General features: G+C 35.3%; 52 protein-coding genes and 1 other RNA gene (1 of these 53 running past the window's edge). 24 read left to right on the top strand and 29 right to left on the bottom strand.

What is annotated here, in order from left to right:
• Both ACTB0X_RS04860 and ACTB0X_RS04865 read right to left on the bottom strand, forming a co-directional pair.
• Positions 1–616, bottom strand: a 616-nt coding sequence (locus tag ACTB0X_RS04860) for an SIMPL domain-containing protein (protein ID WP_463023869.1), incomplete at its 3' end; no start/stop codon positions are given.
• A gap of 1 nt (position 617) precedes the next feature.
• Positions 618–1,238 carry an L-threonylcarbamoyladenylate synthase gene (locus ACTB0X_RS04865; protein ID WP_463023870.1) on the bottom strand — a complete coding sequence of 207 codons (621 nt, stop codon included), beginning with the start codon at positions 1,236–1,238 and terminating at the stop codon, positions 618–620.
• Positions 1,239–1,684: 446 nt separating this feature from the next.
• On the opposite strand from ACTB0X_RS04865, the gene ACTB0X_RS04870 reads away from it, so the two are divergent.
• Positions 1,685–2,260, top strand: a complete 576-nt coding sequence (locus tag ACTB0X_RS04870) for a hypothetical protein (protein WP_463023871.1) — start codon at positions 1,685–1,687, stop codon at positions 2,258–2,260.
• Between the two features lie 67 nt (positions 2,261–2,327).
• On the opposite strand, the gene fsa is transcribed toward ACTB0X_RS04870, so the two are convergent.
• On the bottom strand, positions 2,328–2,981 hold the full coding sequence (gene fsa, locus ACTB0X_RS04875; RefSeq protein ID WP_463023872.1) for a fructose-6-phosphate aldolase: 654 nt from the start codon (positions 2,979–2,981) through the stop codon (positions 2,328–2,330).
• Between the two features lie 79 nt (positions 2,982–3,060).
• Positions 3,061–3,158, bottom strand: an RNA gene (ffs, locus tag ACTB0X_RS04880) — signal recognition particle sRNA small type.
• Between the two features lie 110 nt (positions 3,159–3,268).
• Between ffs and ACTB0X_RS04885 the strand changes: the two genes are divergently transcribed.
• The 4 genes from ACTB0X_RS04885 to ACTB0X_RS04900 are packed head-to-tail and all read left to right on the top strand — an operon-like array spanning position 3,269 to position 6,517.
• A complete protein-coding gene (locus ACTB0X_RS04885) occupies positions 3,269–3,814 on the top strand; it encodes a DUF4199 domain-containing protein (protein WP_463023873.1) in 546 nt (181 codons plus the stop codon).
• Positions 3,815–3,846: 32 nt separating this feature from the next.
• Positions 3,847–4,800: a glycosyltransferase family 2 protein gene (locus ACTB0X_RS04890; protein WP_463023874.1), complete on the top strand. Its 954-nt coding sequence runs from the start codon at positions 3,847–3,849 to the stop codon at positions 4,798–4,800.
• A 12-nt stretch (positions 4,801–4,812) separates the two neighbouring features.
• Positions 4,813–5,970 (top strand): glycosyltransferase, encoded by a 1,158-nt coding sequence (locus ACTB0X_RS04895; RefSeq protein ID WP_463023875.1) that lies wholly within the window; start codon positions 4,813–4,815, stop codon positions 5,968–5,970.
• On the top strand, positions 5,963–6,517 hold the full coding sequence (locus ACTB0X_RS04900; RefSeq protein WP_463023876.1) for a D-glycero-alpha-D-manno-heptose-1,7-bisphosphate 7-phosphatase: 555 nt from the start codon (positions 5,963–5,965) through the stop codon (positions 6,515–6,517). The genes ACTB0X_RS04895 and ACTB0X_RS04900 overlap by 8 nt, the downstream gene beginning before the upstream one ends.
• A gap of 102 nt (positions 6,518–6,619) precedes the next feature.
• On the opposite strand, the gene ACTB0X_RS04905 is transcribed toward ACTB0X_RS04900, so the two are convergent.
• The gene (locus tag ACTB0X_RS04905; RefSeq protein ID WP_463023877.1) at positions 6,620–6,934 is read right to left on the bottom strand and encodes a hypothetical protein; all 315 of its coding nucleotides are present in this window, start codon (positions 6,932–6,934) and stop codon (positions 6,620–6,622) included.
• Positions 6,935–6,997: 63 nt separating this feature from the next.
• Entirely contained in the window at positions 6,998–7,162 is a 165-nt protein-coding gene (locus tag ACTB0X_RS04910) for a hypothetical protein (protein WP_463023878.1), read from the bottom strand.
• A gap of 153 nt (positions 7,163–7,315) precedes the next feature.
• On the opposite strand from ACTB0X_RS04910, the gene ACTB0X_RS04915 reads away from it, so the two are divergent.
• Both ACTB0X_RS04915 and ACTB0X_RS04920 read left to right on the top strand, forming a co-directional pair.
• A complete protein-coding gene (locus ACTB0X_RS04915) occupies positions 7,316–9,694 on the top strand; it encodes a DUF2339 domain-containing protein (protein WP_463023879.1) in 2,379 nt (792 codons plus the stop codon).
• Positions 9,678–10,898, top strand: a complete 1,221-nt coding sequence (locus tag ACTB0X_RS04920; protein WP_463023880.1) for a hypothetical protein — start codon at positions 9,678–9,680, stop codon at positions 10,896–10,898. The genes ACTB0X_RS04915 and ACTB0X_RS04920 overlap by 17 nt, the downstream gene beginning before the upstream one ends.
• 62 nt (positions 10,899–10,960) lie before the next feature.
• Here the strand turns inward: ACTB0X_RS04920 and ACTB0X_RS04925 are convergent, their stop codons facing one another.
• The 15 genes from ACTB0X_RS04925 to ACTB0X_RS04995 form a co-directional block, all read right to left on the bottom strand.
• Positions 10,961–11,980, bottom strand: coding sequence for a TQO small subunit DoxD (locus ACTB0X_RS04925; protein ID WP_463023881.1), 1,020 nt, complete (start codon positions 11,978–11,980; stop codon positions 10,961–10,963).
• 560 nt (positions 11,981–12,540) lie between these two features.
• Positions 12,541–13,902: a PQQ-dependent sugar dehydrogenase gene (locus tag ACTB0X_RS04930; RefSeq protein ID WP_463023882.1), complete on the bottom strand. Its 1,362-nt coding sequence runs from the start codon at positions 13,900–13,902 to the stop codon at positions 12,541–12,543.
• 44 nt (positions 13,903–13,946) lie between these two features.
• On the bottom strand, positions 13,947–14,237 hold the full coding sequence (locus ACTB0X_RS04935) for a hypothetical protein (RefSeq protein WP_463023883.1): 291 nt from the start codon (positions 14,235–14,237) through the stop codon (positions 13,947–13,949).
• Between the two features lie 84 nt (positions 14,238–14,321).
• Positions 14,322–14,855: a DUF2911 domain-containing protein gene (locus ACTB0X_RS04940; RefSeq protein ID WP_463023884.1), complete on the bottom strand. Its 534-nt coding sequence runs from the start codon at positions 14,853–14,855 to the stop codon at positions 14,322–14,324.
• Positions 14,856–14,871: 16 nt separating this feature from the next.
• Positions 14,872–15,414 (bottom strand): hypothetical protein, encoded by a 543-nt coding sequence (locus ACTB0X_RS04945; RefSeq protein WP_463023885.1) that lies wholly within the window; start codon positions 15,412–15,414, stop codon positions 14,872–14,874.
• Positions 15,407–15,637 (bottom strand): VF530 family protein, encoded by a 231-nt coding sequence (locus tag ACTB0X_RS04950; RefSeq protein WP_463023886.1) that lies wholly within the window; start codon positions 15,635–15,637, stop codon positions 15,407–15,409. Before ACTB0X_RS04950 ends, ACTB0X_RS04945 begins: the two co-directional genes overlap by 8 nt.
• Positions 15,638–15,690: 53 nt before the next feature.
• Positions 15,691–16,446: a membrane metalloprotease gene (locus ACTB0X_RS04955; protein WP_463023887.1), complete on the bottom strand. Its 756-nt coding sequence runs from the start codon at positions 16,444–16,446 to the stop codon at positions 15,691–15,693.
• Between the two features lie 68 nt (positions 16,447–16,514).
• Positions 16,515–16,859 carry a 50S ribosomal protein L20 gene (gene rplT / locus ACTB0X_RS04960; protein ID WP_160634259.1) on the bottom strand — a complete coding sequence of 115 codons (345 nt, stop codon included), beginning with the start codon at positions 16,857–16,859 and terminating at the stop codon, positions 16,515–16,517.
• A 100-nt stretch (positions 16,860–16,959) separates the two neighbouring features.
• Positions 16,960–17,157: a 50S ribosomal protein L35 gene (rpmI, locus tag ACTB0X_RS04965; protein ID WP_160634260.1), complete on the bottom strand. Its 198-nt coding sequence runs from the start codon at positions 17,155–17,157 to the stop codon at positions 16,960–16,962.
• 32 nt (positions 17,158–17,189) lie between these two features.
• Positions 17,190–17,741, bottom strand: a complete 552-nt coding sequence (gene infC / locus ACTB0X_RS04970; protein WP_463023936.1) for a translation initiation factor IF-3 — start codon at positions 17,739–17,741, stop codon at positions 17,190–17,192.
• Between the two features lie 18 nt (positions 17,742–17,759).
• Complete coding sequence (gene thrS, locus ACTB0X_RS04975; RefSeq protein ID WP_463023888.1) at positions 17,760–19,685, bottom strand: threonine--tRNA ligase; 1,926 nt, start codon at positions 19,683–19,685, stop codon at positions 17,760–17,762.
• 124 nt (positions 19,686–19,809) lie between these two features.
• Positions 19,810–20,643 carry a hypothetical protein gene (locus tag ACTB0X_RS04980; protein ID WP_463023889.1) on the bottom strand — a complete coding sequence of 278 codons (834 nt, stop codon included), beginning with the start codon at positions 20,641–20,643 and terminating at the stop codon, positions 19,810–19,812.
• 12 nt (positions 20,644–20,655) lie between these two features.
• Positions 20,656–21,141, bottom strand: a complete 486-nt coding sequence (locus ACTB0X_RS04985) for a hypothetical protein (RefSeq protein ID WP_463023890.1) — start codon at positions 21,139–21,141, stop codon at positions 20,656–20,658.
• An 81-nt stretch (positions 21,142–21,222) separates the two neighbouring features.
• Positions 21,223–22,122, bottom strand: a complete 900-nt coding sequence (locus tag ACTB0X_RS04990; RefSeq protein WP_463023891.1) for an aminotransferase class IV — start codon at positions 22,120–22,122, stop codon at positions 21,223–21,225.
• A gap of 1 nt (position 22,123) precedes the next feature.
• Entirely contained in the window at positions 22,124–22,837 is a 714-nt protein-coding gene (locus ACTB0X_RS04995) for a sulfotransferase-like domain-containing protein (RefSeq protein WP_463023892.1), read from the bottom strand.
• Positions 22,838–22,936: 99 nt separating this feature from the next.
• On the opposite strand from ACTB0X_RS04995, the gene ACTB0X_RS05000 reads away from it, so the two are divergent.
• A complete protein-coding gene (locus ACTB0X_RS05000; RefSeq protein WP_463023893.1) occupies positions 22,937–24,361 on the top strand; it encodes a T9SS type A sorting domain-containing protein in 1,425 nt (474 codons plus the stop codon).
• 454 nt (positions 24,362–24,815) lie between these two features.
• On the opposite strand, the gene lpdA is transcribed toward ACTB0X_RS05000, so the two are convergent.
• Together lpdA and ACTB0X_RS05010 are read right to left on the bottom strand one after the other, a co-directional pair.
• The gene (gene lpdA, locus ACTB0X_RS05005; RefSeq protein ID WP_463023894.1) at positions 24,816–26,204 is read right to left on the bottom strand and encodes a dihydrolipoyl dehydrogenase; all 1,389 of its coding nucleotides are present in this window, start codon (positions 26,202–26,204) and stop codon (positions 24,816–24,818) included.
• Between the two features lie 107 nt (positions 26,205–26,311).
• Positions 26,312–27,775 (bottom strand): aminoacyl-histidine dipeptidase, encoded by a 1,464-nt coding sequence (locus ACTB0X_RS05010; RefSeq protein WP_463023895.1) that lies wholly within the window; start codon positions 27,773–27,775, stop codon positions 26,312–26,314.
• Positions 27,776–27,951: 176 nt separating this feature from the next.
• On the opposite strand from ACTB0X_RS05010, the gene ACTB0X_RS05015 reads away from it, so the two are divergent.
• The 5 genes from ACTB0X_RS05015 to ACTB0X_RS05035 all read left to right on the top strand — a co-directional run bounded on the left by ACTB0X_RS05015 (position 27,952) and on the right by ACTB0X_RS05035 (position 33,806).
• The gene (locus ACTB0X_RS05015) at positions 27,952–28,401 is read left to right on the top strand and encodes an HYC_CC_PP family protein (protein ID WP_463023896.1); all 450 of its coding nucleotides are present in this window, start codon (positions 27,952–27,954) and stop codon (positions 28,399–28,401) included.
• 50 nt (positions 28,402–28,451) lie between these two features.
• Positions 28,452–28,799 carry a heavy-metal-associated domain-containing protein gene (locus ACTB0X_RS05020; protein WP_463023897.1) on the top strand — a complete coding sequence of 116 codons (348 nt, stop codon included), beginning with the start codon at positions 28,452–28,454 and terminating at the stop codon, positions 28,797–28,799.
• A 24-nt stretch (positions 28,800–28,823) separates the two neighbouring features.
• On the top strand, positions 28,824–31,076 hold the full coding sequence (locus ACTB0X_RS05025) for a TonB-dependent receptor (protein ID WP_463023898.1): 2,253 nt from the start codon (positions 28,824–28,826) through the stop codon (positions 31,074–31,076).
• A 115-nt stretch (positions 31,077–31,191) separates the two neighbouring features.
• The gene (locus ACTB0X_RS05030) at positions 31,192–32,829 is read left to right on the top strand and encodes an AsmA family protein (protein WP_463023899.1); all 1,638 of its coding nucleotides are present in this window, start codon (positions 31,192–31,194) and stop codon (positions 32,827–32,829) included.
• Positions 32,830–33,158: 329 nt separating this feature from the next.
• Positions 33,159–33,806: a LuxR C-terminal-related transcriptional regulator gene (locus ACTB0X_RS05035; protein WP_463023900.1), complete on the top strand. Its 648-nt coding sequence runs from the start codon at positions 33,159–33,161 to the stop codon at positions 33,804–33,806.
• Between the two features lie 100 nt (positions 33,807–33,906).
• On the opposite strand, the gene ACTB0X_RS05040 is transcribed toward ACTB0X_RS05035, so the two are convergent.
• The 4 genes from ACTB0X_RS05040 to ACTB0X_RS05055 are packed head-to-tail and all read right to left on the bottom strand — an operon-like array spanning position 33,907 to position 37,538.
• Positions 33,907–34,275: a hypothetical protein gene (locus ACTB0X_RS05040; RefSeq protein ID WP_463023901.1), complete on the bottom strand. Its 369-nt coding sequence runs from the start codon at positions 34,273–34,275 to the stop codon at positions 33,907–33,909.
• A complete protein-coding gene (locus tag ACTB0X_RS05045) occupies positions 34,265–34,684 on the bottom strand; it encodes a response regulator (RefSeq protein WP_463023902.1) in 420 nt (139 codons plus the stop codon). Before ACTB0X_RS05045 ends, ACTB0X_RS05040 begins: the two co-directional genes overlap by 11 nt.
• Before the next feature lie 2 nt (positions 34,685–34,686).
• On the bottom strand, positions 34,687–35,094 hold the full coding sequence (locus tag ACTB0X_RS05050; protein ID WP_463023903.1) for a response regulator: 408 nt from the start codon (positions 35,092–35,094) through the stop codon (positions 34,687–34,689).
• Positions 35,091–37,538 carry a PAS domain-containing protein gene (locus ACTB0X_RS05055; RefSeq protein WP_463023904.1) on the bottom strand — a complete coding sequence of 816 codons (2,448 nt, stop codon included), beginning with the start codon at positions 37,536–37,538 and terminating at the stop codon, positions 35,091–35,093. The genes ACTB0X_RS05050 and ACTB0X_RS05055 overlap by 4 nt, the downstream gene beginning before the upstream one ends.
• A 309-nt stretch (positions 37,539–37,847) precedes the next feature.
• Here ACTB0X_RS05055 and ACTB0X_RS05060 point away from each other — a divergent pair, with 309 nt between their 5' ends.
• The 4 genes from ACTB0X_RS05060 to ACTB0X_RS05075 all read left to right on the top strand — a co-directional run bounded on the left by ACTB0X_RS05060 (position 37,848) and on the right by ACTB0X_RS05075 (position 41,817).
• Positions 37,848–38,360, top strand: a complete 513-nt coding sequence (locus ACTB0X_RS05060; RefSeq protein WP_463023905.1) for a hypothetical protein — start codon at positions 37,848–37,850, stop codon at positions 38,358–38,360.
• A gap of 255 nt (positions 38,361–38,615) precedes the next feature.
• Positions 38,616–40,337: a M61 family metallopeptidase gene (locus ACTB0X_RS05065; RefSeq protein ID WP_463023906.1), complete on the top strand. Its 1,722-nt coding sequence runs from the start codon at positions 38,616–38,618 to the stop codon at positions 40,335–40,337.
• 331 nt (positions 40,338–40,668) lie between these two features.
• On the top strand, positions 40,669–41,226 hold the full coding sequence (gene def, locus ACTB0X_RS05070; RefSeq protein WP_463023907.1) for a peptide deformylase: 558 nt from the start codon (positions 40,669–40,671) through the stop codon (positions 41,224–41,226).
• Positions 41,227–41,232: 6 nt separating this feature from the next.
• On the top strand, positions 41,233–41,817 hold the full coding sequence (locus ACTB0X_RS05075; protein ID WP_463023908.1) for a tetratricopeptide repeat protein: 585 nt from the start codon (positions 41,233–41,235) through the stop codon (positions 41,815–41,817).
• On the opposite strand, the gene cdaA is transcribed toward ACTB0X_RS05075, so the two are convergent.
• Together cdaA and folP are read right to left on the bottom strand one after the other, a co-directional pair.
• Positions 41,814–42,620, bottom strand: coding sequence for a diadenylate cyclase CdaA (cdaA, locus tag ACTB0X_RS05080; protein WP_463023909.1), 807 nt, complete (start codon positions 42,618–42,620; stop codon positions 41,814–41,816). The genes ACTB0X_RS05075 and cdaA overlap by 4 nt on opposite strands.
• Before the next feature lie 9 nt (positions 42,621–42,629).
• Entirely contained in the window at positions 42,630–43,505 is an 876-nt protein-coding gene (gene folP, locus ACTB0X_RS05085) for a dihydropteroate synthase (RefSeq protein WP_463023910.1), read from the bottom strand.
• A gap of 13 nt (positions 43,506–43,518) precedes the next feature.
• Between folP and ACTB0X_RS05090 the strand changes: the two genes are divergently transcribed.
• The 7 genes from ACTB0X_RS05090 to ACTB0X_RS05120 form a co-directional block, all read left to right on the top strand.
• Complete coding sequence (locus ACTB0X_RS05090; protein ID WP_463023911.1) at positions 43,519–44,055, top strand: DUF1599 domain-containing protein; 537 nt, start codon at positions 43,519–43,521, stop codon at positions 44,053–44,055.
• Positions 44,056–44,080: 25 nt separating this feature from the next.
• Entirely contained in the window at positions 44,081–45,352 is a 1,272-nt protein-coding gene (locus ACTB0X_RS05095; RefSeq protein WP_463023912.1) for a MauE/DoxX family redox-associated membrane protein, read from the top strand.
• 2 nt (positions 45,353–45,354) lie between these two features.
• A complete protein-coding gene (locus ACTB0X_RS05100; RefSeq protein WP_463023913.1) occupies positions 45,355–46,431 on the top strand; it encodes an ABC transporter permease in 1,077 nt (358 codons plus the stop codon).
• 9 nt (positions 46,432–46,440) lie between these two features.
• The gene (tpiA, locus tag ACTB0X_RS05105; protein WP_463023914.1) at positions 46,441–47,193 is read left to right on the top strand and encodes a triose-phosphate isomerase; all 753 of its coding nucleotides are present in this window, start codon (positions 46,441–46,443) and stop codon (positions 47,191–47,193) included.
• A complete protein-coding gene (gene prmA, locus ACTB0X_RS05110; protein WP_463023915.1) occupies positions 47,194–48,024 on the top strand; it encodes a 50S ribosomal protein L11 methyltransferase in 831 nt (276 codons plus the stop codon).
• Positions 48,025–48,028: 4 nt separating this feature from the next.
• Positions 48,029–52,474, top strand: coding sequence for a hypothetical protein (locus ACTB0X_RS05115; RefSeq protein ID WP_463023916.1), 4,446 nt, complete (start codon positions 48,029–48,031; stop codon positions 52,472–52,474).
• A 198-nt stretch (positions 52,475–52,672) separates the two neighbouring features.
• Positions 52,673–57,671, top strand: the 5' portion of a protein-coding gene (locus tag ACTB0X_RS05120) for a tetratricopeptide repeat protein (protein WP_463023917.1). 734 nt of this gene lie beyond the right edge of the window; the window shows 4,999 of its 5,733 coding nt (coding positions 1–4,999); the start codon lies at positions 52,673–52,675; its stop codon lies beyond the right edge, outside the window.

The raw sequence follows: 57,671 nt of genomic DNA on the forward strand, positions 1-57,671 counted from the left end.
AAATTCCCATATTGGCGTTGCTCAATTCTCCCAAATCTGTTCCAGAGTTAGAAGCAATCATTTCAGCTCTTATTCGAGCATCTTCAGTGGCTTTTTTGATCAATTCAATTTTTAAGTCGGCCAATTTGGTATAGTAATAACGAGGCGATTGAGAGTAAAACTGAACTCCTTTGTTCAGTAACTCTGTCACTTCTCGTGAAATTTTCTCCACTCTTTCCACGTCAGTTGATTCAATTTTTATGGACTGAGAAAGCACATAGCCCAAAAATTCTTGACCGATATAACGTCCATCATTGGAGTATTTGGCTTGTGTATTTTCACCGGTGTTCACTGCATTAAAAACAATGTTTTCAGCACCTATACCTTTGCTCACTAAATACTCTTGAACAGCAATTTTGTCTTCTGCCAAAGCGGCATAAGCAGCTTTTAGGTTGACATTCTCTTTTTGGAAATTTCCTTCCCAAACGATTAAGTCAGAAGTAAAGTCTGTTTCTCCCAAACCTGTAATGGAAAGCACTTTGCTTTTTGCATTTCGATTGATAAATGAATCTCCTAATAAATAGGCTGCAGCAATGATAGCGATACCAAAAATAACCGCTGTTAATGTATTTTTCATCTTAAATGTAGTTCTCTAGAATTCCTAACCCTTGTCTTAAAATCGTGATGTTGCCATCGCTTAAATCTACTACTGTGGACGCTTCATTGTTTCCATATCCACCATCAATCACAATGTCCACTTTATCCTCGTATTTTTCGTGAATCAATTCTGGATCGGTAGTATATTCAATGACTTCATCGTCATCGTGAATAGAAGTAGAGATTAATGGATTGCCATATTCACTAATAATGGTGCGAGTGATTCCATTGTCTGGCACACGAATACCGATGGTTTTCTTTTTATTGTGAAACAATTTAGGAACCGCTTTATTAGCCGGCAAAATAAATGTAAAAGGGCCAGGCAATGCTTTGTTTAGTAGTTTGAAAATAGAAGTGTCGAACTGCTGGGTGTAGTCAGAAATGTGGCTCAAGTTGTGAAACACAAAAGAGAAGTCTGCCTTTTCTACTTTAACTCCTTTGATTTGTGCCACTTTTTCAACGGCATTTTTATTGAGTACATCGCAACCTAAGGCATAAACTGTATCGGTTGGATAAATGATTAAACCACCGTCTTTCAGGCACTCCATGATCAATTTTAACTGTCTTGGATCGATGTTTTCATCGTATAATTTAATTATCATAATTCTACAATTTTAGCAGGTAAAAATTACGCTTTTCAAACGGATTCCCCAAAGGCCATTTTTAGGAATTAACTTTTTTTTGGAGATGGGATAACCTTCATATAATCCTTGACTTTTTTTTCATTTTGGGTCAAGCTAAAACAAAAGGGAAGAAATATCAAGAGCTATATATTAAAATCCACTGACCAGTCATAAATAACCGCTAAAGGTTTTTATTTTAATTGTTAGTTAACATAAAAAGCTAAAACATTTTAATATATTTGGCGCAAATTTAATTAGTTATAAATGAAAAAAAATATTCTAATCAAAGTCGCCAACTTTTTTGGTAATAAAATATAGATTAGACATATTTAAATTGATAAGTTTTTCGGAGAAAAGTTGGCAATATTGCAAGTTTTAGAAACTCCTAAAAATTCTAAAGCGGTTTTTTACAAATGAAATTTAAAATGAAAAAAGTATTAAGAAAAGTATTGTTTTTTGTATCTATAGGTATTTTAGCTATTGGTTGTGAGAAAGAAGATTCAAGTATTGCACAATCTAGTAATCAGGATTATTCAACTGGTCAAAATAGTAAGAGTGGGACTACACAATACGATAAGTCAGGAGAAAAAACTGAGGCTGAAGTTGCGGTAGAAGCTTTGTTTTTTGAATTTAAGGATAATGTTACTGAATCTTCAATTTACACTGATTTTATTGATAGCCACAATGATTCAATAGTTGCGAATGCAGGTTACGAAATTTCTCAATCTGACATTGATGAATTAATTGTTAATTTAGGCGAAGAATTGGAACAAAAATTGCAGGTTGTTGGAAATTTAAACTTGACAGAAACAGAAATTAACTCCATCTTATTAGCTATTAATATTGCAAATGGAAGCAATAGTAATGGGAACTTTGGAAATGATAAAGGTTGTTGGATTTGTAATGGTCAAGCTTGTGCAGTTTCAATGGTACTTTCAAACTCTTCAGGAGCTAATTTTTCCGGTATACTCGGGAATATTGGGGTTTGGGTGCATTGCTAAAGAATCACTAGATATTATGAGCAGTGTTGAGAAATCAACACTGCTTTTTAATTAAATTACTCAGCTCTTAGCTATTCTTTGCGTGATCAGCTAAAAATTTCTCTAAACCAATATCAGTTAATGGGTGGTTCAATAATGCAGTAATGGCACTTAATGGACCAGTCATTACATCAGCGCCTAATTTAGCACAGTCAATAATGTGCATGGCGTGACGAACTGAAGCTGCTAAAATTTGAGTTTCGTATCCGTAGTTGTCAAAAATTAATCTGATTTCGTCGATTAGGTTCAAACCATCTGTAGAGATGTCATCCAATCTTCCGATGAATGGAGAAACGTAAGTAGCACCTGCTTTAGCTGCTAATAATGCTTGTCCACATGAAAAAATTAACGTACAGTTGGTACGAATTCCTTTGTCAGAAAAATATCGGATTGCTTTCACACCTTCTTTAATCATTGGCACTTTTACCACAATTTGAGGATGCAATGCAGCCAATGCTTCACCTTCTTTAATCATTCCTGCAAAGTCTGTAGAAATAACTTCAGCACTTACGTCACCATCAACAATGTTGCAGATGTCTATGTAGTGTTGTTTTACTTTTTCGTCTCCTTTGATGCCTTCTTTGGCCATTAAAGATGGGTTAGTAGTAACGCCGTCTAAGATTCCAAGTTCTTGAGCTTCTTTAATTTGATCTAGATTTGCAGTGTCGATAAAAAACTTCATGAGTATAAATTTTGTTTGTTCAAAGGTAAAATTTCGTTCCCCTTTTTTCAAAAAAAGATGTTAACAATAGTGCATAAAAAATGGGTAAGCTACTTACATCGCACCGCTCAACCATCTACCCTTGCTTTCTTCCGAACCTGGGGGATTCAATAGGAGCTGGTCGTATAAGACTTACCCGCGGCAAAAGTAGGCATATTCTCATGAATCGCGCAAATGATTTGTCAATTTTCTTTCTATGGATGGGATTTAAATTTTATATTTGTTTTCTAACAAACAGAACGAAAACCATGGAATCAGAAACATTATATACTAAGGATGCATTAATACACGGACTAGTAATAGGATTAATTCAAATTACATTTACAATGTTAGTGTATATTGCAGGTGTTGAATATCTTACTAAGTGGTGGCTAGGGGTAATATCTGTGATTGGATTTCTCGTATTGTTAGTTATTTCTGGGTTTCAATTTCGAAAGTCTAATAATGGTTTTGCTACTATAAAAGAAATGTTTGGTTTTTTAATTATTACATTCTTAAGTGCCTACATCATAAGTACAATTTTTAATATTTTGCTTCATAATGTTATTGATCCTGGTTTAGCACTTCAAATGAAAGAGTTTATAATTAGAGATACAACAGAATTAATTGAACGTTTCGGAGGTTCAGATGAGGATATTGAAAAAACAATGAATGGATTTGATCATTTTGAGGATTCTTTTAAACCAGCTCAGCAACTAATGAGTATTGTTTGGTCTACAATCTGGGGAGGTATTATCGTTTTAATTATTTCTGCGATTTTAAAAAAGAGTAAAAATATTTTTGAAGAAGATTAATATAGATCATTTAATTAAAATTTAGAAGTCAGTTGGTTGATATTTCAATAGTTATTCCGTTACTAAACGAGGAAGAGTCTCTTCCGGAGTTGTTTGCGTGGATTAAGAAGGTGATGACGGAGAATAACTTCTCTTTCGAAGTAATGTTTATAGATGATGGTAGTTCAGATGGTTCCTGGAAGGTGATTGAAAACCTGAAGGCTGCAAATCCGACCACTGTTCGTGGCATTAAGTTTAGAAGGAATTACGGAAAATCTGCTGCTTTGAATGTAGGTTTTGAAGCCGTAAATGGTTCCGTAGTAATTACGATGGATGCTGATTTACAGGACAGTCCAGATGAGATTCCAGAATTGTATAACTTGATTACCAAAGATGGTTTTGATTTAATCTCAGGATGGAAACAAAAACGATACGATCCATTGTCGAAAACGATTCCAACGAAACTATTCAACTGGGCCACTCGAAAAATGACTGGCATTTATTTACACGATTTTAATTGTGGACTGAAAGCCTATAAATACGATGTGGTAAAGAACATTGAAGTGTATGGAGAAATGCACCGCTACATTCCAGCCATTGCAAAATGGGCGGGTTTTACAAAAATTGGAGAGAAAGTCGTGCAGCACCAAGAGCGCAAATATGGTACGACTAAGTTCGGTTTAGAGCGATTTGTCAATGGATTTTTGGATTTATTGTCCATTACATTTATTGGAAAATTCGGAAAAAAGCCAATGCACTTTTTTGGTTTGTTAGGTACGCTAATGTTTATGCTTGGGTTTCTATTAATCTTATTTGTTGGTGGTGAGAAACTGTACTTTCTAGCACAAGGTATTCGAGCAAGATTGGTAACCGATACCCCTCATTTTTACATTGCTTTAACCGCAATGATTTTAGGAACACAATTATTTTTAGCTGGTTACTTGGCTGAATTGACTTCAAGAAACTCTCCAACGAGAAATACTTATAAGATAGAAACCGAATTGTAAGGATTCATTATAATGTTAGATTCATCGCTTAAGAAAGTCGTTATCATTGGACCTGCACACCCATACAGAGGCGGTATTTCGACATACAATGATCGGTTAGCTCAGGAGTTTATCGCACATGGTTATGAAACAAGTATTGAAACGTTTAGCTTACAATATCCGGGGTTCTTATTTCCAGGGAAAACTCAATTTTCAGATAGTGAACCACCGAAAGGTGTAAAAATTAATCGAAGTATAAATTCTATTTGGCCATTGAATTGGCTAACAGTGGGAAACCGCATAAATAAAGAAGAACCCGACTTAGTGATTGTGCGCTATTGGCTGCCGTTTATGGGACCGAGTTTGGGAACAATCATCCGACGAATCATATCGAATGGACATACTAAAGTGGTTTGCTTGGCGGACAATGTAATCCCGCATGAAAAGCGAATAGGAGACCACTTATTTACACGTTACTTTTTAAATGGAGTAAATGCTGTAGTTGCTATGACTCAAAAGGTATTGGATGACGCATTGACTTTTCGTGATTTACCGACGGCATTGTCTCCGCATCCTATTTTTGATAATTTTGGTTTGGTGACTACCAAGGAAGAAGCGTGCAAAAACTTAGGCTTGGATCCCAATTTGAAATACATGCTATTTTTCGGCTTGATTCGCGATTACAAAGGACTGGATATTTTGTTGGATGCGTTCGCAGATGATCAGTTGAGTGATCCAAGTATCCGATTGATTATTGCAGGAGAATTTTATTCCAATTCCGATAAATATCACGAACAAATTAAGCGATTGAATTTAACCGATCGCATTACATTGAAAGCTATTTATATTCCAGATAATGAAGTGGCCAATTATTTCAATGCAGCTTCATTAGTGGTACAACCCTACAAAACAGCGACGCAAAGTGGCGTGACTCAAGTGGCTTATCATTTCAACAAACCGATGATTGTGACCAATGTAGGTGGATTGAAAGAAATGATTCCTGATGGGAAGGTCGGTTATGTAGTGGAGCCAGAGTCGAAAGTTTTAGCGGCGGCTATTGGTAGATATTTTAGTGAGAATAGAGAGGAAGAATTCAAATCGAATATGGCTGTAGAGAAGAAAAAATACAGTTGGCCATTGTTGGTAAAAGCATTTGAGGACTTGTATAAAAAACTGAAAAACAATGATTAAAATCGATAAAACCTGGACCTTGTTTTTGGACCGAGATGGAGTAATCAACGAGCGGATTCCGAAAGGCTATGTCATGGAGCCAGAGCAATTGATTTTAGAAGTCGCTGTAGCTGATGCGATAGCTGAATTCAATGAGTTATTTGCAAGAGTGGTGGTGGTAACCAATCAACAAGGAATTGGAAAAGGATTAATGACTGCGGAGCAATTAGATGTTGTTCATGATAAACTACATGCTGAATTGGCTTTGTCTGGTGCTCATGTGGATGGAATTTATTATTGTCCAGAATTGGCCAATACGGGTTCTAAATGCCGAAAGCCTGAAGGTGGTATGGCGAATCAAGCCAAAGCAGATTTTCCAGAAATAGATTTTTCGAAAAGCATTATGGTTGGTGATACCATTACCGATTTACAGTTTGGTAAACGATTGGGGATGAAGACCATTTTTGTTCGAACAGCAGAAGAGAATCAAACTCCTGAAGTTAACGCGTTATCAGATGAAACGGTTGACTGGTTGAAGGATGTCCTGAATAATTTAACAATTGGTTAATGGACCAATTGATAAATACTGTTTGATTCGCACTATCGTATTTTTCAGATCATTGAATCGAATTATTTTGAGTATTTTTCGAAGCCTTTGATTTATTGGTGGTTAATCGATGTATAAATATTCCTTTTTCAAGCTATCCAATTCTTTCTTTATTCCTTCACAGCCTTCCATAGTTCCATTGCACAATTGATAGTAGCTTTTTACGAGTAATCGAACAGCTATGCTATCATTCGGTTGATGTTTCAGTGCTTGCTTAAAATATCCGATTGCAAAGAATGACTCCTTGTGGGTTAGATTTCTTTTCCCTAATTCCATAGCAACTTCATATCCTTTTGTATGATCGATTATTTTTTCAGATTCAATATCATAATTAGTTACTGAACTTTGAATAAATTTTACGGCAATGAATAAGGTCAATAAACCGACGATGCTGAATAACGTAATTTTTATTGCTACAACGCGTTTGTTTTCAGCTATAATTTAATTTCGAATCGATTGCCTTTCAGTCTCAGAGATTTCTTTTTCCTTTGAAGTCTGTCTCTTAGCATAGATGGCTTTCAATTCAGAAATACTGCGTTTGTTCTCAAATAGAGTCGTTCTTCTTCTACCTAAGATTATTTTATTGTTCTTAAGTGAAGTTATCATGCTTTGTATAGAACCTTCTCCTGCCAAATCTTTGATGATTTAAGAAATTACAATCCTTAAATATAGTAAAATGTGAACGTAAGGAAATTCAAAAAATAGAGTTATTTTGTACTTTATTATTTAGCAACTTTTGAAGTTGCGTAACCCTAAAACATGGAAGGACTAATATTTATTTTAGTAATCGTTATTCTGATAATTGTTGTTAGGCAAGGCAGTAAAATTGGGAAATTAAACTCCAAAATTGATGCATTACTAAAACAGCAAAAACAGTTTGGTGCTTCATTTGAGGCTAAACCGGAAAAGAACCCTACGCCAAGTCCAACAGAAAAACGAGAAGTAATTGTTACTCCAAAACCTGAAGTCTCGACAGGGTATTTTGAAGCAAAACCAACAGTTGTTGAGCATAAAAAGGAGCCTGAAATTGTTCAGCCTATAGAACCAAAGCCAATAGTTCCAATTGTAAAAGAACCAATTCATCAAGCTCCTCCTAAAGTGGTTCAGCCTCCAAAGCCATCATTTATGGAACGGAACCCTGATTTAGAGAAGTTCATAGGAGAGAATTTACTGAGTAAAATTGGGATCGTCATTTTCGTGATAGGGATGGGCTTTTTAGTAAAGTTAGGAATCGATAATGAGGTCATCACGGAATCGATGCGAGTCGGAATTGGTGTTCTTATCGGGGGTGGAATGGTAGCTTTAGCGCATTATCTTAGAAAGTCTTTTACCGCTTTTAGTTCTGTATTAATAGGTGGAGCGTTAGCTGTGCTCTACTTTACGATAGCTTTAGCCTTCCATGAATATGCCATTATACCACAAAAAGCGGCTTTCATAATTATGGTTTTTATAACCGCATTTGGCGTATTGTTGTCAGTTGCATACGACAATAAAATACTAGCGATTTTGGCCATATTAGGAGGTTTTGGCACTCCTTTCTTTTTGAGTACTGGAGAAGGAAACGTCGCTGTACTTTTTACTTACATTCTTATTCTAGATGTGGGAATTCTGGCGCTCGTTTACTTTAAGAAATGGAACATCATCAATAAATTGGCTTATGCTTTTACTTACCTCATTTATATAGGGGCCTATTTTTCAAAGTATTTAGGAAGCGAGGAAGAGTTAAGACTGACATTTTTCCTCTTTCTGGCAGCGTTTTATTTGATTTTCTTCTTAATGAATGTTGTCTATAATGTGGCGAATAAACGACAGTTCAAAGCGGCAGAAATAATTCTCTTACTAAGTAACTCAGCAATGTACTTTGGATTTGGATTAAGCCTTGTTAGTGATTATAAGGATGGTATCTTTAACGGGTTATTCACTGCATTGGTTGCCATATTTAACTTTGTATTTGCCTTCACACTTTATAAGCGAAAAGGAATCGATAAAAACCTATTGTTTTTACTAATAGGTTTGGTTTTGACGTTCGTGAGTTTGGTTGCACCGATTCAGTTGGAAGGAAATTACATCACATTATTCTGGGCGGTCGAAGCTGTTCTTTTACTTTGGTTAGCCAATAAGTCTCAATTGACAATAATACGCAGAACATCGATACTTGTGACGATATTGATGGTCATTAGTCTAGCGATAGATTGGCAACAGAATTATACTCCAATTGGAGAGTACATCGTATTGAATATCGTTTTCAATAAAGTATTTATTACATCTATTTTTGCTTTGTTCTCATTGTGGGGAACTTCAAAATTATTGCTGAATGATGAGAAGTTGACTATCGGTGTAGTTTTTATTTCATGGAAGAGAAGTTTCTATCAAGTAGGATTGGTTTCTATTTTATACTTATCGATATTGTTTGAATTGAACTACCAATTGGTTCGGGCTGAGTATTTGGATGCTTTTAGATTAGTGCTTTTGGGAATCTATAATTACTTATTTGTGATTGGTTTAATGCAATTGAATCAATTTAAACCACAAAAGGGACTAGCTTTAGTTGTAAATCTCGCTTCAGGAATTGCAATTGCAGCTTACCTTACTTTTTTCCTTGTACAAGTCAATGTTCTTAGAGAGCTACTGCCTGATTATTCCGCTTTTTATTGGCATTACCTTTTATTGGGATTGTTCATTTTTATAGTCTTCAAACTAGCTAAAAGTCAACTGACTTATTTTGGATATCAATCAGACTATGCAAAGATTGTATGGGGAATCGTTGCCTTTATTGGGGTGTATACTCTTTCAATTGAAATAGGTCATTTATCGGTGATTTATCAATTAGGATCTGAATTAAGTAGTGCTGAAGCATACAGTGTAGCATTAAAGTCGGTATATCCAGTGGTATGGGCCATTTCAGCACTTATTCTTATGATTACAGGAATGAAGTACCGAATAAAAACCCTTCGTATTGCCTCTTTAGTTTTGTTCTCAATTACAATCATAAAACTGTTCTTTTATGATTTGGCAGGTAACTCAACGGGTAAGATTATATCCTTTATCTTGCTGGGAGTGATTTTATTACTGATCTCATTTCTATACCAAAAACTCAAATTTATTATTCAAGACGATGACCATGAAAAGAAGAATTAGTAGTCTATTTTGTTTATTTATTCTCGTCAACTGCTATTCTCAGGAGTTTAAATTTCAAGCTAAAGTAGATCCTGTTAGTGAAACAGCGTACTACAAAATAGCCTTGTCTCCTGAACTATTAGGTCAAATCCAATCCGATGAATCTGATTTAAGATTAGTAGATTCAGAAGGGAAAGAAATTCCATATTTTGTTACTAAGGAGAAGGAAGGACAGGTATCGTCTAGTTTTAATTCCTATGAAATTTTGGAAAAAACCATGATTTCTGATTCTAGTTCTGCAGTAGTTTTTCATAATTCGGCTAAAAAGAAGATGGATAACATCACTGTTGTTGTTAAGAATACCGATGTTAGAAAAAGGGCTCGATTAAGTGGAAGTAATGATCGAGAGAATTGGTTTATAATCAAGGAAGACTACCTATTACATTCCATGCAGAGTACAACTGAAACTTCAGAATTTAAGTTACTTAACTTTCCTTTGAGTGATTATGAATTCTTAAAGTTGGAGATGAACGATAAGAATCAATTGCCCATTAATATTCTAAAAATTGGCTACAAGGATTCTCAATTGAACAAAGGGATAGTGACTAGTTTTCAGTGTCCAATCACAAGTAAAAAAGACAGTTTAGGGAAAACAACTTTTCAAGTGATGTTTCAACAACCGATGTACATCGAACGACTTGGTTTTAATATAATCGAACCTGAGTACTTTTCAAGAAATGCAGAAGTTAAGGTAGATAAGGAGAGAAGAACAAAAAAGAAGAAACGACAGCTTTATTTTGAGAACATTGGAAGTAATAATTTAAATTCTAATAGAGAGAATACCATTGAAATTCGACCAACAAAAACAGAATCTCTATTTATAGAAATACAGAATGGGGATGATGAAGCGCTTAGGATAGAAGGAATTACTGCTTCCTATCTGAATAAATACATTGTTGCAGAATTAGTTCCGTCTCAAGTGTATTTCTTGAAATTTGGAGATGAGACACTTGATTACCCTTCATACGACATTGTGCAGTTTAAGGAGAAAATTAGCTCAAACGTAACAACTATCAATCATCAAACAGTTAAAGAGCTATTGTCTCAAAAAGAAGAGATCAAGCCCGATTCGCTTTTTGATAATCCTGTAATAGTGTGGTCAGTGGTAGGAGTTGTTGGAATCGGTTTAGCAATCGTTTCCTTTCGCATGATAAAGGAAATGTAATTCATATTTGTATACTAGTAAATAGCCGCCTTTCTTGTAAAGACGGCTATTTAGAAGTTAATTTATAATTGAATGATGCTACTCCACTCAATTCCGCTGATATCGGTTAATTTTAAAGTGTAAGTACTTGAATTTAAATTTTCATTGATTGGAATAGACAATGTAGCCTTAGCACCCAATGGGATAATCATACTGTGTTTCCCCGGTTTAACTTTGGCAACATATCGATTATCGATTTGCTCAGTTGTAAATCGTGCCAAATCATTACCATCTAATTTTAAAACAGCATCTCCTTTTTGATCGATTAATTCTACCTTAATTAAGAAAGAGCCATATACATCAACACCTTCTACCCGGTAGACTTGAAATGACAATTGATTGTCAATTATTGTTACCTCTGAGAGTTCTACAATGGGCTTGACTGATTTATTGTGCAAAGTACCCCATACTCCGCCGTGGAAGTACTGATTAGTAAAAAGAGTGATGAATAGTATTGCTAAAGAACCTATTAAAACGACTTTGTTGAGTATCGTTTGTTGCATTGGTAATGTTCCAGAGCCAATCCATGGAAACCATTTAGAATTGACGATTGAAGCTTTCTTTTTAATCAGAAAGTAGTCAAAGGAATAAAGTCCACTTCCTGTAAAGAATAGTGTAAAACCTGCGGCTAAACCAAGAATCCCAATTTGCCATTCATCTAAGCAAGTTGTTCCTAACCATCCGGATCCTAATAAAATTCCCATTGCCAATCCAAAAACTGCAACAGACATGGCTCTTGTGAATAGACCAAAAATCATAAATAACCCAACTATTCCTTCGATGATGGTAAAAGAAGCCATTGCCCACCAAAGTGCATCAGGGTTTTCAACTAAATGTTGAATGATGGGTTTAATCCCAAGCGCATTCGGCAGAAAATGATTGAATTTTTCTCCAATATAACCTGCTGCTTCGGGATCTAACTTATTTGTTAATATTAATCTTCTCCAAAATGCTGAAAAATAGGTCCATCCAACGACCAAACGTAAAGATAATGTAAATAGTCCTGCTCCATTATCGGGCAGGATAGGAGTGTTTGTTTTCATCTGTAAAATTTTATATAATTAGAATAAAGTGTTTTGAAAATCAGTGTTTAATGTAGCTGATACTTTAATCTTTTATATAAAATATAGAAAGGAACCTTGACTTCCTTTGAAATGGGAAGTAGATATAAGTTAGAATGTTTCTGATTGGCAGCAAATGGAATCAATCCAATGAACACTAGCAAGAACCACATAGAAACTTGAGTGTGATTTGCTGATCGGTTCTCTAATTGAATAGCGAAGGACTCATTTAATTGAGTATTACAATTGCTAACCGAGGATTTACTTTTATTAAAGGTTTGTGTGGTTTCCACTTCCAAAATTTCCTGAATAGAGTTTCTAACCCCACATGGTGATAGTATCAAAAGCATACAAGACGAAACTGCTAGGAAGAAGTTCAAGATTGTATTTTTCTTGATTGGTATCATTAGGTTGAAATGGATTTACATTGAGTTTCAAAACTACTAATACAACTTTTATATATTTTGCTAAGGAATCGAAACAGAGGTTAACCTTTGTTAAACCAAATTGGTTTCAAGAAAATGGAGATTTTTGAGTTTAAATTACTTGAATACAATCTTCCGAGTATAAGCGCCTGCCGATGTCTTTACATTCAAGAAGTAAACACCCTCATAATCTGACTTTCTGTGAATGATTAATGTGTTTCCCGAGATTGTATCTTCCTGCACCAATTGCCCTTTTAAATCATACAATTGATAATTGGTAAATTGAATATTGGGGTTGAGTTCCACTGTGATGAAATTAGAACTGGGAATTGGAAATACTTTTAGCGCTTCGTTACCAAATGTATTTTCCGGCACATTGGTATAGTTAGGGTTCTTAATGCGTATTATGGAATTTGATCCACTATTGGTGGCAATATACAATTCTCCATTTGGACCGATAGCAATGTCTCTCAGTCTTCCCCAAAAGTTGACGAAGTATTCATTATCAGTAGTGATACCATCCTTCGTAGCATTTAGTGGAAGGTGATGCAAAGTAGCGTCCTTTAAAGTCGTTAACAATAGACTATTTTGGAATTCAGGAATCGCAGGATGGTCGTAATAAACCAAATCGGAAGTGGCTACTGTAGGAGTCCATACAAACAAAGGTTCAACTACATTGGAGTCAGTGCAAAAGGTTTGCTCATTAGGGGTGTTGCAAAAACCTTCAACATTTGGCCATCCATAATTACGACCTTTTTTGATAAGGTTAATCTCATCATCATTATTGGGGCCGTGTTCAGAGCTATATAAAAATCCATTTGCTAAGAATAGTCCTTGTGGATTTCGATGTCCCCAACTCCAAAGAGGACTGTTTGCAATTGGATTATCATTCGGAATGCTTCCGTCCAAATTCAGTCGCAGTACTTTACCATTCAGTGAATTTATATTTTGAGCGGTAGAAGTATTTGCCGCATCACCAGTTGTCATGAAAAGGAACCCATTTTCTATAAGTAGTCGAGAACCATTGTGATTAATCGCTCCGGGGATTAGATCCAAAAGAATTACTTCGTTTGTTAAAGTATCTTGAGCTGTATTGTAATCAAAAGAGACCAATCGCTCTTTAACCGCACTGTTGGTGCCGTAATTATAAACTGCATACACTTTTGAGGTTGCAGGGAAGTTCGGGTGTAGCACCATTCCCAAGAGTCCACCTTCACCAAATTGATTCACTGTGGAAGTGTAATCCAATATCACTTTATTGATTTTGGTTAAGGGATCAATTCGATTGAATCTCCCTATTCTCTCTGTGAAATAAATGTAGTCGTCAGGCCCATAAATAATCTCCCAAGGAGTGCTAAGACCGCTAATAATGGTTGTGGTATCAATAGTAGTATTTCCTACCATTAGTTGAGCCTTTGTAGCATTGGAAATAAAAAGCAAGCAAGATAATCCAAGAAGTAATCGCTGAAATCTAGACATAACATTATTTTTTAGGAGTGTTCTCCTAAATTAATGATTTTGTTTCAAGAAAAGAAGAAGTAAACGAATAGGAAGCTTAATCCCCATAAAATAAATAAAGTAGTAATGAGAGTGATTACAATTATTTTCTGTTTTCTTTTCCGCTCTTCAGTCAATTGTTGTTTGATCTTCAATTTCAATTGGCGCATCTGTTCGGGAGTTGCTGTTTCTCCATTGAGATTGGATTCTTTAGTGGCCTTAATTAATTCAGATTTCAATCGAAAATATTGGCCTCGTTTTATACGAAGTCTTTCGTTGTTCTTAATAGAACGAAAAGAATCAAAAGCAGTAGCCATTAGATTGAATTAATTTAGAAGTAATTTACCTTTTTTATTTCAGCTATCACTTAACCTCCACACAAAAAAAATGAAAAAGCTGCTCTATAATGCGATAGGTACTTTTATTTTGGTCTTTTCCCAAGACATTGTAAGGTATACATCTTCTTCAAAATGAATTTGAAATCGTTCTTGAAATTGATCCATTTGTTCACTTGGAACTATAATGTTTAATACATCAAATTCAGGTTCCCGAGGTGAAGTTCCATCCCAATTTAACCCCCATCCGTATGACTTACTATTAAAAATAACTTCCCATTCACCTTCGTTTGGAATCGTCCATAAAGTATAAGTTCCTGTTGAAAGTTCTTTTCCTTGAATTTCAATAACTTTATTTGTTGTGAAAGTAGTGGCTTCATTTGCTCCCGTTCTCCAAACCTTTCCAAATGGAACTAAGCTGTCCATTACTTGTCGACCACGTTTTGCAGGGCTACTATAAAATACACTTAATGTGGTGCCATTTTTTGAATAAGTTTCCACTTGCTCAGGACTCGCTTGTTTAGTTTGATACATCATATACTGAAAACCACCAAATATTAATAAAGCCAATAGAATGAGGATGATAATTATTTTTTTCATAATGAATGATTTAAAATTATTTTAACTGATGGTTTTGTAGAGAATCAATTCGTTGTTGCAATTGTAAATCATCCGGATTTTTATCCAACTGTTTAACTGCTTCTATGTACTCAGGATATTCGCTATATTTTGTTTCTAACCATGCATAATTAGGCAATATCAGTGCAATAATGACTATGATAGCCATTGGTATGGCACGTTTACGAAGTACTTTGAAACCTACTATCTGATTATTATCTTTTAAAGTATAGGAATAGATAACGAGCACAATAAGTCCCAATGCACCAATAGCTAAATTAGCTTGGTAACCTGGCCACATTTGCAGTTTAAACATTAGTCCAACCAATGCAATCGAGAAAACTAACCCTGGTAGCATCGATGTGATGCTAATGTTTTGATTTTCGTCCAAGAAAAGTGCCATTGATAAAAACGGATAGAGTAGGGCTAAACCCGAAAAAGAGATGATGCTGATCAATTCAGCGCCTGACCATAACAAAAGGTGTAGGTTGATGGCAACTACCGCACTAACCAATAAGAGTATTTCTATACGTTTAAGCATGTCTTTTTTTCTTGATGCAATAGAGGTAATAGTTTTCTACTTTTTCTCTAGCCCACGGGGTTCTTCTTAAAAATTTTAGGCTAGACTTTAAGGTTTGATTGCTTTTAAAGCAATTGATTGACACGTTTTCAGCCATCTCATCCCATCCTTTATTTTCAATAAGGTATTCAAGAATAAATACTAAGGTGATTCCATGAAGGGGATTGTTGGGCTGTTGTTCCATAGAATAAAACTACAATGTCAATTTAACATTTCAAAATATAAAATGGTGAGTAACTATTTCCCACCATTCGCTTGAAGATCTTTAATACAATCAGCATCTAGTTCCGGTATATTTCCACCTAACATATTTCCCAATGAGGTACCCGTCTGAATGGAAAAATGCATCAGGCAATCATTGTTAGAGCAATGCGCTCCATTCGCCTCGTCATGATGATTGGAGGTTGTTGGAGTACCTACATTAACCAAACCCAATAAATGACAAAATTCGTGCTCCGTTACTGCTGTTTCCAATACAGTCTCCGATGGTTCACCTAAACCACCACTGAGTTCTTTAATCGTTTTTTCAAATATGGCAAATGAGGTAGAAGTATATGCTACTCCTAATACCACTTGGTTCCCTTGGGATTCTATGTAGTCATTGTCCAAAAAGACCACATATGCTGTCATTTTAGAAGGAGAAGAGGTGATGGTTCTATTCTTTGATTCAAGTGTTCTTATTTGCTCGATTGTATATTTTTCGCTTTGAGAAGAAGGAATTTCCCTTTGATTAATTGTAATTCCACCAGGCTTATTCAATCGCTGAGCTAAGAAGTTCTTAAGGTTGATTATGGTTTGATTATTAGGTTTGAATCCGGTGACAAAGTCTACTTGAACTTCTAATGAAGGGATTGTCGCTTTTAAATATCCTTGGGCAGCATCTCCGAGTATAACTGATGGATTGTTCTTATCATCGTCTTTATCGTCCTTACAACTATTGAATGTGGTGGCTAAAAATACAAATAGAAGAAGTAGTATCGAATTCTTTTTCATGGAACTAATTTAATAAAAAAAGCCTGACATTTAAAATATCAGGCTTTTCAAGTTTATCAATAGAAATTCTATTTTACTTTCTCAACGATTGCTTTAAAAGCTTCAGGACTGTTCATTGCTAAATCAGCTAATGCTTTTCTGTTCAATTCGATGTTGTTTTTTGCTATTTTACCCATAAACTCAGAGTAAGACATTCCGTACTCTCTAACTCCTGCGTTAATTCGCTGAATCCAAAGACTTCTGAAGTTTCTTTTCTTTTGTTTACGACCGATGTATGCAAACTGCATACCTCTTTCAACTGCATTTTTCGCTACAGTGTGTACATTTTTTCTTCTTCCAAAGTAACCTTTGGCGGCCTTAAGGACCTTTTTTCTTCTAGCTTTTGCTGCTACTGAATTTGTTGCTTTTGGCATTTTACTTACGTTTTTTGGAAATTGGTGTCCTTTCTTTTAAGAAACTTTAAACTCAATTTCCGGGTGTTGTTACTAAATTAACGTTAACCTGGCGATCAATTTACTTTACGCACAGTTGCAATTTGATATTTGCTTCATCTGCTTTATGAACTAAACCAGAATGTGTCAAATTTCTCTTTTGCTTTGTTCCTTTTTTGGTCAAAATGTGACTTTTGAAGGCGTGCTTTCTTTTGATCTTTCCAGAACCAGTGAATTTGAATCTCTTCTTCGCACTGGAAGTGGTTTTCATTTTTGGCATTGTACCGTTGTTTATATATGAATACTAATTATTTACTTTTTCTTTTTAGGGGCTAAGAACATAATCATTCTTTTACCTTCTAATTTTGGCATTGATTCTACTACTGCAACATCTTCTAATGCTTGAGCCAACTTCAACAATAAGATTTCTCCTTTGTCTTTAAACAAGATGGTTCTGCCTTTAAAGAAAACGTAAGCTTTCACTTTGTTTCCTTCGCCAATGAACTTTTCAGCATGTTTCAACTTAAAGTTAAAATCATGATCATCCGTGTTGGGCCCAAATCGAATTTCTTTCACTTCGATTTTTGAAGCCTTTGACTTCATCTCTTTCTGACGCTTCTTCTGCTCGTATAAGAATTTCTTATAGTCAACCAGCTTACATACTGGCGGATCTGCCTTCGGTGAAATTTCAACTAAATCTAAGTTTTGCTCTTCAGCCATACTTAGTGCTTCTCTAATTGAATATACATCTGCTTCAACGCCATCGCCGACAACTCTTACCTTGTGTGCGGTAATTTCATCATTGATTTTGTGAGGATTTTGTGTCCTTGCAAATCTACCTTGTGGTTTAAATGGTCTAGCTATTGTGAGGTCCTCCTGTGATTAAATTTGTAAATTTTTATTAAAATAATTAGAAAAATCTTCGATTGTCATTGTTCCAATGTCACCATCTCCATGTTTTCTTACGGAAACCGTGCCAGTTTCAACCTCTTTTTCTCCTACGATTAACATGTAGGGAACCTTAGAGACTTCTGCATCACGAATCTTTTTTCCAACTTTTTCGTTTCTATCGTCTACGAAACCGCGAATATCGGATTTATTTAAGATTTTTAAAACATCTTTTGCATTTTCATTGAATTTTTCGCTCAATGGTAAGATTGCAAGCTGCTCTGGAGCTAGCCAAAGTGGAAAATTACCACCACAATGTTCAATCAATACCGCAACAAATCTTTCCAATGAACCAAATGGAGCTCGGTGAATCATTATTGGTCGATGTTTTTCATTATCGCTGCCAACATATTCCAATTCAAATCGCTCAGGTAGGTTATAATCCACTTGGATGGTTCCAAGCTGCCATTTTCTACCAATAGCATCCTTCACCATAAAGTCTAACTTAGGACCATAAAAAGCAGCTTCTCCGTATTCGATAACCGTATTAAGGCCTTTTTCTGTTGCTGCTTTTATAATGGATTGTTCTGCTTTTTCCCAGTTTTCGTCTGAGCCAATGTATTTACTTCTATCTTCTTTATCTCGTAAAGAAATTTGAGCTGTATATTCCTTAAAGTCTAGCGCTTTAAAAACATACAATACCAAATCAATAACTTTCATGAATTCTTCTTCCACTTGGTCCGGTCGACAGAATAAATGGGCGTCATCTTGTGTGAAACCTCTAACACGAGTTAATCCATGTAGTTCTCCACTTTGCTCATAACGATAAACGGTACCAAACTCTGCGTAACGTACAGGTAAATCTTTGTATGACTTCGGCGAAGCCTTGTAAATTTCACAATGGTGAGGGCAGTTCATTGGTTTTAACAAAAACTCTTCACCTTCAGAAGGAGTAGTGATCGGTTGAAAAGAATCTGCGCCATATTTCTCATAATGACCTGAAGTAACATACAATTCTTTACTTCCGATGTGGGGAGTGATCACTGGCAAATAGCCCGCTTCTAATTGTGCTTTACGCATAAAGTTTTCCAAACGCTCACGCAGCATTGCTCCTTTAGGCAACCAAAGTGGCAGTCCTTGACCTACTTTTTGACTGAAAGTAAATAGCTCTAACTCTTTACCCAATTTTCTGTGGTCACGTTTTTTAGCTTCTTCTAATAGTTCTAAGTATTCTGTTAGCTCTTTTTGTTTTGGGAATGTAATCCCATATATTCGAGTTAATTGCTTGTTTTTTTCATCTCCTCTCCAATATGCACCTGCAATGTTTAACAGCTTTACTGCCTTTACAAATCCAGTATTTGGAATATGGGGTCCACGACATAAATCGGTAAAATTGCCTTGAGTGTAAAAGGTAATGCTTCCGTCAGCAAGGTTCTCTAAAAGATCCAATTTATACTCGTCATCTTTTTCTTTATAGTAGGCGATTGCATCAGCTTTAGAAATACTTTTTCGAACAAACTCATTCTTTTCACGAGCCAACTCTAGCATACGTTTTTCAATAGCAGGTAAATCCTCAGCAGAAATTAATCGATCGCCAGCATCTACATCATAGTAAAATCCATTTTCGATGGGAGGTCCGATTCCTAATTTAATTCCAGGATAGATTTCTTCTAAAGCTTCTGCCAATAGGTGAGCAGAACTATGCCACATCGTATTTTTACCCTCGTCATTGTTCCAGGTTAGTAATTCCAAGTTACTGTCTTGTTCGATAGGTCTAAATGCATCAATGACTTCACCGTTTACTTTTGCGGCAAGCACATTTCGAGCTAATCCTTCGCTAATCTCTTTTGCGATATCTAAGGCAGATACTGGTGAGTCATACTCTTTAACTGCACCGTCAGGAAGTGTTATTTTTATCATGGAAAGGGGGATTCTTTAAAATTCAGGTGCAAAGATAAAAAAACTACTTTGTACCATAGAATTAATGTGAATAAAAAAGGCGTCTCGATTAAACCGAGACGCCTTTTCAAATAATTTATTTTGATTAAGCAGAAACGATACTTGTTCTTATTGCTTCAATTCTTTTGGTCAATTCCGTCATATTATCTGGCGTTAATGTTGAATAACCTTCTTCATCTTCAGTTACAACTGAATTGTAGAATGTATTCAAATCTTCTAATTGAGTAGTAACACCTGATAGGTCAAAAGATTCATCAGACTGAGCTTTTAAAGCAGGAACTAAGTTTCTTAAGATATTCATTTGTTCCAACACTCTATCTTTTACCATGTCATTTCCTTTGGCGCTTTTTGTACCTAGGTACATGCCTTCAACCCATGCACCAGTAAAGAAAATAGCCATTTTAGCTTGTTCTTTATTTTCTTCTAAATAAGTATCCGTTTTGATTTTAATTTCAGTTAAGATTCTCATAATAGAATCTTGAGTTCCGATGTTTTTCTCAAAACGCTCAATCATATTCCCTGAACTAAAAATAGCATCCATACCAGTTTCATCTGATAATTTTTTAATAGCGGCTAAATAATCAATAGATTCTTGCTGTTTTTTGTTCAGAACAGAATAGGCCATATCTGCTGAATACACACCAAAGTTTAAGTACTTCTGTGTTTTAGTATTGTAATTGGATACATTCTGAGATTTATTAGGCAACTCACCGTTGTAGGTTAAACCAGATCGGTTAAAGATAGATGCAATTTGTATTGGTGAAGGTAGCATCAAATCAGCTGATTCATCTTCTACTTCTTCTACCTCTTCAATTACAACTTCTTCAGTAACTTCTTCTTTTTTTGGAGCTTCTGCGCATGCAAAAAGCAATGCAGTTGAGAATACACTAACTGCTATTATAAGGTTATTTTTTTTCATCGTAGGGATTATTTATTTTTTAACAAAAGTTAATTGGTAGCCTAAAACAAAGACAATACAGCCAGTCTCATCAGAACCTTGGGCAGGTGGAATAATGTAATTGATGTACAGGTTTTTTGCTTTTTTTGGCTCATAAGATAATATGTTCGCGCCATTACCTTCCGTTTTACTTGAATAGACTAAATTTCGGCTATCAGATTCACGACTTTTGTCATAAATTTCGATTTCTACATTTTTTGGAAGATCTTGTCTGTTGAATACCATGCGGTATTTTTCTCCTTTAAATAAAGGCACTTCAACTTCCTTAACAGAAGTTTTGTAAGTATAGTTGATACTACTTGTTTTAGAAGAAGCATAAAAATAAGTGTTCAACGAATCAATAGCTTTTATTTTTGCTTCTGAATTTGAACACGAACCATTAGATACTTTTCTGTTTCCAGCAGCAGTGATTGCTACAAAAAGAACAAAAACTCCTAAGATTTGAACGATTTTTTTCATAATTGAGATTAAATGGGATTTGTGCGCTAAGATATTAAAATTACTTTGATAACAAAATTCAAAAGTAAGAACAATAAAATGCTATTGTATGCTTACTCCTTCATATTCTGTGAGACGTTTGTATTGTTCTTTAAGCTGTTTAAAAATGACGTTATTTAGCTCCGATTTTATTTCTCTTCCGTCGATTTCATAAACATTAGTTAATTCTCCCATTGTTCCTGTTGTAAATACGACATCAGCGTTGTAGCATTCGCTCACGGACAAATCTCTTTCTTTAAATGGAATTTGATGCTTTTCTGCAATTTCTAGTATTGTTTTTCGAGTGATTCCTGGTAAACAGGCAGTCGCAAATGGAGTATGCAAAACTCCATTCTTTATCATAAAAATATTGGTAGCATTTGTTTCACTTACAAATCCTCTATCATCCAACATAATGGCATCGTCTGCATTTGCATAATTGGCCTCTATTTTTGCCAATATATTATTGATTAAATTGTTGTGATGAATCTTGCTGTCTAAATTACTTGGTCCATTTCGTCGAATACTTGATGTGATAAGTTTAATTCCTGCTTCCGGATAAATGGGCTTTTTAAATTCGGCCAATACGATCAAAGTACATCCTATAGTGTTTAATTGAGGGTCCATTCCGGAAGTAATCTTTTCCCCTCTTGTTAATGTCAGTCGCATATGGGCCTCATCAAACATTTCATTGGCTATTAAAGTTTGCTTGATTGCATTTACAACTTCGCTAGGAGAAGGAATGTTTTTAAAATCCATTGTGTGGGCTGACTCCATCAACCGATTGACGTGTTCATTTAACTTAAAAATCTTCCCTTTGTATACTCGAATTCCTTCCCAAACGGCGTCTCCGCCTTGAACTACACTATCAAAAACTGAAACTTTTGCCTCATTGCGATGTAATAAATCTCCGTTAATCCAGACTTTAATATTGTCATTCCTATTGTCGTATTGCTGTGCCATATTAGATTGTGAGTTTATGTTTAATTAGTTCGTTATAAAAAGGAAGACATTCTTTGTAAACTTTTTGATTCTTTTCTGAAAGTGTAATTTCTTTGTCTTCAAAAGGTGCGAATTGCGTAGATTGATGCACATTGGAGTACCAGTATTTTGCCCAAATACCATCTTCTCTTCTTTCTCCTTTTTCCCATTTTAACATTTCCCTGTTAAATGGGATGTCAATTGAAATACATAATTTTTTAAGAAATACTTCTGTATTTTTTAATAAATCAGCAGAATCAATTACTAAATAATGCGAATGTTTAGACTTAAGTTCAGTCAATAATTCGAACTGCATCTTAATTCCAATATCTTCAATAGTAGGATTTGGAATCACTTTATTATAGCTGTTGATGATTGCTTTTGGATCTCGGATAAAAATCAAATTGTAGGTTTGACTTAAAAAGTCACGATCCAAATTTATTAAATGATGCGTCATCTGCTTGCAGAAAACAATTTCTGGTTGATTGAGTTCTAAAATGTCAGCCATCACCTGATTCCCATCATTTTTTTGGCTCTTTAAAATCTCAGACTGTCCAGGATGCGTTACCCCAGATTGCAGCAAGTAATGTGCATACAAGGGTTCATCAATCACAAGAGTATCGCTGCGTTGTGCAAAACTATACATGAATGCAGTACTTACATTCCTTGGACTCGACCACAAACAGAGGTGCTTCATATTTTTGAATTACGGGCTCTAATTTAATAATTTACAAGAGATATATTTATATACCTTTAATATCTTACATTTGGTAGGTAACCTATTAAACCTGAAATTATGAAGAAAATTCTACTCCTTTTTATTGTTGTTTTTGCATTCGGCTCCTCAAACGCCCAACGTTGGGAATTGTTTAAAAATGATATTTCGCATTATACCACTCCCCAACCAAATTCTTCCATGGGTATAAGTATTTATACAGATAGCTTTGCGTTAACTTTGCAAGTAGACACTACAATAACTCATTCAAATAAGAAAAAAACAATCTTTGTTAGAGATTATAGTGGACGAATAGATAATTTCAGTAACACATGTGTAGGGTCTAGCGCCTCCATTTTGGGCGATTCTTTGGTTGAGCAAGTTGATTCTAGTATTTACTATATTAATAACAATCAACTTATCTGGAAAAATACAAATCAATGGACGTGTTATAGAGATTCGAACAATAATGAATTAGTTATTTCTTTGGATTCAACTTCCTTTTTAAATGGAGATTCTTTAAAGTATTACTCCTTTTCATCGGCCAATAGTTCAGCTTTTGATTCCACATTTTATACTCTGCCCTTTATTGTTTCTAAGTTAAATGGAATGGTAAAAGGTTTTGATTTGTCATACTTTCCTACAGAGATTAAGCCTGTTTCTTTTTTTTTAAATGGCTTGGTAAAAAGTTCACACATATACGATTACGAGATTGGTGATGAATTTCATTACGAACATCGAATTGATTATGGTTACTACAGGCCGTCTTATGACTTATACATCATAAGAGTCATTGGTAAAATGGTTCACAATCAAGATAGTGTAAGTTACACTTTCGAACGAAAGGTTAGAGATGATCAAATAATTTTTGTAAGTCAAGGTTACTACCACCAGTACAACAATTTTCAAGACACTGTAATTAGGACTTACAGTTTGCAAGAACAGATTCATATGGGAGTATACATGGATGTGCGATTTATGGCAACTATACCTTTATATCCTGATACAATAGGAATATATAACAGCGATTTTGGATTGCCTACTTATGTGGGATTTACAGGATTTAGAAAATACAATGGAATACTATGTGACGCTACTTTTGAGTTGGAGCAATATTCAACTTACGTATTTGGTATCGGAAAATTTTACCATTATTCAACTGGTGATCCTTCTTCTTGGTCTTATAATCATGAAGAATTAGTCTTTTACAAAAAAGGAACGAAAACATGGGGAACATCTTTATCTATAGTAGTAACTGATGTAAAAGAAAATATGTTTTCCAACCTTCTATTTTACCCAAATCCTGTAAAGAATCAATTTACAATAGAAAATTTAGTAGAAAAGACAGAGTACAAGTTGATGAATATTAAAGGAGCTTTAATTACAAATGGGACTTTCATAGTAGGGTCTAATTCTATTTCGATGTCAAACTTGGAAAGTGGGATTTACTTTTTGCAACTCCAGTCTAAATCTGACAGCAGAACGCTAAAATTGATTAAGGAGTAGCACTATAGGATGTTTTAACTAGTTACACAATTCTCAAATACTAGAATATTTCAGGGCTACGCCCTTTGTATTCTATTTTTCTGGCACTTTTACTAAAAATATAGGGCTAACGCCCCTAAATACGGTGGAACCTATTGTGTAAATTTTAATAAGATGATAGAGTGACCTCACCTTTAATTTTTTTTAAATGTGGTTATGGCAGTCTTTTTATAAAGAAAGTAGATTACCTCAATAATTTTTTAGGTTTAATTTTAAACATGTTAAAAGATGGGGCGTTAGCCCAATCATTTTAATAGATAGAAATAGGCTGGTTTATTTAGGGGCGTAGCCCTGACATTTTATGAATCAGTCACGAGAAAAGTGACTTTATAGCAACATTCTTTAATTGGATTAAAAGCAAAAAGTCCTCTCGGAAAACCGAAAGGACTTTTTTTTATAATTTGTTGTTGGAGTCTTAAATGTGAATCACTTCACCATATGCTTCAGCCGTAGCTTCCATAATCGCTTCACTCATTGTTGGGTGAGGGTGAATGGCTTTTAAGATTTCGTGACCAGTTGTTTCTAACTTACGAGCAACTACCAATTCAGCAATCATCTCAGTTACATTAGAACCAATCATGTGAGCACCTAATAATTCACCGTATTTCGCATCGTAAATAACTTTTACAAAACCATCTTTATGACCTGCTGCACTTGCTTTTCCTGAAGCCGAGAATGGGAATTTACCCACTTTCAATTCGTAACCTGCTTCTTTTGCTGCTTTCTCTGTATAACCTACAGAAGCTATCTCTGGGCTAGCATAAGTACAACCAGGAATGTTGTTATAATCAATTGGCTCTGGATGGTGACCTGCAATTTTCTCAACGCAAGTAATTCCTTCAGCAGAAGCCACGTGAGCCAAAGCTTGTCCTGGAACACAATCACCGATTGCATAATATCCTGGGATATTGGTTTCGTAATATTCATTCACTTGAATTTTACCTTTATCAGTCACAATTCCAACTGATTCTAAACCGATGTTTTCGATGTTTGCAACCACACCAACAGCAGAAATTACGATATCACAATCGATGATTTCTTCACCTTTCTTCGTTTTGATGTGCACTTTACAATCTTTACCTGTTGTATCTACTTTCGTTACTTCAGCGCTGGTCATTACATTGATACCAGCTTTTTTGAAGCTTCTTCCTAATTGCTTAGAAATATCTTCGTCTTCTACTGGTACTATGTTGTCCATGAATTCAACTAAAGTTACATCAGTACCCATTGCATTGTAGAAATAAGCAAATTCAGAACCTATGGCTCCCGAACCAACAATTACCATTTTCTTTGGCATTGATTTTTGATTCATTGCTTCTCTGTAACCAATAATTTTCTTTCCATCTTGAGGAAGAGTAGGTAGTGTTCTTGAGCGAGCACCTGTAGCAATAATGATGTGTTTTGCAGTAATCGTTTTAGTAGAACCATCTTCAGCAGTCACTTCAATGGCTTTGCCTGGCTTCACTTTACCAGTACCCATGATCACTTCAATTTTGTTCTTTTTCATTAAGAATTGAACACCCTTGCTCATGCCGTTTGCTACGTCACGACTTCTTTTAACGATGTTTTCAAAGTTCGCATTGCTCTCTTTTACTTCAATTCCGTAATCTTCAGCATGCTTGATGTATTCGAATACATTCGCACTTTTTAATAATGCTTTAGTTGGGATACATCCCCAGTTTAAGCAAACACCACCCAACGATTCTTTTTCAACGATGGCTGTTTTTAAGCCCAATTGAGAAGCACGAATAGCAGTTACATATCCACCTGGGCCACTTCCTAATACAATTACATCAAAATCCATAGTATACTATATTATGTTGTTTTTTATCTTCAATTTTTAGTTTTGCGAAGTTAGTAAAAAGGTCTAATGCAATGAAAGCATATTCCAACCTTTAGCACACAACCTATTTAATTCGCTTCTGGAATACGTTTTAAAGCTTCCAAGAAATAATCCCAATACTTTTGAACTGAACTAATTTGAACTTTTTCGTCGGGAGAGTGAGCACCTCTGATGTTTGGACCAAAAGAAATCATTTCCATTTTTGGGTAGTTGGTTCCTAATATCCCACATTCCAATCCTGCATGACACGCTTGTACTTTAGGCTCTGCATTGAACTTTTCACGGTATAAGTCTGCCATTAGGTTCACGATGTCTGAGTGAGGCAGAGGAGTCCATCCTGGGTAACTTCCACCAACTTCTACTTGAGCACCCATTAATTCAAAGGCACTTGTTAATGCTTCTGCTAAATCCCATTTCTCAGACTCTACTGAGCTTCTGGTCAAACAAAGAATAGAATACTCTCCATCTGCTACTTTCACTTGAGCAATGTTGTTTGAAGTCTGCACCATATTTAACATGGCAGGACTCATTCTATAAATTCCATTTGGAGCAGCATAGATTGAACGCAATAACAATGCTTGGAAATCTTCTTCCATTACCGCATCGAAAGTGTCCATATTTTTTACCGTCACTACCACATTAGGATCAGTATAGTTGTGCTCTTCTTTAATCGTTGCTTCGTATTCTTTGATTGCTGTTTCAAATGCAGACCATTCAGCTACAGGAACTGCAATTTTTGAAACAGATTCTCTAGGAATGGCATTTCTCAAACCACCACCTTGAATTTCATTCACAAAAATTCCCAACTCATTAGAAAGGTTCAGCAATAGACGATTCATTAATTTGTTAGCATTTCCCAACCCTTTGATGATGTCCATTCCGGAGTGACCACCGCTTAATCCATTGATGGTAATTTCAACGCACTTTACTTCTTCAGGTATTTCCATTTCTGGATAAGCACCTGAAGCGGTCAAATCTACACCACCGGCACAGCCAATGGTTAATTCATCGTCGTCTTCAGTATCTAAGTTCAATAAAATCTCACCTTCTAATAAACCACCTTTTAATCCGATAGCACCAGTCATTCCGGTTTCTTCATCGATGGTAAATAACGCATCAAAAGCAGGATGAGGGATGTCTGTACTTTCCAATAACGCCATGATAGTTGCTACACCAATTCCATTGTCAGCACCTAAAGTAGTTCCGTCAGCTTTTACCCAATCACCATCCACTAACATTTTGATCCCTTCCTTATCGAAATCAAACTGAGTGGCATTGTTCTTTTGGTGAACCATGTCTAAGTGACTTTGAATCACTAATTTTTTACGATTTTCCATACCCTTCGTTGCAGGTTTTCGGATGATAACGTTTCCTACTTCGTCTGTTATAACTGGTAGACCTAACTTTTTTCCGAAATTTTCTGCAAAAGCAATCACTCTCTCTTCTTTTTTAGAAGGACGAGGTACGGCATTCAAATCTGCAAAATTATTCCACAGTGATAGTGGTTCTAGCTTTCTAACTTGTTCTGACATGATATTAATTTTTAGAACAACAAATTTAGCATCATTTAAAGAGAATGAAAGTAGAACGGTTAATTATTACTTCTTGAGAGGCATTTTATTTTAATCAATGTCTAGATTAACTAATTTTAAGGGCTACATATTTAATTACACACCGAATACTATCAAAAAATCGTAATTTTACGGTTGTGAAAATATTTCATCAAATAGCATCTTTTTTATTGGCCTGTTTACTACTTGTTAGTACTACAGGATTTTCCATGTACAAGCATTACTGTGGAGACAATTTGAAGGAGATTAGTTTGTTTGATGAAATAGAATCTTGTCACGACACAGAATTGGCAAAGGAAGTGAAGGATGATTGTCCTTTTCATCAGCACGATTCAACTGAAGTTGGAGAAGAAGACAATTGCTGTAAAGATGAGTACAACAGAATTTCATTGGAAGACCAATTGAAGCAATTGGATAATAATCAGAACAAGCACTTAACGTTAGTAGCTGTGGTTATTGATTTAGGCCATCAGAGCGCTGAAATAGAATTTGAAGAGAAAAGTTCTAAATCGCTTTATCTCGAAGGAGCTCTCATTAATGCTCCACCGCTTTATATTTTATACACTCAATTTAATTTCTACGGTTGATTTAGTGAGTTTTTTAAACACTCATGAATTAATCATTTAAAGAAATTAGTATGAAATTTAAAATCATAATGATTGCATTCTTTGCAATCGGTATCTCAAGTGCAAGAGCACAATCAAAAAGTCAAAAATTAGATCTACACGTTGAAGGAGTATGTGGAATGTGTAAAGAACGCATAGAAGCTGCAGCCTTAAGAACTACTGGTGTCAAATTTGCCGAATGGCATAAAACAGATAAAACCCTTCATTTAGTATACAATGCAAAAAAGGTAGATGAAGTTGAAATTCGTAAAGCTGTGGCAGCAACTGGCCATAAAATGGATGATCAGCCTGCGGATTCTGCAGCTTATCAATCCTTACCAGATTGTTGTAAATACGATCACGGAATAGAATCTCACTAATTACTTATTTATATCTATCGAATCATGCAAAAATTAGCAAAATTGCTAATGGTTGCCTGTTGTGTAGTATTAGCAATTGGTGAACTATCAGCACAAGAAATTAAAGGAAAAGTAAAAGCAGAAAGCGGAGCAGTGGTGCCTTTTGCGAACGTATATTGGCTCAACACTACCATAGGAACGACGACCAATGAAACAGGAGATTTTTCTATTGTAAAGTCAGATGAATCCAGTCGATTGGTAGTGAGTTCTGTCGGCTATACTTCTGATACAATTACTGTTTCCACTTCTCCGATTACCATTCAATTAAAGAATTCTGTGGAATTAGGGCAAGTGGATGTGGTTTCAAGAGAAACAGGCTCGTCTATAGGTTATATGGATAGCAAAAAGGTAGAACAGGTTAGTCAGAAAGAGTTGCAGAAAGCAGCTTGTTGTAACTTGTCTGAAAGCTTTGAAACATTGCCTTCCATTGATGTAGCCATCAGTGACGCGGTAACCGGAACTAAGAAAATTAGAATGTTGGGGCTGGAAGGACCGAATACGTTCATCAGTCGGGAGAGTATGCCGGGTGTTAGAGGGTTGGGAAGTGCTTATGGGCTAACTTTTATTCCTGGCGTTTGGATACATTCTATGCAATTGTCAAAAGGAGTTGGTTCTGTCGTGAATGGTTATGAAAGCATTGCCGGACAAATCAATGTAGAAATCAAAAAGCCAGAAGACGATGAATTGTTTGTGAACATGTACCTCAATCAGAGTGGACGAACAGAATTGAATTTCAATCAGAATTATAAAGTGTCCGATAAATGGAGCACCATGTTATTATTACACGGAAGTGCACGTCCATTCGAGGTAGATAATAATAAAGATGGCTTTTTGGATTTTCCGACAGGGAATCAAATCAATGTGATGAACCGGTGGAAGTATTACGGAACAGAAGGATTGGAAGCACAAATTGGTGGATGGTACATCAACGATAGAAGAGTTGGTGGTCAAAAAGGATACGAACCTTCTATTGCTCAAAATCTACAACCAAGGTATGGTTTAGAAATCAATACAGAGCGAGTGGAGTTATTTGGTAAAATGGGCTATGTGTTTGGCGACAAACCTTATAAAAGTACTGGTTTGCAAGCTTCTGTAAGTCGACACAAACAAACGTCTAACTTTGGACCTAACGATTACAATGCCATTCAAGAGTCGGGTTATTTGAATTATTTGTTCCGTACACAAATCAAAAGTGACAAACATGTAATCACTACAGGAGCGAGTTATGTATATGATAGATTTGTAGAAACGGCTTATGACAGCAGTTCCAACCGGACGGAGCATGTTCCAGGTGTTTATATGGAGTATACCTATGCGCCAAACAACAATATCTCTGTCGTTGGAGGATTAAGAGCAGATTTTAATTCCATTTATGGCAATTACATCACACCAAGAATACATGCACGATGGGCAGCTACAGAGAAATTGGTATTTCGAGGAGTAGCTGGAGGCGGTAGGCGAACAGTTAATATATTTGCTGAGAATCAAGGAATGTTTGCTTCTTCTAGAACGTTTCAATTATTGGGAAATCAATCAAATTTGCCCTTTGGACTGAAACAGGAAATAGCATACAATTATGGATTGAATTTCAATAAAGACTTTCGATTGTTTTACCGCGATGGTTATTTTGGAGTAGATGTGTATCACACCCGCTTTGAGAATCAAGTTATTTATGATTTAGAAGATGCGCGAACAGTGAAGTTTTATAACCTCGAAGGACAGTCGTTTGCAACGAGTATACAGGCTGAAATAAACTATGAAATCATCAAGTTTGTGGATTTAAAAGTAGCTTATCGATACCTAGATGTGCAAACCGATTACCAAAGCGGTTTAAAGCAAAAGCCATTGACAGCAACACATCGAATCTTTTCGAGTGTGGGCTATACCACTCGTAAAAACAAGAAAGGTGGCAATTGGAAGTTTGATGGTACAGTTCAATATTTAGGACAACAACGAATTCCGTCAACAGCTAAAAATACAATAGAAAACCAACGATCAACTACATCTGATGGTTTTGTAACGGCTAACTTACAAATCACAAAAACATTCAATAAGCGATGGGATGTATACGCAGGAATGGAAAATATCACCAATTATAGACAAGACAATCCTATAATTGATGCAGATAATCCCCTTAGCACTGCAAATGAATTTGACAGTGGGTTAGTGTGGGGACCAATTTTTGGTAGAATGGTTTATGCCGGATTTCGATTTACTATCGCTCCTGATAAAAAATAAAACTGGTTAATTAAAAACAATATTGAAAAGGCAAAAGATGATTCTTTTGCCTTTTTTATGTTTGGAGCATTAGGAATTATCTTAATTTCGGTGGAAACTACTATATCGCCTGCACATGAAGAAACGTATCTTTGGAATAGGATTTCTTATTCTCGTTGGAATTATTTTAATTTCCATACCATTTTTGAAACAACTCTTATCAGAAAAAATAGAAGAGAAGTTAGGTTCTAATTTTTATTACAGTTACGAAGATATCTCCGTTTCCTTATTCGAAAGAAAGATCCAGTTTACCTCGTTAAAATTTGCCTACCCCAGGGACAGTAGCAATTTTCAATATGTGGGAGAGGCTGCCTATTTTACAGTGGAAGGGTTCGATTTTGTTTCGCTCATTTATAGTCAATCGCTCAACTTAGGAAAAATTGAACTGACCGATCCCTCTTTAAAAACTCGAATAAAACCAAAACAAAAAACTGATGCAACATCTGATTCCATAAATATCGAACAGTTGAATTTTTACACCTTTATCAAAGGTGGATTGAATCAATTGAAATTAGAAGAGTTAAGTGTTCTGAATGGTCATTTTGATTGGTTTTACGGACCGCAAGATTCTGTGTGGAGAATGATTGATGGCATAGATTTAAAAATTGAGGAATTTACATTGGATTCCATCGTGGCAGCAGAGAATAATGGGTGGTTTATTTTGGAAGATTTCATTTTAAATGTCAATCATTTGATGGAAAAACTGCCGGATAGTATTCATGTGCTCACTGCCGATTCTGTGAGAATGTCCTACAGTGATTCTTCCATCTCTATGGCAAACGTCAGAATGATGCCTCGATTTAACCGCAAGGAATTACCAGGTGTACTACCGCATCAGCAAGATGTGTTTACTCTTAAAGTAAATCAATTGGCACTCAATTACATTAATATCGATCATCTGATTTATAAGAAAAAACTGTTCGTTGGTGAAGTAGCAATAGATGGCTTTAATTTAAATGTGTACAGAGATAAATCTTTGCCGTTTCCACATGTTTATAAACCTCTTCCAATCCCAGAATTATTAAAAATGAAGTTTGAGATGACATTGGATTCTGTTTTAATCAGTAATGGACAAGTCGCTTATGAGCAGCAGAATGTTGGAGCACCTGAAACTGGAATTATTGTCTTTGATAAAATTAATGCTGTATTGTATAACCTTACTTCCTCTGAAGAACAAGTGGACAAATATGCACATACCGTATTAAATACTACTGCACTTTTGCAAGGAGGTGGAAAAATAGACTTAAACGTCGATTTTGATTTATTGGATAAAAACGGAGGCCATCGTCTGCAAGGCACCATTTCAGATTTTGATTTATCAGATTTGAATCAGATAATATTGCCACTGACACACGTAAAAGTAAAAGAAGGAAGAAGTAGTAATACTCGTTTTAATTTTTATGCCAGCACATTTGGTACCGATGGTGAGATAGAGTTTAGATACAGCGGATTGAAAGTTAGTCTACTCGATAAAGATGAATACGAATTGCGGAATGAGAAACGAAGGTGGTTGGGCTCTTTGTTTTTGAATACATTGGTAGTAAGAGAAAGCAATCCGAAAGGAAATACATTAAGAATAGGAACGATTAAATCAGAGCGAGATACTGAGAAGGCAATCTTTAATTTGTGGTGGGAAGGAATTGCTTCAGGTATGGGCAGCACCATGATTAATTTTAAGAAAGATGCGAGGGAAGTTGATGTTTCAATGGATTAATAAGTCTATGTAACAATGTAATAATTTAGCAATGAATCAATTTAGCAACGTAAGAATGTGCCGATATCTTAATTAGTAAATGAATTATTCCAATCTCTTGGTGTACTTTGCGAGTTAACCTTTGTGTGATTTGTAATTAAGGTTAGAGAAGTTAGAAGTGCAAAACGGTCAACATTATTTAGGGAAGCACAATAATTGACAATTAACACTTAATCCTTAACCATTATTCAGTGTTTGTTAAAAGAAAAATGGGAATACCACATTTAGGGTATTGATTATTAAAAATAGTAGGGTCATCTTTGCTCTTTAGAATCATTCTAAATAATAAGATGAGTTTATCTATCCTCCATGCGAATTCAAATGTGCTGATGTCATTCGGCCTCAAGTCTCTATTGTCAAGAGGTGGGGGAGTTGATTTGATTAAAAATGTTACCCATGAAACCCAGTTGTTTCAAGCGTTAGAAGAGGCACACTATGATGTAATTATTGTTGACCCCAATTCAAAAGGTCATTTCTCTGCTGACACCATTCTAAAATTGCGTGAGAAATCCAAGACGCAGAAAATGTTAGTTATTTCTTCTACGGCGAATACTAGTGATGTATTAAGGGTGCTAGAAAAAGGAGTAGAGGGTTATTTGACCAGAGAATGTGACGAAGACGAAATTATTCATGCCATCTTCGCGATTGCAAAAGGAGAGAAGTTTTACTGCAATAAAGTGATGGACATCATCCTGAACAAGCAATACAATTCTGACGAAGACAATTGTGAGCCAACGACTTTAACGCAAAGAGAATCAGAAATTACAGCACTGATCGCAAAAGGGATGACCAACAAAGGGATTGCCGAGCAATTACACTTGAGTCCACATACAGTACATACACATCGAAAAAATATTCTTCGAAAATTAGGGATCAATTCTGTTTCAGAATTGACACTTTACGCTATAAATGTAGGCTTAGTCGCTATGGATTCTTAGTAAATGGAATCAATTTGATTACTTCAAAAAAGTTTGAATTGTATAACTTTAAATGACCATAGCTTTTCTTACAACCAAATATTTTCACCGACTTATAGTTTTAAGAATTTTCCCATTGAAGACTTATACCGAAATTTTCACGAGCAAAATGTTTTGACTGTTGAATAGACACTTCTAATTCTACAATCAAGTTTTGAAGGATACCAATATTTCCTTTATCGACCTCCTCAATAATCTTTATTGCTTTTTCGTTGATATGAATAGCACTGTAATTTATAGATGTTCCTTTTATTTTGTTTGCAATCAGGCGAATAGCTGGAGTCCTGTTCTCTTGTTGTGCTTGCTTAATTAAAATTAAATCTTCCTCAAGTTCTTGAAAAAAGTAAGGTAATATTTTTCTAAAAGTCTCTTTTTTTAATTCAGTTGATCCAAAATAACTCACTTCTTGTGATTTGGATTTATAATTCATCGAAATGTTCCTCTATTAAGTTCGTAATATCTTCCTTGTCTATTGGTTTCCTAATGTGGTCTATTACTCCGTAGCTTTTGTATTCTTTGCTTTTGTCGAAATTTTTAAAATCCAGATAATCACTAACAATAACTATATGAGGCTTAAAATTAGAATTTGCTTTTTTCGTTATCTTAATATATTGATCTAAGAAATTAAATCCATCCATTTCTGGCATACTTAAATCTAGAAAAATGAAATCAGGTAAATCTTCATTTTTTAATCCTATGCTGAGGTATTCAATAGCTTCGCGAGGGTCTGTTAGTGAAACAATTTCATCACAAAAATTTATTTCTTTTAATAAATTTATATTTCTAAGGTTAACTGCTTTGCTATCGTCTAATAATAAGACTTTTTTAACTTTCTCCATAATTAATTGAATATCATTTTTATAGTAGTTTTTACTTTTTCTTTTGTTAAAGGTTTAGATTGGTACCCTTTGACCATTGAATAATTTTGGGATCTTTTTAAATCAACTTCATCTTCGGAAGAGGACAACAGAATAATTAATTGATTGGTTTCTTCTGTTTTTATTACTTCTGAATATTTTTCTAAAAATTGATAACCATCCATTACAGGCATATTAATATCTAAAAATATTACTTCAGGGTTGGGACAATTTCCATCTTTATCTAAAGATATTAAATAATTGATGGCTGCGCTTCCATTTAACACTGTTGTTATTTTATCAGTGATATCCATTTCTTTTATTAGTCTTTTATTAAGAATGTTGGAGCCCTTACTGTCATCAATTAATAGTATTTCATTTAGTTTCTTCATTTGGCTTTTTCTAATAGGATTGAAAATTTAGTCCCAACTTCTACTTTACTTTCCAAGTTAAGCTTTCCATTTATTTTATTCACCATATAGTTCACCATAAATAAGCCCATGCCTGAACCTTTTGAATGATCATGGAATTGATTGAACATTTTGAACAATCGATGTTCATGGAGTTTTAAATCTATCCCTAAGCCATTGTCTTCAATTGTCAATAAAATATATTTGTCCTGTTCTTTTGTTGTGATATTGATTGAGATATTTCTTTTTTTACTTCTATACTTTATAGCATTGGATATTAAGTTTTGGATAATGCTTTTAATGTAGATTGGAGTGCCAAGTATAGTTGTATCTTTAGCGATATCAATGGATATTTCACCATTCAACGACTTCACCTCATTTTGATAATAGGGCATTAAATTTTTAAAAGTCTTGTTCAAATCAATTTTTACAGTTTTTATTTTGTTTTCACGAAGTTTAATTGCTTCTGCTAATGCCTGGATCGTATTATTAAATTTATTTAGTTCTTCATCTATCATTTCAATTGACTCCTGAGAATCCTTATTCCGGTTTTCAAACTGAGTTTTTAGGAAATTAAAATGACCTTGTACCGTTAAAATTGGACTTTTTAAATCATGCGTTGCTATATAGGTAAATTGTTTAAGATCATTGTTTTGTTCTTCAAGTATCTCCTTTTGAATGATTAAGTTTTCTTCAGATTCTTTAATGCTTGTAATATCTGTTGCAACACCAATATGCTTTATTACTTTTCCTTTTGTGCTTTTTTCGAAAATAGTATCTACTGAATGCAACCAGATGTAATTTCCTTTTTTATGCCTTAATCTATATTCAATACTAATCTTTTCATCTTGTTTAAGAGATTGTATTTTTGTAAAATGATTATTAGTTGCTTGTAAATCATCAGGGTGACATAAAGACTGAATGAGGCCAATTCCCATTTTTTCAATTTCCTTATTATTATATCCAAGTACTGAGCCTAACTCTTTGTTTGAAAATGTATTAAGTCCTGTGTTGTGATCGACAACATAAATTACACTAGGCGCAATTTCTGTAACCTTGGATAAAAAGTTTTGGGCTTCTTTTAGCTTAATCTCCAGTGATTTTCGTTGTTGAATATCCGAAATGGAGCCTGCTATTCGGAATGCCTTTCCATTCGAATCTTTTAAAACATTTGCTTTTCCTCTAAACCATTTATACCCCTCAGATTTTGTTTTAAGTCGGAATTCATCATTCATCGGAACATTTTCCTCAATACATTTATTGAATGATTTCCATATCCGATCCAAATCGTCCGGATGTACTAGTTGATTAGAAAATACATTAACACTTGAATCAATTTCTTTCGGTTCATATCCTAATAATCGGTAGTAATTGGGCGACCACCACTGTCTATCACTGCCAAAATCTATCCAATCCCAGATTCCATCATTTGCACCACGCAATGCGAGTTCAAGTCGTTCTTTACTAAATTTGAGTTCTTTCGTTCTATTTTCTACTTTTAATTCAAGTTGTTGATTCGTATCCAATAATGCGGTTTCAACTTTAATTAACTCACTAATATCACGAAAAATAGAGTTTGACTGAATGATGTTACCATGCTTATCTTTTATAGAGTTTTCATTCAGTGAAACATGAATTTTTTTATTTGATTTAGTTCTTATGACTAATCGATTATCCACAATTTCGCCTTTCTCCTTAAACTCAATAAGCGTTAATTTAGCTTTCTCATGGTAGTCTGCATGGTATAAAAAGAATAGTTCTTGCCCGATAATTTCTTTTCGTGTATATCCCAGCTTTAAGCATAGGGTGTTGTTACAATCAATTATTTTCTTGGAGTTAGGATCAATGGAGAGCATCATATCTGGTGCATTGTCATATAATCTAAAGTATTTTTGATTGACAATTTCTAGCTCTTTAGTGATTTTTAAATTCTCCTTTCTTAAAATTAGTCGGTTAATTACTTCTTTAGCAAGTGCTTTTAAAGCTTTTTTTTGATTGTCTGTAAGTGTTTTCGGTTTCGTATCAAAAACACATATAGTACCCAATGGAAAATTGTTAGCATCCAATAAGGGCACACCCGCGTAGAAATTGAGACCCAGTTGTCCTGTGACTAGAGGATTGTCGAAAAAACGATTGTCTAGTCGGGCATCTCTAACTTCAAAAAGTTCACTAGGGGTGTTAATGGCGTGGCCACAGAAAGAGATATCTCTTGGAGATTCATAAGGTTCATCTACGCCATACTTAGATTTAAACCAATTTCTATCTCTATCAATCAAAGAAACCAAAGCAATTGGAGTCTGACATATTTGAGAGGCAATAAGCGTTAAATCATCAAACGATTCTTCGGGTTGAGTATCTAAAATGTTAAAGTTGTCCAGAGCAGCTTGCCGCTCATTTTCATTATCGGGAATTTTGGGCTTTTCCATAGTACTTCAAAAATAGGGGATTATTGGTCCATTAATGAAAACTCCATAGTTTAATTATTTTCTTTTGTTGGCGTTGAAGTAAATTGAACCAACTATCCCATAAACGTAAGCAAGAAGGAATTGGATTTATATGGAATTTTTTATCTTGTTTTAAGAATATCGCTTGGTTTTTAGAGTGGAAGGGCATTTTTTTTGTTGGAATCATATTGTTTTATAGAATATTATATATATCATTGTATTTGTTATAAAATATTATATAGCAGGAGGTTCTGAAAATCCATAAGAGTAGGTTATTTAAATTTTAATAAAATGAAGTATTTTCAAAAAATTAACCTTTTGGTTTTTTCATTTCTAGCTTTAACATTTTCCTCCTGTGAAAAAGAAGGTCCTGAAGGTCCTGCTGGAACTCCTGGAACTCCTGGAAAAGACGGTAATGCCAACGTGGTATCTTCTACAGCTGTTGCTTCAAATTGGATTTATCAAGCACCGTATTGGGTTCAAACGTTTACAAATCCGGCTATTACTCAAGATATCGTTAATAGTGGGGCGGTTTTAGCATATCTTCGGTTAGATAATGGTGGATACTCGCAACTTCCTGTAACATTTTATCCTGATCCCTCTTATTCAACCTCAATTGAGGTTTCATATGTGGTGGGTAAAGTCTCAATAATATTAAATGACTCAGATCAGACACAACCAAATCAACCTGGTGCTTGGACTTTTAAAATTGTGGTTATCTCAGCATCTGGAAAAATGAAACACCCAAATTTAGACTATTCAAATTATGAAGAAGTTGAAAAAGCTTTTGATACTAATGAATAATATTTTCAAAGTAATAAAAAGCTTTTTTATTTAGCTTGGAGAACGCCGTTTTGCTTTTAGAGTGGAAAGGCGTTTTTTTTGTGACCCAAGCGTTCGTTGCACCGAAGCGTTTTAGCACTCTGCGGTTTCAGCTTAAATCAATCTCTACTCTAAAATATACTTAGAAATCTTCCCCAACTTTTAACCACTATTAATACTTCTCTACTTTCATCTTAATTTGATAATCTCTAATTTCGAGAAAAATCAATACAGACTATGCTATACACTGTTTCTTATCAGCAACCAAACACCCATTATATTGATATCGAATTAGAAGTGAATGGAGTGGAGGAGTCCACTATTCAGCTTCAATTGCCAGCTTGGAGGCCGGGACGATACGAGTTGGGGAACTTTGCCAAGAATATTCAACGTTGGAAAGCTTATGATGCAGATGGGAATGAATTGCCCTCTAAAAAGCTATCCAAAGACTTGTGGGAAGTTACGACCAATGGAGCGGAAACAGTTATAGTGAAGTACAATTATTTCGCCAATGAACTTAATGCGGGTTCTACTTTTTTGGATGCATCACAATTGTACATCAATGGCGTCAATTGTTTTATTTATGTGCCCAATCGAATGGATGAGGTGTGTGAATTGCAATTGGAATTGCCAGAGAGCTACGAAGTGGCTTGTGGCTTGAAAGAAATTGGAAAATTTAATTTTGAGTCAACTGATTTTCATGAGTTAGTAGATTGTCCCCTGATTGCATCAGATAGTTTGAAAAAAGAGACGTATCAAGTCGGAGAAACTACTTTTTATTTGTGGTTTCAGGGTGAATGTCAACCTGACTTTGAACGATTGAAGAAGGATTTTATTCCGTTTACAGAAAAACAAATGGAGCTGTTTGGCGGATTTCCAACAGAAGAATACCATTTTATATTTCAAATTTTACCACACCGCGCTTATCATGGCGTAGAGCACAGCAATTCTACGGTTTGTTTGTTGGGTCCATCTTACGATGTGATGAAAAAAGTTGGAATGTACGATGAGCTGTTGGGTGTGAGTTCGCATGAGTTATTCCATACGTGGAATGTAAAGCGCATTCGACCGGTAGAAATGTGGCCATATGATTATGCTAAAGAGAATTACAGTAGATTGGGTTATTTATCCGAAGGTGTCACCACTTTGTATGGCGATGTGATGTTGTTGCGTTCAGGCGTGTTTTCTGAAGCCGATTATTTTAAAACTTTGAATCAGTTGTTGGATCGTCATTTTAACAATCCTGCAATTTCGAACTTGTCTGTTGCCGACTCTTCTTACGATACTTGGTTGGACGGATATGTAGCTGGAGTCCCTAATCGGAAAACCTCCATATATACCGAAGGGGCATTGTGCACTTTGATGTTGGATGCCAAAATTAGAGAAGCGACCAATCACCAAAAGAGTTTTGACGATGTGATGCGAATGTTCCATGAGGAATTTTACCAAAATGGTAAAGGCATTAGTGAAGTTGATTACTTGGCAACTGTCAATCAAGTATCCGGAAAGGATCTATCGACTTTCGTCAATCAATACATCAATGGTACGGAAGATTATGCACCAGAGTTGAAACAATCACTGGCCTTTTTAGGAATAGAATACAACTCATTACCAGCTGATGCTTTTTGCGAAGCTTATTTAGGATTTAAAGCGATGGATAATAACGGAGCTTTTCAAGTGGTGTCGGTTTATCCGAATTCCATTGCCGAGTTAGCAGGACTAGGAGTAAACGATGAGTTGGTCACCGTTAATGGCTATAAAGCAGGAGCAGACTTCAATCAATGGTGTGAGTATTTTAAAAATGAAACGATTGTTTTGGGCGTGAAGCAGAATTATGGTGCGATTACAGAAATGTATTTAAAGCCAACTGAAACGATATACTATAAAAAGCACATTGCAAGTCGAATAGAGAGTGGGAGTAAAGAGCAGGTAGCAAGTTTTGAGAAGTGGAGAAATTAGTTAATGTAGCAATTAATTAATTTAACAATATATCAATAAATGAATCAGTCAATCAGTTAATATATCAATCAGTTAATAGTTCAATAAATCAAAAGATTAATCAGTTATTTTTTTAATCTGCTTTGTGTTCTTTGTGAATAAACCTTTGTGAGCTTTGCGGTTATAAGACTGAAGTAAGAAGTTAGATGTTAGAAGCTAGAGTTGGACTTTTAATCTACTTTGTGTCCTTTGTGCCTTTGTGGTTATAAAATAGAAACATGAAGTTTGTAAACCAACTATCAAAAAAATAAAGAAATTTGTACGATATAATAAACACGATTACTTTTGTACTATGATTTTACCAATAGTAGCCTACGGCGATCCAGTTTTAAAAAAGGAAGCGGAAGACATCGAAAAGGATAGTCCAGAATTGCAGAAATTGATTGACAACATGATTGAGACCATGCACCATTCAGAAGGAGTGGGATTAGCAGCTCCTCAGATTGGAAAATCTATTCGTTTATTTGTGGTAGATGCTTCTCCTTTTGAGGAAGATGAGCCGACATTGGCAGACTTCAAAAAGGTGTTTATTAATCCAATCATCTTAGAAGAAGAAGGGAAAGAGTGGGATTTTAATGAAGGATGTTTGAGTATTCCTGGCATTCGAGAAGATGTTTCACGTAAGCCCAAGATTACCATTGAATATTACGATAGAGATTGGAAATTGATTGAAGAGAAATATGACGGAATTGCTGCTCGAATCATTCAGCATGAATACGATCATGTAGAAGGTATTTTATTTACCGATCATTTAACAGGATTAAAGCGCACATTATTAAAAACGAAGCTCAATAATATCAGTAAAGGCAACGTTGAGGTAAAGTATAGAATGAAATTCCCTAAAAAATAAACAACCATGAAAAAAAATATTTTAATTGCTTGCTTAGCTGCAGGATTGTTTGCTTGTAATCAACCAGAAACAACTACTGAGAATACTTCTGAAACGGAAGAAGTAACAGTAAATCCTTTTGAGGGCCTGAATCAAGAAGAATTGAAAGCCAAGGTGCTAGAAATTGAAGGAAAAGTGTTTCAAGGTGAAGGTAATATGGATGTTACTAGCGCAAATATGCTGATTGAAGGCTATGTTAAATATGCTGATCAATATCCAACCGATAAAGAAAGTGCTGACTTTGTGTTTAAAGCTGCGGAAATTAGTTTAGGATTAAATCAAGGACCTACTGCATTGGCTCTATATTCTAAAGTGTATAAAGATTTCCCAGATTTCGAAAAACGTCCATATTCTTTGTTTTTACAAGCTTTTGTTTATGAGAACAATTTAGGTAAGTTAGAGGAAGCGAAAGTAATTTACGAGCAGTTTATTAAAGATTACCCTGATCATCCTATGGCTGATGATGCGCAGTACTCTTTAGATAATTTAGGCAAAAGTCCTGATGAATTGATTAAAGAATTTGAGGCCAAACAACAAAAACAAGGTGTTTAATTTTTAAACTCCCGTTCCAATAAATTTCGAAGCTCTTCAATTTCTAATTTGTGCTTCAGGTTTCCATTTTTACAAAACGAGATCTCACCGGTCTCTTCAGATACAATAATCGCCACAGCAGTCGAGTTCTCCGTAATTCCGACTGCTGCTCGGTGTCTTAGTCCGTATGAAGCATGAATTTTTGGATTGTCTGAAACAGGTAAAATACATCGAGCTGCTTTAACTCTATTGGAGTTGATGATCACACCACCATCGTGCATGGGGTTGTTTTTGAAAAAGATAGTTTCTAAAAGATTAGAAGTAACAATTCCATCAATTTGATCACCTGTAGACGCATGGTATTTCAACTCAGAATCTTTAGAAATAACGATTAAAGCTCCTGTCTTTGATTTCGACATATTGAAGCAGGCTTTAAGTATGGCTTTGTGGTTTAGCTCTTCTGCTTTTTGATCATTCCATTTCCAAGTCCCAAACTTTTTTCGAATTCTCGGCTGAGCTAAAATACTTCGATTTCCGACGATCAATAAAAAACGTCTAATTTCTTGTTGGAAAACGATAATCAATGCAATGACTCCAACTCCAATAAATTGTCCTAAGATTTCGTCCAATAACTCCATCTTTAGGGCCTCAACTAATTTCCAAATCAGGTAAAGCGATAGAATTCCCAATAATATTCTAATGGCAACGGTTCCTTTTAGCAGATTGTACAGTTGGTACATCAAAATGGCCACCAGAAGAATATCCAGAAAATCAAGCCACCGAATACTAATGAACGCTAAAGACAATTGTGGGATGTTTTCCATGCTACGAAATTACTGCTTTTGATAGAAGTCCACAATTTTAATCGTTTCCATTGCTTCTTTGACGTCGTGCACTCTCAAAATCTTGGCACCATTGAGCAAAGCAATTGTATGTGAGGCAGTGGTTCCATTCAATGCATCATTAGCGTTGGTCTCTAATAACTTCCAGATCATTCCTTTTCTAGATATTCCTGCCAATATTGGAGCGTTTAACTGTTCAAATTCATTCAAGTGTTTTAATAGATTGTAGTTGTGTTTCAACGTTTTTCCAAATCCAAAGCCAGGGTCTAACACAACATCGACTACTCCTAATTGTCGAAGCCGATTCAATTGCTTGGAAAAGAATTGATAGATGTCTTTTACTACCTCTTTGTAAACAGGGTTTTGCTGCATTAATTCTGGTCTATCCAAAGTATGCATGAGAATATAAGGAACTTTCAGTTGGGCTATGGTTTCAAACATACGGTCATCAAATGTGCCTCCAGAGATATCATTGATGAGGTGCGCGCCATTGTCAATAGCTATTTTTGCAATTTCTGATCGATAAGTGTCAACTGAAAATAAGGCATCTGGGAAAGTCTTTTTAAGTTGCTGAAGAGCGGGGAGTAGACGACCTTTCTCTTCCTCGAGTGAAATTTCTTTAGATCCTGGTCGGGTGCTCATGGCACCTAAATCAATAAAAGTGGCACCTTCGGTCAACATTTGTTCTACTTTTTCCAATAATGCGATGGACTTTGTATGACGACTTTCAGCAAAAAATGAATCTGGAGTTAAATTAACAATTCCCATCACTTTTGCTGTGGATAAATCCACCAAATTCCCTCCACAATTCAGTGAGAAATTCCTTGAAAAAACAGTATCTTTCGGGACTTTTAGGGGACTTGTCATAATCAAAAATAGAATGAATAATACAGATGAACAATATGATTCAATAATAACCAAATGCTATGACATTTTTGGTCAAAAAAGCAAAGATTATGGCACAGCTTGGCGTATTTTGAGAACGAGTTCGTTAACTGATCAATTATACATAAAGGCGAAACGAATTCGCACCATTGAAGACAATGGAATGAGTAAAGTAGATGAAGGGGTTGTTCCTGAGTTTATTGCCATTGTTAATTATTCCATCATGGCGTTAATTCAATTGGAAATGGGTGTTTCTGAAGAGCAACACATGGATCAGCAAAAGCTAGAAAAGTTATTTCATCACCATGCCACAGTTGCAAAGGAGTTGATGATGAATAAAAATCACGATTACGATGAAGCCTGGAGGACGATGAGAGTGAGTTCTTTGACAGATTTAATCCTCCAAAAGATATTGCGTGTTAAGCAGATAGAATCCAATAAAGGAAAAACCTTAATTTCGGAAGGAATTGATGCCAATTACTTGGATATGCTCAATTATGCCGTTTTTGCCCTAATAAAATTAGAAGAATAATTTATAACCCTATAAATACTTTATTATGAAATTTATACTTCACTTTTCTCGATTATTTGTTGGAAACCTTTTTATTTTTTCTGGTGTTGTGAAAGCAAATGACCCACTTGGTTTTTCATACAAATTACAAGAGTATTTTACTGAGTTTGGCACCGATTGGGATTGGTTGATGGAGATTGCAATGCCATTTGCAGCAGCAATTTGTATTCTAGAAATTATATTAGGAGTAGCCGTTTTAGTGGGTTACAAAATGAAAGAAGTAAGTTGGATTTTATTGGGACTAATTCTATTCTTTACGGGGTTAACATTCGCTTCAGCGGTGTTCGAAATTGTGCGTTCTTGTGGTTGTTTTGGAGATGCTATTCCATTGACACCTTGGCAATCATTTTATAAAGATTTGATATTGTTAGGATTAATTATAATTCTATTTATAAAGAGAAATACAATCAAGCCTTTTGATGAGGCAAAACCCGCCTTGATCTACTTCTTTATCTCTTTAATTGTGATGGGCGCATTGTCTTATCAGTTGAGCTGGAATTTCCCATTGGTTTTGACTGTTGGGGTGCTTGGTGCAAACTTAGCGATGTTCTTAATCAATAAACATAAACATGCGTTAGTGGCAGTGATCGTTTCGTTAATAGTAAGCACCGCCTTTTCCATTAATTGTGTGTGGCATTTGCCTCAGCGCGATTTTAGACCTTATGCAGTTGGTAAAAACTTACCCGAGCAAATGACGTTGCCTGAAAATGCAATTCAACCGGTTTATGAGAATATACTGACCTACAAGAATAAAAGTACCGGTGAAGTAAAAGACTTTACACAAGAAAACTATCCTTGGGATGATGATAATTGGGAGTGGGTAAACACTGAAAGTAAGTTGATCAAGGAAGGCGATGTTGCCAAGATTACTGACTTTTCTGTGGTAGATCATGATGGAAACGACATTACTGATGTTGTCAATAATGAAGAGTTGGTATTCGTTTTGGTGATGTATGATTTGAATAAAACAGCTACCAATAAAATGGAATTAATCAATGATTTTGCTAAGAAAGCAGAAGCTGAAGGAATTGAATTCATAGGTTTGAGTGCTGCTTCTTATGAAATTTCAGAAGATTTTAGACATAAAAACCAAACACCATTTCCGATTTACACCACTGATGGAATTGTATTAAAAACCATTGTTCGTTCTAATCCTGGATTGGTAATGATGCGAAGAGGAACCGTTGTTGGGAAGTGGCATAATAATGATATCCCAACATTTGAAGATGTTTCTGAAGAGTATAATGTAACGAAATAAGTGTGTTAAACTTTATTGTTAAACGTGTATTGTATGGATTATTGGTGCTTTTTGGAGTAGTAACAGTCGTATTTATACTCTTTAATGTTTTGCCAGGAGATCCTGCTCGGATGATGCTTGGTCAGCGAGCAGATAAAGCCTCTATCGATGCAATCAATAAAGACTTGGGATTAAATCAATCATTACCGACACAGTATTTTTTATACTTGAATGATTTGTCTCCGATTTCGGTTCATAAACCTGATATTGAAGAAAGCATCATTTATTTAGATCACACAAAATACAGTGGCATTCAACTCGTTCAAATTGGAGAGATTGCTATTCTTGCAAAAGCGCCTTACCTTAGAAGGTCTTATCAAACGCAGAAAAAAGTAAACCAGATTATAGCTGAAACATTGTTGGAAACTACTGTGCTTGCTATTGCGGCCATTATTTTGGCTACCGTAATTGGTGTGTTTTTAGGAATTCTATCTGCTTTATATAAAGATGGAGTATTGGATCGGCTGAGTCTGATTTTTGCTACTTCAGGAATGGCGTTGCCTTCCTTTTTTGTGGGAATAGTAATCGCTTGGGTATTTGGATATATTTTATCAGACTACACTGGTTTAGACATGACTGGTAGTTTGTTTGAAGTAGACGATATGGGGAATGGAGAGTATTTGGCATTGCGGAACTTGATTCTGCCTGCCATCACTTTAGGAGTTCGCCCATTGGCAGTAATTGTTCAATTGAGTAGAAATTCGATGTTAGAAGTCTTGGGTCAAGATTACATCCGAACGGCAAGGGCAAAAGGATTAAGCAATAAAGTAGTGGTTTTAAAACACGCCTTGAAAAATGCATTAAATCCAGTATTAACCGCAGTTTCAGGAATGTTTGCTAGTTTGATGGCGGGTGCAGTTTTCGTTGAAATTGTATTTGCATGGAAAGGAATTGGTTGGGAAGTCGTGAATGCATTAGAAAAATACGATTTACCAGTGGTAATGGGTGCAGTGCTCGTTATTGCAGTTATTTTTGTGGTAATTAATATAATTGTTGATATACTCTATGGAGTTTTGGATCCGAGAGTTAGAGTGAGTTAAAGTTAAATTATGAGAAAGAAAATTGTAGCAGGAAACTGGAAAATGAACCTGACAGTGAAGGAAGCAGAGTCATTAGTGAAGGAATTAAATCAAGCCATTTCGAGCGGAGTGAAGGCAGATCAACTGATTGTTTTTCCTTCTTTTACAAATATAGTTTCAGTGGTAAATTCCATTGATTATGGCATTAATGTAGGTGCTCAAAACTGCCATGAAGCAAAATCCGGAGCTTATACAGGAGAGGTATCTGTTGATATGATTCAATCGACAGGAGCCACAGCCATTTTGATAGGTCACTCAGAACGTAGAGCCTATTTTGGTGAAACCAATGAGTTGTTAGCCAAAAAAGTAGACGCTGTATTGGCGGTAGATATGCAGGCTGTTTATTGTTGTGGAGAAACATTGCCTGAAAGAGAAGCAAATAATCACTTTAAAGTGATAGAATCACAGATTAGTGAAGGCTTGTTTCATTTGGATGACTCAACGATTTCCGATGTAGTGATTGCCTATGAGCCTGTTTGGGCCATTGGAACAGGAGTAACTGCTTCTTCTGAACAAGCGCAAGAAATACATGCCTTTATCAGAAAATTATTGACGAAGAAATATTCACAAGAAGTGGCTGATTCTATTTCAATTTTATATGGAGGTAGTTGCAATCCTAAAAATGCGGAAGAGTTGTTCCGTCAACCCGATGTTGATGGTGGATTGATTGGTGGTGCGTCATTAAAGGCGAAAGATTTTATTCAAATAGCTAATTCTTATTAAATGAATTATATAGAGTTTAAATTTAAAGTAAGTCCGTTAGTTCCTTATCAGGAAATATTAATGTATGAGCTTGGTGAGATGGGCTTTGAAAGTTTTACTGAGGAAGCGGACGGATTGAATGCATATATTTCAGAGAATGAATTTTCTGAAGAGCGTTTCAATGAACTCTATTTATTCGCTGATGAATCTCTTCAAATAAGTTTTGAAAAATTATTGATTCCACAACAAAATTGGAATGCGGAATGGGAGAAGAGTTTTCCTAAGGTAAGCGTTGATGATTACTGTGAAATCATTGCACCATTTCATGAAAAATCAACAGATTGTGAGTTTAGTATATTGATTGAACCAAAGATGAGTTTTGGTACTGGCCATCACGACACCACTTTCATGATGATCCAGCTGATGCGTCAATTGGAATTGAAAGACAAGAAGGTAATGGATATGGGGTGCGGTACCGGGGTTTTAGCAATTTTAGCAAAACTGGAGGGAGCTTCAACTGTCACTGCTGTGGATATTGACGATTGGGCGTATGAAAATACCCTTGAAAATATAGAGCGAAACAATACTTCTGAGATTGAAGTGTTACAAGGAGGAGCTGAGCAAGCAAAGGGAAAAGAATATGAAGTGTTTATCGCTAATATTAATCGAAATATATTGCTTAGAGATTTGCCTGTTTATTCAGAATCAATGAGTAGTGAAGCAGATTTATTATTGAGTGGTTTTTTTGTTACTGATTTTGAACATTTGGATCAAAAATTGAAAGAACTCGGATTTTCTCAACGCAATAAAATAGAACGAAACAATTGGTGCGCATTGCATTATAAAAAATAAGAACATGAAGAAACTGCTTATTGCCATCGTATTCCTTGCTTTCAATTTTGGACTAAAAGCGCAAACTCCATTGAGTTTTCCTGCTGACTCCATTCAGTTTTTCAATCAAATGGAGGCTTTTATGTCCGATGCAAGAAAAGAAGGGAAAGATTTTATGAAGCAGTTTAAGGAAGTGTGGTATGGTGGGTACTTTTCCGAAGAACAGCGTCGTGGTGTTTATTTGGTGACCAACAAAATGCTTCAAAAGAAAATGCGTGCTTTTCCTGATTTTCGTAGTTACCTCTATACCGTAGGAAGTTTTGTAACTTCTACCTATCAAACCGAAAACAGTTTTGATGAATGGCAGGCCACTTTAATTCGACTTTTAGATGATAGAAATAAACGGAATTTCTCCAGCTACTTGACTTTTTCTGATGGATTGTTCTCTGAAAATGCATTGTATTCTTCCAGTTCCACTAAATGGGCCGCCAATAACAGTAACTATATTTTTGGATTCGACAGTTTGCCAACGATTACCTTTGAGGCACTTGATTTGTTGTGTTTCGCCCGAGACGACAGTATGAAAATTTCAGGTACAAAAGGAACTTACTATCCTACAGAAGAGAAGTGGGTGGGAAAAGGAGGAACTGTAACTTGGGAAAAAGCAGGTATGATGGGCGATGAAGTTTACGCTAAATTATACAACTATGTAGTCAATACAAAAACCTATACCTACACCGCTGATTCAGTTGAATTTTACAATTCTTTCTATTTTGATAAACCGCTTTTAGGTCAATTAGAAGATAAAATTCAAGCAAATAATACCCCTGAAAAATCGGCATATCCAAAGTTTGATTCTTATGATAAACGATTGATTATTGAGAATATATCCCCGGCTGTTGATTACGATGGTGGTTTTAGTATGGTGGGTTCTAAATTTATTGGTAGTGGTAACGAGTTGAACGATGCTTACTTGGTTTTTCATAGAAATGATACAGTATTTCTTAGGGCATCTTCTAAGGCATTTGTAATTAACACTGAGCGAATTATCTCAGACAATGCTGCAGTTAGTTTTTACTTGGGAAGTGACTCCATTCATCATCCTGGTTTGAACTTCAAGTTTTTCCCAAAAAAGAAACAAGTTACTTTATATAGAGACAATCAGGGAATGGCAATTTCTCCTTATTTTGATTCCTACCATAAAATCGACATGGATTTTGAGGTACTCAATTGGAATCAAGAAGACCCACTTTTAGAAATGACTAGTTTGATGGGAAGTACTCGTACTGAAGCTACTTTTACTTCAGAAAACTATTTTAAACTCGACGAGTACAACCTTTTAAAGGGTAGAGGAGATATAAATCCTTTGCTTCAAATTCAACGATTATCGGAGCAAGTAGGTTCTAAAGATTTATTGTTTAAGGAACTGTGCTATTTTATGAAAATTAGTGATGCCGCCGGAGAAAACTTATTGATGTATTTGGCTACAAGAGGTTTTATAAAGTACAACTACAAAAAAGGGGAATTTACAGTTAAGAAAAGATTGACCCAATATGTGCAGTCTAGTTTTTCTAAAATTGATTACGATGTAATTTCAATTCGTTCGGATAAGAAGGGTAAGAATAATGCTAGTTTGAACTTGTTAAACTATGATTTAACGATCAATGGAGTAGAAGGGATTTTGTTAAGTGATTCCCAAAAGGTATTTATATTGCCATCAGATCAGCGAGTGGTGATGAAGAAAAACCGCTACTTTACCTTTGGAGGTCAGGTTGAGGCTGTGGATATTTTTAGTTTTTATGGGAAAGATTTTTCTTTTGATTATGAGCAATTTAAGATTAATTTAACGAATGTGGATTCCTTAGGCTTAAGAGCATTCTCAGGTGATTTGGATCGAAATGGAAAACCAATTCTAAAGAAAGTTCGAACAGTAATAGAAGGAATTAATGGAGAACTCCTCATTGATAATTTTGAGAATAAATCAGGAATAAAGGAATTCCCGGAGTTTCCTGTAATTAAAAGTTTTGGTGACTCCTATGTATACTATGATAAAAAAGAAGTGGAAAATGGCGTCTATAAAAGAGACGACTTTTACTTTCAGGTTCGTCCTTTTCAAATTGATAGTTTAGATAACTTCTCCAATGATCAGCTGCGATTTGAAGGTAGTTTTACCTCCAATATTTTCCCTGAATTTGATGAAGCATTAACAGTGCAGTCTGATATGTCATTGGGATTTATCAGACAAGCGCCTCCTGGTGGTTACCCGACTTATGGTGGAAAAGGGCAGTTCCACAGTACAATTAAGTTGTCTCACAAAGGATTAAGAGGTGATGGTAAGTTAGAGTATTTGACTTCAACAACCTTATCAGATGATTTTAAATTCTATCCTAAATCAGTGGAAGCTTTGGCACAATCTCATGTTTTGGCAGAGGTAAAAACTGGTACAGAGTTTCCTCCGGTTCAGGCAGACAGTGTTAAAATTAGTTGGAAACCACAAGAAGATGTGTTTTATACCACTGCTATGACTGATAATTCGATGGCATTTTATGACATGCGATCTTATTTTAGAGGAACCACGTCTTTACGTCCAACTGGATTGTCAGGAAATGGGACATTCTTATTTGAAAAGGCAAATTTGGCTTCTAAAAATATGATTTTCCAAAATACAGTGTTTGATGCAGATACTGCAGATTTTCAATTAATTGAAGAGAATAATAGTGGTTTTGCTTTGAATACAGCAAATGTAAAAGCCCACGTAGACTATAAGGGGCGATTTGCTGAATTTAAACCGAATGGTGAAGATGATCCAATTTTCTTCCCGACCAACCAGTATTTATGCTTTATGGAAGAATTTAAGTGGTATATGGACAATGGAATGATTGACTTAACAGGTAAGGCATCCAATACAGTTTCCGCTGATGTTAAGCTGGAAGGCTCCAAATTTATTTCTACGAAGGCGGAGCAAGACAGTTTGTTCTTTTATTCTCCCATTGCGCGATTTGATTCTAGAAGACATATTATTAGTGCGTTTGATGTAAAGTATATAACTACAGGAGATGCTAAAGTTTATCCTGATAGCGGAGCAGTGGTGATTAGAAAGAGTGCCAATATGGAAGAGTTGAAGAATGCTGGAGTTGTCGCAAACGCAGTAACTGAATACCACAACATTTACAATGCAAACATCAAAATTGAGGGAAAGAAAAAGTATTTTGGTGCAGGTTATATTGATTATGTAGATGAAGCATCAAGCACTCAATCCATTTATTTACAGACAATAAATGTGGATACTACCGGCCAAACCACTGCACACGGTGTAATTGAAGATGATTCATTGTTTACTTTAAGTCCCCAACATGCCTTTAAAGGAGAAGTGGATTTATTGGCCAATAATCAATATTTGATTTTTGATGGTGGAGTAAAAATTAATCACAATTGTGAGCGAATTGGTATTAACTGGTTGCGTTTTAGAGCCGAAATTAATCCAAATGAAATATTTATTCCAATTGATACTGGAATTGTGGATGTCAACAAAACAATCTTATCGGCTAGTATAAACTTAAACACCGACAGCAATTTTATTTATTCAGCTTTTGTGTCCCAAAAAGTTTTTCATAGCGATAGAGAGTTGTTGCCTGCTTATGGTTTTATGTATTTTGATAAAGATAATAGTGAGTATAAAATAGGATCAAAAGAAAAGATCAAAACATTGGATTTGCCAGGAAACTATTTGAGCTTGAACCTAAAAGATTGCAAAGTGTATGGTGAAGGTAAAGTGAATTTAGCTTCTGATTTAGGTCAAGTAAAATTAATGACCACTGGAAGTATGATCCACAATCAGCCTACAGCTAATGCAGAGAATGAAGTGATTGGAGATTTTATGATGGGAGTAGATTTCTTTTTTGATGATAACGCTATGAAAAAAATAGCCGATCAGATCAATGAAAATTTAAAACTGACTCCTGTTGATTTGTCCAGATCAGTATTTGAGAAGGGATTGCGTGAAGTGATTCCTTTGGATGAAGCAGACAAGTTGATTTCTCAATTGAACTTGAACGGTAAGTTTAAGAGAATCCCAAATGAATTAAATCAACGAATTATTTTCAATGACATTAAGTTTAAATGGGATGAAGAAAAAAATACATTTACCTCATTCGGTCAGTTAGGTATCTCAAACATCAATAAAGAGGAAGTGAACAAGTATATTGATGGTGTAGTGATGTTGACCAAGAAACGAAGTGGCGATATTTTGGATATCTATTTAGAAATAGATGGAAATAACTGGTATTACTTCAATTATAGACGAGGAATGATGCAGGTGGTTTCGTCTAATGAAGCATTTAATGAACAAATTAAATCGTTGAAGGATGACAAAAGAAAAGCAGACGTAGCAAGAAAGGAAGAACCATTTACGTTTATGTATGGAAACCAAAAGAAAAAGGAAATATTCTTAAGGCAATTTGAAGAGGAGTAATTCATCGAAAGATTTATACTTCTCATCAAATAATTAGGAGCTAATTAGGTATTTTACCCATATTTGTGTTTTCTTTGAAATGGGATTGTTTGTAAGTATGTTAATAGTTTCAGTGAATACAACGTATTTAAAGACAAAGCATTCTATAAATTTGGATAATGCCATTTTAGGATTTTATAAGTGACTAGTAAGAGAAAGATGATTTTTAAAAATATAACCATTGTAGTTTCGATCTTGTTTTTGATGTTTTCAAATGAGTCGATTGCACAAGATTCATTTAAATCAGAGGATGATTTAAAGAAGAAGGCAGCTGAATTATTTGATCAAAAGAAGTTTATAGAGGCTGCACCACTTTATGCTCAGTTATTGAGTTTATATCCAAAAGATCCTGAATACAACTTTAAATATGGCGCTACTTTATTGGACTCAGATCCTGATAAAAGTAAAGCGCTTAAATATTTGGCTTTTGCAACTTCTAAGTCCACAATTGATCCTTTAGCCTATTATTACACTGGAAAGGCATTTCATTACAACTATCAATTTACAAAAGCACTCCAGAATTATAATAAGTTTAAGTCCAAGGCCTCTACGTCAGATAGAAAGTTATATGAAATAGATCAACAAATTGAGATGGTGAAGAGCGGCAATGAATTACTCCGCTCAATTAATCGATTAGATGTCGTTTCCAAAGAGTCTATTTCAAAGGATGACTTCTTCCGGATCTACCAATTGGAAGGATTAAATGGTAAGGTGGTTGTGAAACCTGACGAGTTTAAATCGAAATACGATAAAAAGAACAACGAATCTTCTGTAATGTACTTGCCAGATGATGCGAATGAAGTTTACTTTTCGTCCTATGGTAAGAGTGGTGATAATCAACGAGACATTTATAAAGCTGTAAAATTAGGAAACGGAAAATGGAGTGAGGCTGTAAGTGTAGGAAGCTCAATTAATACGCCTTATGATGAAGCTTTCGCATTTATTTTGCCTGATAAACGAACCATGTATTTTGCTTCTAAAGGACATAATTCTATGGGAGGGTATGACCTGTTTAAAACCACCTTTGATGCAAGTATAGGAGGATGGACTAAGCCAGTTAACCTAGATTTTCCATTTTCTACCGTAAATGACGATGTGATGTATGTTACCAATGATGACCAGTCATTGGCTTACTTTGCATCAGATAGAAACAATGTAGGGAATCAATATTATGTTTACAAGGTATCTACAAGCCCAAAACAGCCTGATTTAATCGTAATAAAAGGAAAGTTTATAGCAGAAAATATTCCCAACTTAAAACGTGCAAAAATTACGATAGTTGATGCAGTAACCAATGAAACTGTTGGTGTTTATGATACCGACGAAAAAGGGAATTATTCTGTTGAAATAGAAAGTAAAGGCGGAATTTATAAATTCAATATTGAAACTACAGAAGATTCTCCAATTCATGCCGGCACTGTTAACATTCCGAAGCAAGAAGAATTTGCTTTGCTTGGTCAAGAGTTGCGATTAGTTGGGGAAGGAAAGGATCAAAAATTAGTGATCAAAAATATTTTTGATGGATCTATTTCTGCGGAAGATTACTCTGGAGGGCCGGTTGTATCTTCTAGTTTGTTGATTCGCCAAGCAGATATTAAGCAAAATGCTGACGAAGCTAAGATTTTAGCTGATACAAGAAGTATAGAAGCAATTGGTGGTGGAGTGATTGAGCCAACTGATGCCACTTCAACAGAAAAAAATGAAGAAGTTAGATCGGATGAAGTGTCCAAGACCATTTCCAACGATGCTGCCGCTGCTAAAGCAAAATCAGTAAGAGACGAAATCTCTGCGATTGAATCTAAACTGAAAATCAAATCTGAAGATGCTTCAAAGAGTGCGAAATATACTTTTAATGAAGGGTACAAAAAAAGTAACGAGGCATTGGAGTTCTTTAAGGAAGGGGAGAAGCAAGAAGAAATTGCCAATAGTGCTTCGGGAAGTGCTAAAGAGACCGCTCTTCAAAAGGCAGCAGAGGCCAATAGCAGAGCAACAAAGCTTGCTTTAGAATCAAAATTAGCATTGGATTATGCGGAAGTTTTTGAAAATAAGGAGGTCGATTATTCCAAACAATTAAAGAAAGCGACTAATTCTAAAAAGACGGCCGATAGTTTAATTGCCAACAATCAATTGGCAGAAGCAGAGAATGTCGTTTCTCAATTAAAGAAGTCGGTAGTTGTTCCGAATAATGAAGAAACGGTAATTGCTGAAGAAAAAGAAAGGGTAACTAGAAATAGAATTACTGCTGAGGATAGCTTCGCTAAAAATGAGAATTCGATCAAATTATTAACTGAGCAAATTAAAGTGATTGAAGATGAGGCGATGCAATTGACAGAGCAATTTGAAAAGACTCGAAATAAGAACGAAAAGGAAAAAATTCAAAGTAGGTTGAGCAGTTTAAGTTTAGATAAAGAAGATCTAAGCTTTGAAATAGATAAGAATAAACAAGAAATTATAAAGAATAAGGCAGCGGCAGATGAAGTGCGTTTTGAAGAAAGCTTTGCGGACCGATTATCAGCTGGAATTAAAAACAGTGAAGGAAAGAATCTAACTGCAGTTTCTACTCAGCAAAAGGAAGCATTGTCAGAAACAGTGGCTTATTTTATGGAGAATAATTTGCTATACGCTCCAACTAATGTAGAAAGATCAACAGTTTCTGTTAACTTCTCTGACCCAGTAGCATTGCAAACAGAATTAAAAGAATTGCCATCTGATCAATCTTTTGAGGAGAGAATAAAACAAGCTCAAGGATTAAATGAATTGGGTGAGAAAAATCTACAATTAGCAGAAATTAATCAGGATTGGGCGAATGTGGTGCAGCAACGAATAGAGTTGAAAGAACAATTGAAGTCTTCTGCAAATGCAGCGGAGAAGTCTAAACTTTCAAACGAAATTTCAGCGCTAGAAACTCAAAAAAGAGAGAAGCAGTCTGCAGCTGATCAGTTTGTTCAGTTGACACAACCTTCATCAGGAGGAACTGTTGAAATTTTAGACGATGTGGAATTAACTGTTCCATCTTATTACAAAGGGTTTGAAATTAACTTAAAAGAGGCTGATAAGATCCCTGATCAAGTAAGTAAAGATGAAGCGAAGATTGCCATTTATTCAGATTGGAATGAAGAAATAGACAAGGAGATTTTAGCTATTAAAAAGCAATCTGCTATTTCTGGAAATGCAAACTTGAATAAAGAGCATTTAGCTGCATTAACAGAAAAACGAAATGAGAATAATTCTTCTATTTTAGAATTAGGTGGCGATGTTACAAATGCGCCTTCGTCTGATTTGGCATCTAACAACTCTTCAACTGATACTCGTAATTCATCAAACACTGACAGTGGAGATGATGAAATTGCCGCAATCGAGAATAGTTCACTAGATGAAAGTGAAGTTGTCAAAAACGAAGTAGTAGCAGAAACAAAAATTCCATCCATCGCGAAAGAAGGAGAAAGTGATAGTCAGAATTCAGTTGTTGCTGTTCAATCGGAGTCAACAACTCCTTCAATTAACTCAAGTGGAATTGCACTTAGCCAACCATCTAGTAATAGCAATTCATCAGTGAACTATGCAGCACCAAAAGGATCGCCTGCAGATAAATTTTCTGATTTGAAATATGCAACAGATGTAAAATATGACTCGCCAACCGCTCAGCAATTGGTTCAATCAGCAGAAGCAGGAAAAGCGGAAGCGAGTGCCTTAATGACTCAATATAATGAAACTCGTGCGGCTGCACTAGCATTGCCAACAGTGAAAGAACGAACAGATGCTTTGGCCTTGGCTGATGCGTTGAGAGAAGAATCAGAGCAAAAACAAATTGAAGTGAATGAAATTTATGGGAAAGTAAATCAAGCTGAATTTCTTCAACAAAATGCCGAATTAAATGACTTTCCAAAGTTTAGTCAATCGTTTCAATCTAGTAATATTGAATTAGCAGATCTTTTGTTAAATGAGTCGTATTACTACTTCAATGAGGCCATAAATATCCGAAAGGCAGTGGGAGACAAGGATCGATTCAATCAAAAAACGGTTGATCTTCAGAAGGCATACAACTACGAAGTAATTGCGTTAAAGAAACAACAAGAAGCAATGATAGCGCTTAATGAAGCCACTGTAGAATATGAAAACCCTTCTGCTGCGAAACCAAAAGATGTTCGAGTAGTAAATAATGCCGAAGTTAAAAATCAAAAAATGGAGGCTAGTGGCCAACAGAATGTTTTAGCTGCAAGAGAGCGTGTAATTGCCGACTCTATTCAAATGGAGGCATTAGAAATTGATTCTAAAATTGCTGAGTTGCAATATCAATTGTCTGAAACTAAAAAGAAGAAAGAAAGGGAGATAATTGAAGCTGAAATTATTCAGTTAACTGATGAGAAAGGAAAGAAAGAAAATCAGGCAGAGTTATACAATAGAAGAGCCAATCAGTTAGATGAGCAACTGGCAAAAATGGAAGAGTCACGTGAAGATCGCCTACAAACCATATTTGAAGAAAAGCAATTGTCTAATCAGTTAAGAGGTTCTACAGCTTTAAATCAACCAGGAGTAGACCTTGGAGAAGTTGAATTTTCAGAAGAAGAGTATAATACCATTAAAGATAATCCTGCTTATGTTACTTATGCCAAAAATATTCAAGAGCGCAATCAATTGATTAAAGAGGCAAATGTAATGTATGAGCAAATGGAAGTGGCAAAAAATAAAGACGATAAGCGCTTAGCCGATTCATTGCAAAAAATGATTCGCGTGAAAACTTATGTAGCGCGTCAAAAAGAAAATGCGGCTAGTGCAGCGATTGTTAATGTAGGTAGAACAGAAGCCATGAAGATGAGAAAAGCTGGAGCTTTGATTTCAGGAATGGCTCAGGCTTCATTTGTGCCTCCTGCTCCTGATTTTACTGCTACAGACAATTTACTTGCAGTCAATACCGGATCAGGAACGACCAGTACAAACAAGAATTCCGATGAATTTGTTGCTGGATCAACCACTGTAGATTTAGGAAAAATAGAAGGTGATAAGCCAGTTCAAAGTAATCGTTCAACTTCGAAAACTAGTCCAAATAAAACTTCGACTACTGTGCCTTCTACAAGAACCGCAAAAGTGAACCTTGAAGTAAGTACTAAAGGAGTATTTAGTAAAGTGAATCCATCAGAATCTGTTTATTCAAGAGATA

Source organism: Acidiluteibacter sp. (assembly GCF_055129545.1).

What these genes read in the sequence shown, in the direction of transcription:
- ACTB0X_RS04865 (WP_463023870.1), bottom strand. Translation starts at nt 1,238, where the DNA reads ATGATAATTAAATTATACGATGAAAACATCGATCCAAGACAGTTAAAA.
- ACTB0X_RS04870 (WP_463023871.1), top strand. Translation starts at nt 1,685, where the DNA reads ATGAAAAAAGTATTAAGAAAAGTATTGTTTTTTGTATCTATAGGTATT.
- fsa (WP_463023872.1), bottom strand. Translation starts at nt 2,981, where the DNA reads ATGAAGTTTTTTATCGACACTGCAAATCTAGATCAAATTAAAGAAGCT.
- ACTB0X_RS04885 (WP_463023873.1), top strand. Translation starts at nt 3,269, where the DNA reads ATGGAATCAGAAACATTATATACTAAGGATGCATTAATACACGGACTA.
- ACTB0X_RS04895 (WP_463023875.1), top strand. Translation starts at nt 4,813, where the DNA reads ATGTTAGATTCATCGCTTAAGAAAGTCGTTATCATTGGACCTGCACAC.
- ACTB0X_RS04900 (WP_463023876.1), top strand. Translation starts at nt 5,963, where the DNA reads ATGATTAAAATCGATAAAACCTGGACCTTGTTTTTGGACCGAGATGGA.
- ACTB0X_RS04910 (WP_463023878.1), bottom strand. Translation starts at nt 7,162, where the DNA reads ATGATAACTTCACTTAAGAACAATAAAATAATCTTAGGTAGAAGAAGA.
- ACTB0X_RS04915 (WP_463023879.1), top strand. Translation starts at nt 7,316, where the DNA reads ATGGAAGGACTAATATTTATTTTAGTAATCGTTATTCTGATAATTGTT.
- ACTB0X_RS04920 (WP_463023880.1), top strand. Translation starts at nt 9,678, where the DNA reads ATGAAAAGAAGAATTAGTAGTCTATTTTGTTTATTTATTCTCGTCAAC.
- ACTB0X_RS04925 (WP_463023881.1), bottom strand. Translation starts at nt 11,980, where the DNA reads ATGAAAACAAACACTCCTATCCTGCCCGATAATGGAGCAGGACTATTT.
- ACTB0X_RS04930 (WP_463023882.1), bottom strand. Translation starts at nt 13,902, where the DNA reads ATGTCTAGATTTCAGCGATTACTTCTTGGATTATCTTGCTTGCTTTTT.
- ACTB0X_RS04935 (WP_463023883.1), bottom strand. Translation starts at nt 14,237, where the DNA reads ATGGCTACTGCTTTTGATTCTTTTCGTTCTATTAAGAACAACGAAAGA.
- ACTB0X_RS04940 (WP_463023884.1), bottom strand. Translation starts at nt 14,855, where the DNA reads ATGAAAAAAATAATTATCATCCTCATTCTATTGGCTTTATTAATATTT.
- ACTB0X_RS04945 (WP_463023885.1), bottom strand. Translation starts at nt 15,414, where the DNA reads ATGCTTAAACGTATAGAAATACTCTTATTGGTTAGTGCGGTAGTTGCC.
- ACTB0X_RS04950 (WP_463023886.1), bottom strand. Translation starts at nt 15,637, where the DNA reads ATGGAACAACAGCCCAACAATCCCCTTCATGGAATCACCTTAGTATTT.
- ACTB0X_RS04955 (WP_463023887.1), bottom strand. Translation starts at nt 16,446, where the DNA reads ATGAAAAAGAATTCGATACTACTTCTTCTATTTGTATTTTTAGCCACC.
- rplT (WP_160634259.1), bottom strand. Translation starts at nt 16,859, where the DNA reads ATGCCAAAAGCAACAAATTCAGTAGCAGCAAAAGCTAGAAGAAAAAAG.
- rpmI (WP_160634260.1), bottom strand. Translation starts at nt 17,157, where the DNA reads ATGCCAAAAATGAAAACCACTTCCAGTGCGAAGAAGAGATTCAAATTC.
- thrS (WP_463023888.1), bottom strand. Translation starts at nt 19,685, where the DNA reads ATGATAAAAATAACACTTCCTGACGGTGCAGTTAAAGAGTATGACTCA.
- ACTB0X_RS04980 (WP_463023889.1), bottom strand. Translation starts at nt 20,643, where the DNA reads ATGAAAAAAAATAACCTTATAATAGCAGTTAGTGTATTCTCAACTGCA.
- ACTB0X_RS04985 (WP_463023890.1), bottom strand. Translation starts at nt 21,141, where the DNA reads ATGAAAAAAATCGTTCAAATCTTAGGAGTTTTTGTTCTTTTTGTAGCA.
- ACTB0X_RS04990 (WP_463023891.1), bottom strand. Translation starts at nt 22,122, where the DNA reads ATGGCACAGCAATACGACAATAGGAATGACAATATTAAAGTCTGGATT.
- ACTB0X_RS04995 (WP_463023892.1), bottom strand. Translation starts at nt 22,837, where the DNA reads ATGAAGCACCTCTGTTTGTGGTCGAGTCCAAGGAATGTAAGTACTGCA.
- ACTB0X_RS05000 (WP_463023893.1), top strand. Translation starts at nt 22,937, where the DNA reads ATGAAGAAAATTCTACTCCTTTTTATTGTTGTTTTTGCATTCGGCTCC.
- lpdA (WP_463023894.1), bottom strand. Translation starts at nt 26,204, where the DNA reads ATGGATTTTGATGTAATTGTATTAGGAAGTGGCCCAGGTGGATATGTA.
- ACTB0X_RS05010 (WP_463023895.1), bottom strand. Translation starts at nt 27,775, where the DNA reads ATGTCAGAACAAGTTAGAAAGCTAGAACCACTATCACTGTGGAATAAT.
- ACTB0X_RS05020 (WP_463023897.1), top strand. Translation starts at nt 28,452, where the DNA reads ATGAAATTTAAAATCATAATGATTGCATTCTTTGCAATCGGTATCTCA.
- ACTB0X_RS05025 (WP_463023898.1), top strand. Translation starts at nt 28,824, where the DNA reads ATGCAAAAATTAGCAAAATTGCTAATGGTTGCCTGTTGTGTAGTATTA.
- ACTB0X_RS05030 (WP_463023899.1), top strand. Translation starts at nt 31,192, where the DNA reads ATGAAGAAACGTATCTTTGGAATAGGATTTCTTATTCTCGTTGGAATT.
- ACTB0X_RS05035 (WP_463023900.1), top strand. Translation starts at nt 33,159, where the DNA reads ATGAGTTTATCTATCCTCCATGCGAATTCAAATGTGCTGATGTCATTC.
- ACTB0X_RS05040 (WP_463023901.1), bottom strand. Translation starts at nt 34,275, where the DNA reads ATGAATTATAAATCCAAATCACAAGAAGTGAGTTATTTTGGATCAACT.
- ACTB0X_RS05045 (WP_463023902.1), bottom strand. Translation starts at nt 34,684, where the DNA reads ATGGAGAAAGTTAAAAAAGTCTTATTATTAGACGATAGCAAAGCAGTT.
- ACTB0X_RS05050 (WP_463023903.1), bottom strand. Translation starts at nt 35,094, where the DNA reads ATGAAGAAACTAAATGAAATACTATTAATTGATGACAGTAAGGGCTCC.
- ACTB0X_RS05055 (WP_463023904.1), bottom strand. Translation starts at nt 37,538, where the DNA reads ATGGAAAAGCCCAAAATTCCCGATAATGAAAATGAGCGGCAAGCTGCT.
- ACTB0X_RS05060 (WP_463023905.1), top strand. Translation starts at nt 37,848, where the DNA reads ATGAAGTATTTTCAAAAAATTAACCTTTTGGTTTTTTCATTTCTAGCT.
- ACTB0X_RS05065 (WP_463023906.1), top strand. Translation starts at nt 38,616, where the DNA reads ATGCTATACACTGTTTCTTATCAGCAACCAAACACCCATTATATTGAT.
- def (WP_463023907.1), top strand. Translation starts at nt 40,669, where the DNA reads ATGATTTTACCAATAGTAGCCTACGGCGATCCAGTTTTAAAAAAGGAA.
- ACTB0X_RS05075 (WP_463023908.1), top strand. Translation starts at nt 41,233, where the DNA reads ATGAAAAAAAATATTTTAATTGCTTGCTTAGCTGCAGGATTGTTTGCT.
- cdaA (WP_463023909.1), bottom strand. Translation starts at nt 42,620, where the DNA reads ATGGAAAACATCCCACAATTGTCTTTAGCGTTCATTAGTATTCGGTGG.
- folP (WP_463023910.1), bottom strand. Translation starts at nt 43,505, where the DNA reads ATGACAAGTCCCCTAAAAGTCCCGAAAGATACTGTTTTTTCAAGGAAT.
- ACTB0X_RS05090 (WP_463023911.1), top strand. Translation starts at nt 43,519, where the DNA reads ATGAATAATACAGATGAACAATATGATTCAATAATAACCAAATGCTAT.
- ACTB0X_RS05095 (WP_463023912.1), top strand. Translation starts at nt 44,081, where the DNA reads ATGAAATTTATACTTCACTTTTCTCGATTATTTGTTGGAAACCTTTTT.
- tpiA (WP_463023914.1), top strand. Translation starts at nt 46,441, where the DNA reads ATGAGAAAGAAAATTGTAGCAGGAAACTGGAAAATGAACCTGACAGTG.
- prmA (WP_463023915.1), top strand. Translation starts at nt 47,194, where the DNA reads ATGAATTATATAGAGTTTAAATTTAAAGTAAGTCCGTTAGTTCCTTAT.
- ACTB0X_RS05115 (WP_463023916.1), top strand. Translation starts at nt 48,029, where the DNA reads ATGAAGAAACTGCTTATTGCCATCGTATTCCTTGCTTTCAATTTTGGA.